Source organism: Pontibacter brevis, assembly GCF_054779655.1.
This window is the reverse complement of record NZ_BAAGXV010000077.1, coordinates 1-51,202: the sequence shown is the minus strand read 5'-3', so window position 1 is coordinate 51,202 and position 51,202 is coordinate 1. Positions and strand designations below refer to the sequence as shown.

Here is a 51,202-nt window from a genome sequence, read left to right as displayed (position 1 = left end):
GGCACAAGGTCTTTTACCCTTTCCCATTGCTCGTTTGTCAACTCCATGAGAAACCAACATATTAACTCAAGCTGGGATTCCCATTTTTGAGATAGCCTCTATTCTTCATTACAAGCGACTGAATTTCTTTTGCATCGGCAAACGTTGCAGCAAGCGGCTTTTCCACCATCACATGAATTTTCCTCGGGGCAAATGCCCTGACAATGTTCACATGCTCATCGGTTGCTCCAAAAGCAGAAACTGCCTCCGGCTTCACTTTGTCGAGCATTTTATGGAGGTCATTGAAAAACAGCTTCTGGTCCAGCTTATAGCGCCTGGCATACCTGTCCGCCAACTCCTTGTTAGGTTCGAAAATCCCCACCAGCACCAGATCCTTTTTGTCTCTCCTGTTGAAAATCCTGTCTACATGCCCATGGCTTAAGCCTGCCACTGCGACTCTGACAGGTGCCTGAGCAAAAGCTTGTGTAAAGAGCAAAGCACAAAGAAGGATGATAAAGAAAGCTTTTATATCCTGGTGACTGTATATGTGAAGCGTTAGGTGTGTTAAAGCAATATAAATAAGATTACTTTAGAATGCAGGCTTCTTTTAGCCACTGCTTTTCTTCATACTTGGCTTTTGCGTTGCTTTATACCCTTGAATGGTAAAATTTAGTTAAACAGCTGCCTTTCTAATATGAATCAAACTTATATACCTTAACCTGATTACATCACTACAACCGTCACAAAATAATAGCATCCCAAAAAATAATAAGAAAAACACAGTATGCAATAAAAGTTTTATTACATTGCAATATGTAAGTGCTCAATCACTAGTAAACTACAATTCCTTCCAAAACTAAATTACCTACGGGGTATCGAGAAGAGATACCTTAATCCATGTCTGGAAAATTTCTGTTTTCCAAGTAGCATGTTCCGATTACATCAATACTGAATATTGCACGATACAAGAACCTATTGCATTGAAAATCATTTATTTACATCAAATAAATAGATTAGTTCTATCTAAAGATGGGTTTAAGTTCAAATATAAGACTAACCAGACCCTGATAAGAGAATAAAACCCTCCTTCAGTTAGATTAGGCTGTCTTCCAAATGAGTGTCATCTTCGGCAGGAGTACCTGCCATGGTTGTTGCTATCCATCTTTGCCTATATTTTTAACAGATGGTTGTAGGTGGTTATAGCTCGCATTCTGAATTGAATATTCACCAAAATGTAGTTATATGAAACACCGATTTACAAGTTTGTTTGATTACGAGCATGTAAAAGTAAGAGGGCGGTTCTTCTGTACCGGCATGCTTACATTTACATTATGCGCAGGTTTAACTGCAACACAAAGCCAGGCGGCTGACATGTATCGGCCAGTAAAAACGACTGGTACTCTGGAAGCGGCACTGTTCATGAACACTTCGCTAAAGTATGCCATTCAGCTGAAAGGCAGGGTGACAGACAGCAAAGGCGAACCATTACCTGGTGTATCCGTGGTGTTAAAAGGCACAAGCGTCGGGGCTAGTACTGACTTGGATGGCACCTATAGCCTAAGCGTTCCGGATGGGCAGGAAAACGGCACCCTTGTGTTTTCCTACATTGGCTTTTTGAAACAAGAGGTGCCTATCGGCAATAAGTCTGTTGTGAATGTGCAGCTTCAAACAGATTCCAAGGCGCTTGAAGAGGTGGTTGTAATCGGGTATGGCACCCAGCGGAAATCGGATTTGACCGGGGCTGTTACCTCTGTAAAAGAAGCCGAGCTTCGGGAACGCCCAGTACCTTCCCTGAACCAGGCTTTGGCCGGTAAGATGCCTGGCGTACAGGTAAACACCAACTCAGGGCGGCCTGGCGGCAGAACTAACGTCCGGATTCGTGGATTCAGCTCCATCAACTCTTCTAATAACCCCTTGTATGTAATTGACGGCGTAATGATGCCGCAGAGCAACCTAGCTCAATCCAGCTCCCCAATAGATTACATCAACCCTAACGATATCGTGTCTGTTGAAGTGTTAAAAGATGCTTCTTCCACAGCCATTTATGGCTCCAGAGGAGCCAACGGCGTTATTCTGGTAACAACAAAAAAGGGTCGCTCCGGAGAAGGCCAGATTACCTACAATGTGGACTTCAGCACAACGGGCATTGGTCCAAACCGCCCAGAAGTACTTAATGCACAGGAATATCTGGCAGTCGAGGAGTTGGCCTGGCGAAACATGGAGAAATATGACCCAGAAGGTTGGGCCTCAGGCAAATGGGCTTCTCTGAACCCGGCGCTGAAGCGTGCGGATCCGAACCTGATTGCCAGAGGTGTGTTTGATGCAAACGGTAATCCTTTGCACGACACTGACTGGTTGAAGGAAACCACTCAGTCTAAACTGTCCCAAAACCACCAGTTGGGCTTTAGCGGCGGTAACGAGCGCACCACCTACTCCCTCTCTTTTGGTTATCGCGATGACCAGGGCTTCTTGATAAACTCCTACATGAAGCGGTACTCCGGCAGGTTTACCATTGAAGATCAGATAAAGAAATGGCTGAAAGTAGGTGGAACACTCAGCTACAACAACCAAACAGAAAACCTGGTGGACATATCAGACCAGGTGGCTCGCCAGATTGTAGAAGACTTTCCGTTTATGCCGGTAAGATATCCGGATGGCACGTTTGCCAATAACCGGGATTACCCATTGGCGGAAGGCACGATGAGTTCTATGCACCGTCTGCATGGCCGGAAGTACCTGCTAAACACCCAAACAACAATTGGTAGCTTGTATTCTAATATACAGTTTGCGGAAGGTCTAGTGATGCGTACTGTGTTGGGCACTAACATCCTGACGCAGGAAAACGTAGAATCCACTACCCGCACCCTGGATATTGGCAACCGCGGAAACGCTGCCGCCCGCAACTGGAGAGAGAGCTTCTGGTCCTTGGAAAATTACCTGACTTATGATAAGAAGTTTGGAGAAAACCATGCCTTCACCGGCTTACTTGGTATATCCTGGCAGGAAACCAATAATTTTGGCACCGATGCTTCAATCCGCAACTTCCCTACCGACTACTTCCTTTACAACAACCTGGGTGCCGGCAGCACGTCACCGCTTGTGGGTTCAAGCGCTTCCAGAACAGCCTATAACTCCTACTTCGGCCGTATAAACTACAGCCTCATGGATAAATACCTGTTCACCATAACAGGTCGGGGAGATGGTTCATCCCGTTTCGGTGAGAATCACAAGTTCGCATTCTTCCCTTCTGCTGCCTTGGCCTGGAGAATTTCAGAGGAAGAATTCCTGAAAGGAAACCCTGTGATATCTAACCTGAAACTGCGCGGTAGCTATGGTCTGACTGGTAATTCTGAAATTCCGGCTTATTCCTCCTTAGCCCTGTTGAGTTCTAACTATGCCGCTGTTATTAGTGACATACGCGTAGGCGGAACAGGCCTGACACGCTTGGCGAACCCCGAACTGAAGTGGGAAAAAACAGCCCAGGCAGATGTTGGCGTAGAACTTGGTCTGTTAAACAACCGCATTACCCTGGAGGCGGATGTATATTACCGCAAGACCACCGATATGCTGCTGGATGCTCCAGTGCCACGCACCTCCGGCTATGCCACTATTCGTAAAAACGTGGGCTCCATGGAAAACAAAGGTATAGAGCTATCGCTGAACACCGTCAACATAGAAGGCGGAGACTTCTCCTGGACTACAGGCTTCAACGTTTCTATGAACCGAAACAAGGTGCTGACCTTGGCGTCACCTGCCGACATCTTTGGAGTGGGCGGCCCTAGCTTTACAAACCAGACAAACATCATCCGTGTGGGTGAGCCGGTAGGTTCTTTTTGGGGCCTAACTCGTGTCGGCATCTGGAGTGAGGCAGAAAGAGATGAAGCAGCTCAGTTTACAAGCTATCGCCCTGGTAAGACACTTTTGCCCGGCGACATTAAGTACCTGGATGTAAACGGAGACAATGCCATCACCGATGCTGACAGAAGCATCATCGGAAATGGCACTCCTAAAGCCTGGGGTGCACTTACCAACACCTTCCGCTTCAGGAACTTCGACTTGTTAGTAGATCTACAGTATTCGTATGGCAATGATGTACTGGACATGACCTTGCATTCAAGTGAAGACCGTCAGGCCCTAGCAAACAGCTATAAAACTGTACTGAATGCATGGACACCGCAAAACCAGAACACTATGGTTGCTGAGATACGGGATACAAGGGCCGGCTACATCACCAACGTAGACAGCCACTGGATCAAAGACGGTTCCTTTATCCGGGGCAGAAACATCTTGTTTGGGTACACCTTTCCCGTCGCTGTTGCCGAAAAAATCAGGTTGAACCGCCTGCGGGTTTACACCTCCGCCCAAAACCTGTTCCTGCTTGTGGATGATGAAGTTATCGGAGATCCGGAGACAGTTGGAATCAGAGCCACGGATGCGCAGAATGTGTTTTCACAGGGGCAAAACTGGCATGGCTATCCTAAGCCACGCACCTTCCTGCTAGGTGTGCAAATTGGCTTATAAACATGTTTTACTTTAAGAGAAATTCTATGAAATTTTATAAACATAAAAATCTGACAAAGATTTTCCTTTGTGCTGTGTTACTATTGGGCGCTTCAGGATGCAATGATTTCCTGGACGAGGCGCCACCTTCTAACCTGACACCGGATAACTTTTACACTATTCCAGATCATGCTGAAGCTGCGTTAGCTGCCGCCTATGCCGACACCCGCCTAGTTTTTGACGGTTCCGGTATATTCTCTTCGACCTGGCAGATGCTGGAAGCCCCTACCGGAACTTCCACCACAGAAACAGGCCAGAACTCAGATTTGAACAACCTCTACGGTTTGATTTACGATGGCAATACCGGCCATGTGTCTAACTACTGGAACGGCCTCTACCGGTTAATCGCGCAGACAAACCTTCTACTTGACAGAGTTCCGGCTATTACGCCAATGGATGAAGGTCAGAAAAATAGAATTCTGGGTCAGGCAAAGTTTCTACGTGCATGGGCTTATTTCCGGGCAGTACAACTATGGGGGGACATTCCTTTGATAACCTCACCACAAAGCCTTACCTCGCCTGATTTTATGCCTACGAGAGCGCCTAAGGAAGAAGTTTACCAGCTCATTGTATCTGATTTAACTGAGGCGGAAGCAGCTGATTTGCCCTGGATGGACGCTACCGGCAGGGTATCTCAGGCCGCAGTCAAATCGCTGCTGGCAAAAGTTTATTTAACCATGGCAGGCTTCCCGCTCCAGAAAGGCGCAAGCCACTATAAGCTGGCCGCCGACAAAGCCTATGAGGTGGTTGCGTATGCTAATGCAAACCCCGGCTCTATCAATCTTTTCGATACCTATGGAGAGGTGCACCATGAAAGTACAGAAAATACAATAGAGCATATTTTTATGGTGCAGTACAACAACCTGGTAGCAAGCAACCCCATGGAGAACATGTACCCGAACTTTAAACCTGTTACATTTGCAGGCCCTTCAGGTACCGGAAGCACTGTGCCAACTGTATCCTTCTATGAATCTTATGAAACAGGAGACTTACGCACCAAAAACCAAGAGGGCTATTTTTACACCAGTTATTACACCAATGGCACAGGTGCTCCTTTTGAGTTAGGTGCTCCCTATATTTTCAAGCACTTCAATATCACTTCTGCTGGTGCCCCAGGCCTCACACCTACGCGTAACAACAACCTGAATGTGCCTATCATCCGGTATGCTGATGTGTTGCTGATTTATGCCGAAGCACAAAATGAAGTGGGCGGTCCTACGCAGGAAGCCTATGATGCATTTAAGAAAATCCGTGACCGTGCTGAACTAACGACTCCTTCCCTAGGCACTTACAACCAGGAAACATTTCGGGAGGCAGTATGGAAGGAGCGCTGGCATGAGCTCGCTTACGAGGGCATTACCTGGTTTGACATGGTGCGGCTACGAAAAGTGTTCAACGAGACGACAAAGGGTTTCGACAATTTTGTTGGTCATGTTAACAAAAACTCTAACAAATCATTAGAAGAGAAGCACTTGTTGTTCCCGTTACCTACGCCGGAAAGAAGAAACAATACGAATCTCAGCCCACAAAACCCGGGTTATCCTGAGTTTTAAGAATCTCAGAGGCCTGGCACACATCGTTCCAGGCCTTTCATATAATATTTGAACCTTGCTATGCCGGTGCGAAGCTTAACTAACCCTTAGCCTCGCTCTGGCATAGCAAGGTTTGTAAGTAAAACATTTACCAAGTGCTCATATTGCTGAAGCGTAGGTTTATAAACTTAAGGTGCCTTGAAATAATCTGCAGCAGAGTTAAAAATGCAGAAAAAAAATGCTATACTTATAAAGCAATTCTATCTACGGGAGCATCATACAGTAGGCCACATTCCAACTCTTGCCTTTGAGCTAATGCACAGGCAGTTTACACCGGAACGCTGTTCGTTCTGAAAACGGCTACAGTCTTTTCTTACCCCGCTTACCTACCGGCATTTATTTAATCCGGCACTTTGGTTCAGATGTTAAAGAAACACTGATTATAAAATCTTTAGAAGCGCTTACATAAATAGACCAACCTTATGGCATTTCAATTAAAAAAGAAGGGCGAAGTATACGATGTAGTGATTGTAGGTTCCGGGGCCGGAGGCGGTATGGCTGCGAAAATATTATCGGAAGCAGGTGTAAAAGTAGCCTTGCTGGAAGCCGGACCTGATTATGATCCTGCCAACCCGGATCAGCAGACCCAGTTAAAATGGTCTTATCAGTCGCCACGGCGGGGCGCCGGCACCACCCGGGCCTTCGGTGACTTTGATGCAGCTTACGGTGGCTGGGAAATAGAAGGCGAGCCTTACACCCGCAAAGAGGGCACCGAGTTCGACTGGTTTCGGTCCCGCATGATGGGCGGCCGCACCAACCACTGGGGACGTATTTCATTACGTTTTGGGCCGCACGATTTTAAGCGCAAAAGCCGGGATGGGCTGGGCGACGACTGGCCTATCTCCTATGCCGACATCAAGCCTTATTATGACAGAGTAGATAAAATGGTAGGGGTATTTGGCACCAACGAGGGTCTGGTCAACGACCCGGATGGGTACTTTCTGCCACCTCCTAAACCCCGTTTGCATGAGCTGATGATTAAGAAAGCGGCAATGGGCATTGGCATTCCGGTTATACCGGCACGAAAGTCTATGCTCACCCGGCCTATCAACAAGGAACGGGGCACCTGCTTTTTTTGCGGCCAGTGCGGCCGGGGCTGTTCAGTGCACGCCGACTTCTCCTCGTCTACCTGCCTTGTAAAACCGGCACGCAATACCGGCAACGTGGAGGTGTACGTAAATGCCATGGCCCGCGAGGTGCTCACCGACAAATCGGGAAAAGCCACCGGCATTTTGTATACCGACAAAACTGATATGCAGGAATACCAGGTAAACGGCAAAGTGATTGTTCTAGCCGCCAGCGCCTGCGAATCAGCCCGCCTGTTGCTCAATTCCAAATCAGCACAGCACCCCGATGGCTTAGCCAATTCAAGCGGCGTGGTCGGCAAGTACCTGCACGATTCTACCGGTGCCTCCCGCAGTGCTTTCATTCCTCATCTCATGGACCGCAAGCGCTACAACGAAGACGGCGTGGGCGGCATGCACGTGTACTCGCCGTGGTGGCTCGACAACAGCAAGCTGGATTTTGCCCGGGGCTACCACATCGAGTATGGCGGCGGCATGGGCATGCCGGGTTATGGTTTCGGTTCGGGTATCGAAAACCTGAACGGCAAATATGCGGGCAGAGACGGCCAAATGAAAGCAGCCGGTGGCTACGGCGCTTCGCTGAAAGATGACTACCGCCGCTTTTACGGCGCCAATGTTGGTTTTGCAGGCCGTGGCGAATGCATTGCCCGCGAAGACAACTACTGCGAAATTGACCCTAACGTGGTGGACAAATATGGCATACCGGTGCTGCGGTTTAACTACACCTGGAGTGAGCACGAAATAAAGCAGGCCAAGCACATGCACGATACCTTCGAAAGCATTATCGACGCGATGGGTGGCGTGGCACTCGGCGAAAAACCAGGGGCAGATGAAAAGTATGGTTTAGCAAATCCTGGCCGTATCATCCATGAAGTGGGCACCACCCGCATGGGGAATGACCCGAAACGCTCCGTGCTGAATAAATTCTGCCAGGCACATGAAGTAAAAAACCTCTTTGTGGTAGATGGCGGTCCTTTTGTATCCCAAGCCGATAAAAACCCAACCTGGACGATTATGGCCTTGTCCATGCGAGCCTCTGAATTCATGTTAGATCAGGTTAAAAAGCAAAGTCTAGTTTAAGCGATAAATATTATGGATAGAAGAGAATCCCTGAAAGCCCTGGTTATCGGTTCGTTAGGCACCGGCACCTTGCTGGTAGGCTGCGATGCCTTAATCGAGGAGAAAAACCCGAATTCCGTAGTAAGTGACGTCAAGCCAACAGAAGGATATGGGCGTACAGCCGAGGAAAAAGAGCGTGATGCCCGCCTGATGGGTGAAAAGTTCTTTACTGATGCGGAGATGGTCACGATTACGATGTTGAGTGATATTATTATTCCGGCCGATGACCGCTCCGGCAGTGCTTCAGATGCCGGCGTACCCGAGTTCATTGAGTTTATTGTGAAGGACCAGCCTGAATACCAGGTCCCGATGCGGGGTGGTCTACGCTGGCTGGACATCAAATCAAATAAGCTGTTCGGACAACCGTTTGCGAAGGCCAGTAAAGTCCAGCAGATAGAACTGGTCGATTTGATTGCCTACCCCGAGAAAGCAGCGCCGGAGAACAGCCAGGGCGTCACCTTTTTCAACCAGATGCGCAACCTGACGGCCATGGGCTTCTTTTCGAGCAAAATGGGCATAGAAGACATGAACTACATGGGCAACAAACCCAACGCCTGGGATGGTGTTCCGGAAGATGTACTGAAACAATACGGCCTGTCTTACGACGAGAAAACGCTGGCGGAATGCCTCAAAATCGAGGACCGGGGTGAAATAATGACCTGGGACAGTTGAGGTAGTTCGTATCATAGCCAGAAAGCTAATTTTTATTAAGTTGGTAAAGCGTAGAAGCGGATGTTCTGAAAGAAAGGCCCGTTTCTACGCTTTACCTGTTTTGTTACCACCTTTCAAAGTATTGACTAAGCTGCCGTGGGTACAACTTATCCAGCGACTCATTAGCAGCCTTTTCCATCTTACCTTCCTGTGCTCTCAAGGCCGAGGGGCCTCGTCGTGGGGGTAGGGGCCCTCTTAAGGGCATCGCGCTGTGTATATTTCCTGCCTGACGGCTGCCACTGGCGTGGCACCGGAAATTTACAAGGCGCTCAACCCAAAGACTGGAAACTCATTCACTTCATGCTGGCTGTTTTTGGTGATATATTTTAAAGCCTCAACAATGGAAAAAGCCTTCGGCAACCTGATAAGCAGACTCCCCTCCTTTGACAAGGAGGGGTAGGGGTGGTTGGACCCGGTCAAGCAGAAAAAACGAAGCTACTATGGAATAGGCCTGAAGGCATAGTTATAGTAAAGCACATCTACAGGAGTAATAAGTGTGTTTCTGAGCAAAGCCTTCTTGCAGCTGAAGTACTTTCTAAGTTTGAAAAGTGTGGCAAGTTTGTAGCAAAAACCCATTATATACTACTACTGCTAATAAGCTCCTTGCATTTCTAGGCTAACATTTATAAACTTCGGTGATTCCAGTTTTTATACATTACAATTTCCTTACAGATACACACCAAATCTACTTCACATACTGGCACTAGTGCTGCCATTACACATTCCTTATGAAAAAATCGCTGTGCTATATTCTACTGCTACTCTCCTTTATTTCCTGCACCGTGTCGCAAAAGCAAGCAGCGGCACAAGAGGAGGTATACCTGTTCTCCTACTTCAAGGGAAATGGTGATGGCCTGCACCTGGCTTATAGCCTGGATGGCTACCAGTGGAAAGCACTCAAGAATGATTCTATTTTCCTGAAACCTACTGCCGGAAATGATAAGCTCATGCGCGACCCCAACATTATCCGGGGCGCAGACGGCAGGTTTCATATGGTTTGGACGGTGAGTTGGAACGAAAAAGGACTTGGCTATGCCAGTTCAGAAGATCTGCTCAATTGGTCAGAGCAGCAGTTTAGACCCGTGATGGCGCATGAGCCAAGCGCCCGCAATACCTGGGCCCCGGAGGTGACGTACGATGACGAGAAGAAGGAATACATGATCTACTGGGCCACAACCATCACGGGGTTGTACCCTGAGACGCAGTCTGAGAAAGACGATGCTTACAACCACCGCATGTACTACGTCACCACAAAAGACTTCAAGACTTTCAGCGACACGAAGCTGCTCTATGAGCCGGGCTTTAACGTGATAGACGCCACGATTGTAAAAGACAACAACCGTTACGTGATGTTCCTGAAAGACGAGACCCGTGAGCCGGCTCAGAAAAACATAAAGGTAGCTTATAGCAATAGCTTGACAGGCCCCTACAGTGCCGCCAGTCCTCCCATCACCGGTAGCTACTGGGCAGAAGGCCCGACCACTTTAAAACTTGGAGATAAATGGCTTGTCTATTTCGATAAATACATCGACCACAGCATGGGTGCCGTACAATCAGAAGACCTGAAAAACTGGGTTGATATTTCAGACAAAATTTTCTTCCCCGAAGGCATGCGCCATGGCAGTATCTTTAAAGTGACCAAGGCTGAGTTTAAGAAATTACAGTAGGCATTGACCTGGCGCCGGTATTCATCCGGTGACACATTTCTTCCTGCGAGCCTCCAGGCTCGCAGGAAGAAATGTGTACAGTAAAGAGGCTCTCAAATTTTGCCTAAGCTGCTGTAGTAACAGATGTGCATTCACGGTTTCTTTAACCTAAACTTCTGTAGTTTCCGGCTATGTATCTAATGTCTGAGGTTCCTCTTTAATACTGCTTAAGGGTTGGGAGTAGACAGGAGCGGAGAATTCATAATGCTGCTTCCCAAAAACTACTAGAGAGACTGGAGTTACAGTTTAAGAAAATGGTGCTGTTGCCAAATAAAGATGATGAGCTTTTACTATATGGAGTTGTAGCTAAACCATCCTGAATTTGCTACACCCCCATTGTTAAGGCAGCTATAGAATGTAGCTACGCCACTCCATAGCTACATTCTATAGCTGCCACAAGAAAATACTGAATAAAGCGTTAGATTTGCACCGTGATTAGCCGCATTAGAAATAGCATCTTTATTCAAGTCCTTTGGGGTCTGATGGCACTGTGCTTCCTAAACAGCAGCATTGACACTCTTGATCCTAATCCGGAACACATACCTGAAGACTTGTCATTTAACGACCAGGAAAGTGTGGTTGAACTTCTCCTGGAAAAAGTACTGGGGTTTGAGAACGCTATCGTTGAATACGATGATCATGATACAGAAGAACATACAAAGAAAAAGACCTCTAAAATTGACTTTTTCGTTCAGTACGCCATTCAACAGCCCTATCCGGACAATACATTTAATTTAAGGAAACAGCAATACCCCAATTTTAAAGACTGTTTGCCCATAGGGTATCTCCAACTTAGCACCCCTCCGCCCAAAATCTGATTTGTTTTTTGCAGACCACTCATCTTGGCTTTTAGAAAAAAGCACAAGAAACCTTTGTTTACAAAAATAAATTTGAAATGAACATCAAGATTATTTTGATGCTGATCTTCCTTTTGTCATCAGCATCATACACATATGCGCAAAACAGCGCCGCAATAAAAGATAGCCTTTACATACAGGAAGTAGAAGACCTTAAAGAACCTGCCAAAGTACTGCATGCAGAACCACTGTATATTGACCTTATCCGGGACCTCGGAGCACGAAAAGGTGAGAAGGAATGGAACATCGGTTTGGGGCTAACGGACAATCAGAGATTTGATTCTTATGAAGCCTTAGTGGAGTACGAATGGGCTCCTGTCGACCGTTTGGGCCTGGAAGTAGAACTGCCCTTTACTATCTATTCTCCTTTAAGAGGTGTTTCAGAAGACTCTGTTCCTTCAGATAGATTGAACAGTATAAAATTAGCCGCTCAATGGACTTTCTTAGTAAATGAGCCCATGGCAACCTCCATGGCCATTGGTTATATTAATGAGTTTGAACTGTCAGATTTCAGGAGTTTTGGAAGTCCATTGATCAAAGGAAATGTCTATAACCCATTCTTAGTTGTTGCCAAACGCTGGGGAAACAATTATCACTCATTGATCTATACAGGTCCGATGATAGAGCAGGACTTCCAGACGAGGAACTTTCATACTACATACGATATCAATACCAGCTTTCACTACATGATTTCTGGAACGAGGAACTTTATTGGAATGGAGTTTAACAAAACATTCAATAAGAGCGACTTTGACATGACCATTCGACCACAGATGAGGCTAGGTATAGTTGATAATCTTTTGATAGGAATAGTAACAGGAATACCAGTAAAAAGAGAAAATGAAAGATTCAGTTCTTTTGTCAGGCTAATTTGGGAGCCAAGGCATAAGAAAACCCACAAATACATCTACTAACACTGCACAAGTGTAGTGCGGGCTGAGCATCTGGAAGTGAACTGTCTGCTACAAACACGCTGTAGTGGGTAAACAGAAAGAATTTTATGAACCCGCACTACACTTGTACAAAAACAATTACGTACTACTTGATAAAATGAATATAAAAGCAATACAGCTCTTAAACTTCGGAAGGTTAGAAACTGACGAGGAATTTAAAGAACCTGCAGAAGATAGTCCTTCAGGTTACTTTTTACGCCCTGGACGAATTTCTTTTCTTGATAGGATCAATAAGCTAAAAGGAGAAGAAGGCCTGAAGTTTGGAATACAATACTTCATAGAAGGATATACGGATAGCACAGAGCCTGTAGAGTTTGTTTGTAAAATATCACACCCAACGTTGGTTAACCCTGAGACAGGTACTACTATAAATGAAACTATAGATCATAAAATAAATTACCTGAACCATAACGACTTTGACTACTACTCCTTTGAGTACGATTGGGAAACTATAAAGGGAACCTGGACTTTCGAGATTATAGAGCAAAAAAGGGTTCTGCTAAAGAAAGCATTTGTAATTGAATGATGATAAGCTGCTAAGACAGAATGGTTCTAAAAATCAAAAAGGAGATGACTAATCAAGTCATCTCCTTTTTGATTTTAACAATATTTTACAAACAAGTACCCCTACTTCATCTTCATAATTTCTGTTCCGGCCAGTAGAAAGCAGCCGAGGCCATAGTCTTCGAAGTCAGGCTTGCTGGTATAAGACACAGGCTGCCCGTCTTTCGGCTCTTTGCCAGTGCCTTGCACATAGCTTAAAAATCCATTCGGATTTACGGCTTCTTTTTCCATTGCATTCCAGGCCTTCGTGATGACAGGGTTGTAAACCTTCGGCTCCAGCAATCCATTGTTCACACCCCAGGCCATGCCATAGGTAAACAAAGCAGTGCCGGACGTTTCCTTTCCTCCAAAATGGTTCGGGTCGTGCAGGCTCACATTCCAGAAGCCATCGGGCCTCTGCAACGGCACTAGCGCCCGCATCATTTCCAGGTATGTTTTCTCATACTCGTCGCGGTGCGGCGCATCTTTTGGCAAGCGCTCCAGCACCCTCACCAACGCTCCAACTACCCAGCCGTTTCCCCTGGACCAGTAGCAGTCCTCGCCGTTTGGTTCTTTGTAAGGCGGCACAAAGTCAGCATCACGCCACCACAGGCCGTCCTGTGAATTATACAAGCCCCCGCCAATCTCCGTTTTGGTAGCATTGTACAGGTCATACATTTTAGCATGATAGGCAGGTGCATCCGCTGGGTAAATTTCGCCTAGCTGCACATACAGGGGCATGGCCATCATCAGGGCATCAATCCAGTCCCAGTCATCAGACTTGGTGCTGTTTACCATGTTGTCTACTGACGCTTTGATAGACCGAATCCGCTCCGGCTTCGGGTCTATTTTATAAAGCTCAATATACGTCTGCCCGCAGGTCTGGTAATCGGCGTGCCGAACATGGTTTCCTCCGGTTAGCCCCCAGTTGTGCTTTTGCCCCCAGTCCACAGCATAGTCGTAGTACCTTTTCTGCGGGTCTGCCTCATATAGCTCCATCAACCCAATGTAATAGATGCCACGGGTCCAGATGTTGCTGGGGCGGGTTTTATTTGTCACAATCTCCTTGCCCGGGTCAGGCCATTTCTGCATGAAATAATCATTGGCAAGGGTAAGGGTTTTAAGCACCTTCTTCTTTTTTGGCAAACGTTCCGCCTGTACCTGAGCGGCACCAACCAGAACAAGGCAGCAGATAAGGATGATACTGCGAAAGGAAACCGTGTTATAATTCATTATTTACTTAAGTTAATGTTATACAGAGGAGCACCTCTGGTTTATGTCATCGAAGTCAGAAAAAGTGTTACACTGATTTAGCTAATTTAATTCACTTCCTTTTGCTTTCTATCCTGCTCTGTCCTGTGCTTTTTCGGCTATCAGCAAAAACAGGATGAATGGAAAAGGCACCTTTCACTACTGCTTTGTTCTGGTCTTTCTGTTAAATCAGGCTAGAGCAGGATAGTCCGCTAATTCTTCTTTCTTATCTTTAGGAAGGCTGCTTACAGCAGTTTAGCCAGGCGCACTATGCCTGAAGCAGAACGCACCAGGCATTCTTTTCCATATTTAATTTAATCAGAAAAAGAGCTTTAACTATTCACAGCTATCATCCATGATAAAAAAAGGCACCTTATCTCTCTCCTTCCTATGTATGTGCAGCATGCTCCTCTCCTGCCAGTCTGATACTGAAGACCAGACACAGGAGATTGTTCTCACCAACCAATCTGCTGTTGCACTAACCGATAAAGCCATTGCCGTAAAGCGGGACAAGCTCTCAAATATTCCGGAGGGAGACATGTACCCCCTCCTCCTCACCCAAGCCGGCGACACCGTTGCGGCGCAGTTAGATGATTTGGACGGCGACAATGCCTGGGATGAGCTTTTCTTTGTCACCGATTTACCGGCCAATGGAGAGCAGACGCTGCAACTGTCATGGGTAAATGAGCAGCCCAACTATACCACCCGCACCAGTGTCCGGTTTGGGAAGCGTACTTCTGCCGATACGCCGGTGGAGCCACAAATAAGCGATGTCTCCTATGCCAATCAGCTGCCCAAGAGCGCCGGATACGGATACCAGCCCTACCAGACAGATGGTCCTATGTGGGAGAACGATAAGGTGGGCTTCCGCCATTATTTAGACGGACGAAACGCAAAAGATTTGTTCGGCAAGAAGGTTTCTTCTATGTCGCCGGAAACGGTAGGCGTAAACGCTGCCGGTGCCGTGGAAGACAACTATCATGTAATGGAGGATTGGGGCCGTGACATCATGGCTGTTGGCAGTTCAGTAGGTATTGGCGGCATTGCCCTGATGATTGGCGACACCCCCTACCGCCTTGGGGTAACGGTAAGTGACACCATAAATAATGTAGAGAGCACCAACTTTGACATCCTGACGGAAGGCCCGGTGCGCTCGATGATGCAGCTCCGCTACAACAACTGGAAACCAGACGGCACAGACCGCACCTATACAGTAGAAGAGCAACCCACCATCTGGCCTGGTATGTACGCCTACCGCAACACGGCTAAAGTATCCGGCTTGCAGGGCGACGAGACTTTACTCATCGGCATGAATAACCTGGACCCAACAGACTCAGTTGCTGAAATCAACGTGGATGATGAGTGGGTGGTACTGCTGACGCACGACCGCGAAACCTACAACAACGAATGGATGCTGGGCCTCGCGCTCATCTTGCCTAAGGCTGCTTATCAGGGCTATATGGAAGCCCCTGCTTCAGGAAAACTGGCACAGGCTCACTTTGCGAAGATGAAGCCGCAGGAAAATCAGCCCATCACCTATTATGCAGTAGGCGGCTGGGAAGTAAGCGACGCGGCCTTCAAAGACTCCGCCTCCTTCCGCAACTACGTGCAGGACCTCACCCGCCAGTTAGCGGCGGAAGTTGATGTTCAGGTTAAGTAACAAAAGTAATCTCTTACAAGGCAGCTGCACCTTACGGTGTATCATGCTTCTATTTTCCTGAAGTTCATTCTATAGCATACGCAGTTTAGCGTTCTGCCTAAGCTGCCGTAGCAACAGCCTATCCAGCGGCTCACTCACCTATGTTTACATAGCTTTTGCCTGTGCTCTCCAGGCCGAGTGGCCTTGTCTTCCCGCATCGCGCTGGGAGTTTTTCTGCGCCAGGGCGCTGCCGCTACCGCGGCACCTAAAAATCTCCAAAGGCGCTCAACGGGAAGACTGGAAACAGATTCACTTCGTGCTAATGTCTTCTTTATGGAGATAGTTATTGGTTCAAATTGATGTCATGTTTGGATTAAACCACAGAAGCAATGAAGGAGACAAGTTTGCCAGGTGCATATTTGACGAATTTTTGTTTGAGCGTTCAGCGAGTGGGGGTAGGGGCCCTCTATTCAAATTCGTCTTGATTCTTTTGCTTACTTTTCTCATCAAGGAGAAAAGTAAGGCCCCGCCGGCGAGGCGAAAAGTTTCTTAAAAGACTTTGCTATGAAAGTCATAGAGACATTTCCTATGAGACTTAGAGACAACCTCTACCTTCCGCTTCCAAAGCAATAGTACTTCAAGCAGAGATGCTTTAAATTGATAGAATGAGCCGGACAGTACAGGATAGCACTCCCCGAATTTCTTACTACTTTAGGAACAACACTTTAGTAACCAGAATTGTGCGCCGTGCCTGGTTCTGGAAAAGAGAAGAGATTTACCTCAAAAAATATACTGATGAAAGCAGTAGCAAATAACTTAAATGCTGTAGCATACAGCAACAACCATAGTGGTTTCAGTGCTAAGGTCAGGAAAGCACTTCTGACCTTAGCACTGCTGACTGCAGGCCATACCATGCAGGCGCAGACAAACCCTGCCAAAGTCTCGGATGTGACAACGCCGCTGCACGCCATGCAGCCTGACTACCCTACCCCCTATGGAACCACCACAGTGGCAGACGTCACGAAGGTACTGAACCGGGTGCATGCTTACCTCGACGCCGCTACGCCCGCCCGGATAATAGACGAGAAAACAGGAAAGCAGGTAACAGATCTCAAGAAGCTAAACAGCAACTCTAAACTGGAGCAGGGCGACTTCCGGCTCACCAGCTACGAGTGGGGCGTGACCTACGCGGGCATGCTATTAGCTGGTGAAGCAACCGGTGATCCGCGCTTCACCAACTACACCGCACAACGCCTCAGCTTCCTGGCAGACCTGGCTCCCTATTACCGCAACGAGATGAAGAAGAATCCTAAGGTAGAAACGCCGCTCCGGCAGGTGTTGGCGCCGCATGCCCTGGATGACGCAGGTGCGATGTGTGCTGCCATGATCAAGGCCAGCCGCTATGGCGTTACAAAATCGGACCTGCGCCCCCTTATCGACAACTACATCGACTATATCAGCAACAAAGAATTCCGGCTTCCGGACGGTACGCTGGCCCGAAACCGCCCGCTGCCCAACACTATTTGGCTCGACGACCTGTTCATGAGTGTGCCGGCGCTGGCGCAAATGGGGAAACTGACAGGCGAACGCCGCTACTACGACGATGCCGTGAAGCAGGTGGTGCAGTTCTCAGAGCGCATGTTCAACAAAGAGAAAGGACTGTACATGCACGGCTGGGTGCAGGGCATGGAGCCGCATCCGCAGTTTCATTGGGCACGCGCCAACGGCTGGGCCATCATGACACTGGTAGAATTGCTGGAAGTGCTGCCGCAGGACCACCCGGGCTACCCAAAAGTAATGGACCAGTTGCGGGCACATGCCAAAGGCCTCGCTTCTTACCAGGCCGGTGAAGGCTTCTGGCACCAGCTCATCGACCGCAATAACTCTTATCTGGAAACCTCAGCCACCGCCATATACGCCTACTCCATTGCCCGCGCTATTAACAAGGGTTGGGTAGATAAGCAGGCGTATGGCCCAATGGTATTGCTGGCTTGGAATGCAGTGGCTACACAAGTAAACGACAAAGGGCAGGTGGAAGGAACCTGCGTGGGTACCGGCATGGCCTTTGACCCTGCTTTCTATTTTTACCGCCCAATCAATGTGTATGCGGCTCATGGCTATGGACCGGTACTCCTCGCAGGTGCTGAGATTATCAATTTATTGAAAGGCAGCAAATACGAGATAAACGACAGCTCCGTCCAGTTCTCCTCCAGGAATCAATAACAGAACCCGTTACCACATCCCGCATGAGGCAAAGCTTTTATCAGCAAACAAGGCATCAGTTTTTAAGGCAGGCAGTGTTTACCAGCACTGTCTGCTGCTTGCTGTTAGGCTGTAAAGCAACGGACACAACCGAGGCAAAGTCAGGGCTTCAAGCTTCTGCACAGACTGATGCTGGAATGGTGATGGCCGAACCTACTACTCCCAAGCCTGCATCGCTACCCGACTACGCCGCGGCGAATACAGCGCAAGGAATCCTGAAAAAGTTTGACTTTGGCTCCGGTGCGGTGCAGGCAGGTTTTCAACAGGTGCTTCCATCTGATACGTACACTCCAGCACGTGGCTACGGCATCATCAGCAAATCTCCAGTAGAGGCTGTCAACCGGGAAGGAACGGATGCTTTGCGCAGCGACTTTATCTCCAGCAAGGAGCCTTTCTACTTTGCCGTGGACCTGCCGGAAGGAAACTACGAAGTAACCGTGCTGCTGGGCGACCCGCAGGGCAGGTCTACGACTACCGTAAAAGCAGAGTCGCGCCGCCTGATGCTAGAGAAAATAGAAACGCCCGCTGGTAAAGTGGAAGTGCACACGTTTATGGTGAACGTGCGCACTCCCCGCATTAATGCGGAGGAAAACATCCGGCTAAAGCCCCGCGAAGTGAATTACCTGAACTGGGACGATAAATTGACGCTGGAGTTCAACAACACCCGCCCCTGCGTGGCTGCTATCGAAATCAGGCAGGTAAACGATGTGATTAGCATGTATCTGGCAGGAAACTCTACAGTGGTGGACCAGGAATACGAGCCGTGGGCAGCATGGGGACAAATGATTCCCCGCTTCTTCAAACCCGGTGTGGTCGTCACTAACTATGCCGAATCCGGTGAATCACTGAAAGCTTTTGTCGGGGAGAAACGCTTGCAAAAGATACTCAGTGTTATCAAGCCAAACGATTACCTGTTCATTGAGTTTGCCCACAACGACCAAAAGCCGGGAGGCTCTCATGTGGAGCCCTTCACCACCTATAAAGACATGCTGAAGCACTACATCGCTGAAGCGCGTAAGCGGGGCGCGATACCGGTGCTGGTTACCTCCATGCACCGCCGCAACTTCGATGCGCAGGGCAAAATCATCAACACGCTGGGCAATTACCCTGCGGCCGTGCGGCAGACCGCAGAAGAGGAAAAGGTAGCCATGATTGACCTGAACGCCATGAGCAGGGAGTTCTATGAAGCCATGAGTCCTGACAAGTCTAAGAAAGCCTTTGTACACTACCCGGCAGGTACCTTTCCAGGCCAGAAAACAGAACTTAAAGATGACACCCATTTCAGCACTTATGGGGCTTACCAACTAGCCCGGTGCGTGGTGGAAGGCATCAAAAAGAACAACCTCAAACTCGTGGATTACCTACGGGAAGATGTAAAGGCTTTTGACCCTGCCCATCCAGACCCGGTGGAAAACTGGCAGCTCCCGCAGAGCCCGGATGTAACGGTAGTGAAGCCAGACGGCAGTTAAAACATTTATGATGAAAGAAAGTAAAATAGCACTCCTTTTAAGCCTGTTCCTGTTTTTAATTTCGTCGCAGGCAACTGCGCAGCGACAGATGGAATACCTCAACAGGGGAGTAGTAGCCGTGCACACAGGTAGCGATTCTGTGTTTGTTAGCTGGCGCCTACTCGGAACAGACCCGGAGGCAACAGCCTTTAACCTGTACCGGAAAACAGGCAATAAGAAGCCTGTAAAACTGAACAGGAAGCCCCTGACCGAAAGCACGAACTATACTGACACAGGCGTGAACCTCAACCAGGCACCCTCCTATTTTGTGAGGCCGGTACTAAATGGAAAAGAACAAGCTCCTTCTGAGTCCGCAATAGTATGGCGCCAAAACTACCTGACGATTCCATTGCAAACACCTGAAGGCTACTCCTCCAACGATGCCTCTGTAGGCGACCTGAATGGTGACGGACAGTACGAAGTCATTGTGCATATGGTGGGCAGAAGCCGCGATACACCTGCCAAGGGCTTTACCGACGAACCAATCTTTCATGCTTATACCCTCGAAGGAAAACTGCTCTGGAAAATAAACCTGGGCAAAAATATCCGGGAAGGCGCGCACTACACACAGTTCATTGTGATAGACATGGACGGAGACGGCATTGCGGAGTTCGCCTGTAAAACGGCTGATGGCACGATAGACGGCACAGGCAAAGTGATTGGCGACGCCTCCAAAGACTGGCGCAATGCCGACGGTAAAATCCTGCAGGGCCCGGAATACTTCACCGTGTTTGATGGCAGAACCGGTGCCGCGCTGGCCACCGCTGATTACATACCAGGCAGAGGAGATTTGTGCGGCTGGGGCGGTGTGGGAGGCAACAGTGGCAACGACTGCGACGGCAACCGGGTAGACCGTTTCCTGGCTGGAGCCGCCTACCTCGACGGCAAACTGCCCAGTGTGCTGATGGCCCGCGGCTACTACGGCCGTTCGGTTATAGCTGCCTGGGATTACCGTAATGGCAAACTAACTTCCCGCTGGGTGTTTGATTCAGAGAACGGTGAAAACCCTTTCTCCGGACAAGGTAATCATAGCCTGAGTGTGAATGATATAGACAAAGACGGCAAGGACGAAATTGTTTATGGTGCCATGGCAGTAGACCATGATGGCGCTGGTATCTACTCCACCGGTCTCCGCCATGGCGATGCTTTACACGTCAGTCAGTTCGATCCGAATAACCCGGACCAGCTGGCGTGGGGTATTCATGAAAACGAAACAAATGCAACGGGTCTGGGAGTAGCGCTTTACAACGCCCGCACAGGAGAAATTATCTGGGGCGCTGAGGAAGGACAAGACGTAGGCCGCGGCCTGGCTGCTGACATTGACCCACGTAATCCCGGCGCAGAAATGTGGTGGAACGGCGACAAAGGCCTATATAATGTGAAAGGCGAAAGAATCAGCAAAAGCCCTAAAGCAACCAACTTCGCTATCTGGTGGGACGGTGACCTGCTGCGAGAGCTGCTCAACAGCAACTACATCGATAAGTGGGATTACGAAAAGGAGCAACAGGTGCGCTTACTCACAGCAGAAGGCGCCACATCGAATAACGGCACCAAAGCCACGCCCGCCCTAAGTGCAGACCTGTTTGGCGACTGGCGCGAGGAAGTAATATTCAGAACAGAGGACAATCAAAACCTGCGCATCTATACCACCACCATTCCCACCAACCACCGTCTCTACACCCTCATGCATGACCCGCAGTACCGCCTGAGCATCTCCTGGCAGAACGTGGGCTATAACCAGCCGCCGCACACAAGTTTTTACCTCGGGCACGGTATGCAGCAGCCCCCGCGCCCGGATATTGTAGTCCCGGAAAAGACTGATAATAAACAGAAAAGCACGAAGCGTTTGTAGTTATGGCTGTCGCCGGTATCCAACCGGTGACGTACAGTGGGTGCTAGTCTCCAGACTCGCTTGTGTTTACCGGGTCAAACCACCCCTACCCCCAGTGCTTTTAACTTAAGCCCTTTTTTGTCATTTCGAACGCAGTGAGAAATCTGAAATATTGCGGGGTCATGAAATAACCCAGATTTCTCACTGTGTTCGAAATGACAAAATAAAGCTTAAGTTGACGGCATTAACCCCTACCCCTCCGTGTCCAAGTAGGGGAACCGGCTGCTTCATTTGCGTGGGCCTTTTTCCAAAGTAAGGTATTGACTGTTAAATACTTAAATCAACCTGCACGGAGTGAATCAGTTTCCAGTCTTTGGGTTGAGTACCTTGTAAATTTCCGGTGCCGAACGGAGTGAGGCAGCCGTAAGGCAGGAAATATACACAGCGCGATGCCCTTATAGAGGGCCCCTACCCCCAAGACGAGGCCTCTCGGCCTAGAGAGCACAGTGCAATAGAAATGAAACAGTAGGTCTGATGCCGCTGGATAAGCTGAACCCACGCCAGCTTAGACAAACCTTACATGAAACTCCAGCTTCGAAAGTAAGCTTGTGCAGCAATGTCTTTGGTTCTAACTTTTTAAGAGAATTAACTCACAGCCAGAGAATAGATAAAGGCACGAGCTGCAAGCTCGCGCCAGCGGGGCCAGCGGGATTACTTCCATTCCACTCCTACAACCCCTTCGGATGCAGCGGCACCATCATGATATCGCTATCGGTCAGCATACTGGAGTTGAACAGCACCCATTTCCCATCCGGACTGATGGATTGATGCGCATGAGCCTGGCTGGAGAAAGGGCTTTTGGTGTTGGGGCGGTGGCCGGTTGTGAGTAATGTGGCGTCGCCTGATTCTATATTCAGGCGATAGATGTTGCCGTCAAAAGAATCTCCAACAGCCCATTTTAAATCCTTTGTTCCGGCCGAGTGCCAGTACCCGCCAAGCTCCTTCGCCTGTCCGAGTAGTTTGGCTTCGTTGGTGCGGATGTTTAACAGCATGATGCCTGTTGGGTTCTTCCGAAGCCGGTCAATATGGCCCATCAGGTTGAAAAGAACATGATCGGGACCGGCAAAGACTTCGTGCGTCACCCACTCATCCGGCTTTTCATTGTAGACAGGACGGTTTGTCACTTTCCCTTTTTTATCTACACTTAATACCCACATCCGCTGCGGGGCATCGCCACCGGTTTCCCAGCAGTACATCATTTCACCTGACACAAAAGGGTTCGCCTGGAAATGGCCTGTCCTGAAAGGCACTTCTGCCAGTTTGGTGGTTTTGTTGCTGTCAAAGTCCACGCTGTAAATAGCAGAGTGGTCGTTATCCGCCCTTGTCGAGAAGAAGATTCGTTTATCGTTCATATCCAGGCAGGTCCCTCCTGGCTGAAGGTCTGCAGGAATGGTGGCCACTACTTTTTCATAGCTGGCAGGTTCCTTTACCTTTCCCCGTTCACTGTCAGCGAGCAAACCGGCGAGGTTCACTTCAACAACCTGATTGTCCCGAATCCGGAAGGCGACATTTCTTTTATGTCCTAAAAGAAGGTCGCCCCGGTTGTTACCCGTCGTCACCTGCACAATCTCGTGGTTGTCCATGGAGATAGCGTAGTACTGCCGGACTCTCTGTGGTGTTTTGTCGCTGGCAAACGTGACGTTGCCACCTGCCGACGTATTGCGGTTTGAACTGAAAACAATGTATTTTCCATCAGCTGTCCAGTTGGGATGGTCCTGGTAAATTTTCGAGCTGCTGTGCCGCGATGTGGTAAGGGCCGTAATCGGAACACCAGTTACAGGATCCGTAATGGTCAGGCTTTCTGAGGGAAAACGCTGCCCAAAGATATCGGTGCCTGCCATGTCGAAGGTCTTGTCTACATGCGCCCTGTCGGAGTAATCGATACCCTCCACCGTTTGGGCGTAGCTAGCCGGAATAAGACACAGGGTACAAATACCAGTCAATAATACTCGGGCACCAACCTGCGACGGCGCATCTAGTATCTTCCGCTTCCATCTATTTAACTTATTACAGCTCGTTTGCATGATTTAATAGTTATGGTTTAAAACCGCCCATTAATTAATTCCCTTCCGCCACTCACCCGTTTCTATATCACGGTATTTTAAATGAGCCGGCGGGTCCACGTACTTCGGCAGGCCCAGCATGGCTACGCCTGCTCTCATGACAGGTCCCTCACCCATCGGTGTGTTCACGTCGGTGGGGCGCTTATAGTAAAAGGTCAGGGATGGCATGATGCCGGTGCCGGTGCATACATCTGTCACATTACCCTCTGTGCCAATTTTTCTTAAAATTCCACTCCAGCCCTGCTCCGCCACATAGCCATAGTCAACAGGCAGCCAACCATTTTTCACTCCTGTCGCCATGCCAAACACATACATGGCTGTTGCTGAAACTTCTTCGTAGGAATCTATTTTATCTATCAGGTTATGCCACAAGCCTGATTCACTTTGGTAGCGGGCAATCCCATCGGCCTGCCGTCTGAATATTTGCAGCAGCTCACTTCGTTTTGGGTGATTTTGAGGAAGTGCCGCGAGTAGATCGGCCTGTGCCATAAACATCCAGCCATTGGCTCTTGCCCAATATGCCACACCATGCTCCTCTGTGTCGGAGTGGTAGCAGTGGTAGTATATGCCTTTGTCGGCGTCCCAGAGGTAGTTTGAAAACTGTATCACCTGCTGCGCCGCGTCGTCAAAATACTTTTGCTCACCGGTAAGCTTCCCCATCCGGGACAGAAACGACACACTCATAAACAAGTCATCCGCCCAGATGGTCATTTCGTGTGGCCACAGGCGGGCTATTGTGCCGTCTGGCAGGCGAGGCTCCTGCTCCATGATGTGTTTCGCCACGGCATCAATGTATTTTTTATACTCCTTGTTCTTCTTTGGCTGCTGCTGGTATACTTCTATCAAACTGGCTCCCATGGGACCGTTATCATCGAGCCGGACACCTCTGAAATACATGTACCAACTCACATCCCTTACTCTGTTTAAGCCATTTTCCTGCTTCAGTGCTTCGTTGTACAGCTTCTCAAAGTAGGGCAGGTTTCCCTGATTAAAGACAAAATCAAAATTCCTGTAAACGAAATTTTTATACTGCTCCTGATTCAGCTGCTCTGCCAATTCCAACATGGCAATATTGAGCACTCCATTGGTATAGTGCCAGTCGTTATACTGGCTTTCCACTTTCACGCGTGCAGTGGCAGGTAGCTTCTTTGTGGAGGTATAGGTCTGTTTCGTTTCCGGGTTAATAAACCTGTACGTTGTGCTGGCCAGGATTCTGTCCGCCATTCTGCGGAGGGTAGCCGCTGTCTGTGCCTGATCCTGCGCCAGGAGCGAAACCGGCAAGAAAAAGAGTAAAAAAGCTAGTTTATTGATTTTCATTTGATACTGAATGAGTATGGTATGCAGTTTTAGTTAATAGAAACGTAATATAAACCCTCTTTTCGACAGGACTATCCTGTGGTATAGGGTGCCTGCAATATTGGTTACCTGAGGCTCCGTAGAGCTGGGAAAACGCCTCTTCCGTTCCTTCGCCTTTCCCCGTGCAGGATAGAGCAGGATAGAAATCCGGGTGTTAGTCCCTACATTTAAAAGAGACAGAAGAACCTGCTTTTAGCAACTACTAAAAACTAAAACAGGAACAAAACAGATTACACGCCTTACCTTATGAGATATAAAAGCTTTATCGCCTTATCCCTACTATTAGCATTTTCTTTCGCCCTTTTCAGCTTCCATTTAAAACGAACAAAAGATGAACTGCCAGAACTGGCATGGCTGAAAGAAGTGGGCGCTAAGAAGATGCCAACTAAAAAGAAACTGTATGAGGTAACGAAATACGGCGCTGTAAACGACGGGAAGACGCTTAACACAAAGGCCATTCAGGCAGCCATTGATGCCTGTGCAGCCAAAGGGGGCGGCATTGTCACCTTCAAGCCCGGCAATTACCTCACCGGCTCCATCTATTTGAAGAAAGGGGTGCACCTGCGGATAGACGAAGGCGTACAGATTTTAGGAAGCCAGAACCTGGCGGATTACCCGGAAATAGATACCCGTGTGGCAGGCATTGAAATGAAATGGCCTTCCGCTCTTATCAACGTGCTGGACCAGGAGAATGTGGCTATCACGGGTAAAGGTATTGTGCATGCCCAGGGAAAACCCTTTTGGGACCTTTACTGGAACATGCGCAAAGAGTATGAGCCAAAGGGACTTCGCTGGATTGTAGATTATGATGCCAAGCGCCCGCGCACGCTGCTGGTTTCAGAGTCGTCTGACGTCACCATTAAAGACATTACCATGAAGCAAGCCGGCTTCTGGACGATTCATATCCTGTACTCTGACCATATTACGGTAGACGGCGTGGTGATACAGAATAACATCGACGGCCACGGCCCCAGCACTGATGGCATCGACATTGACTCTTCTTCTTACATACTCGTGCAGAACAGCGACATCGACTGCAACGACGACAATTTCTGCCTGAAAGCAGGCCGCGACTGGGATGGCCTGCGGGTGAACCGCCCTACAGAATATGTGCTGATACGCGACTGCATTTCACGCGCCGGTGGCGGGCTTATCACCTTTGGCAGCGAAACTTCGGGCGGTATCCGGCATGTGCTGGCGCACAACCTGAAAGCCAAAGGAACCGGTGTGGGCATCCGTTTTAAATCGGCCACTACGAGAGGCGGCACAGTAGAAAACATTTACATGCAGGACATTGAGATGAATGGCGTCGGTGTTCCCATTGAAGTGTCAATGAATTGGAACCCGAGCTACAGCTACTCCACTTTACCGGAAGGCTATTCTTATGAAAGCATACCGCAGCACTGGAAAACGATGCTGCAGAAGGTGGAGCCGGAAGAACGGGGTATTCCAAAGTTCAAAGACGTGTATATCTCCGACATCAGGGTAAAAGATGCTAAAAAGGCTCTTTCTGCTGCTGGTATTCCGCAGTCTTCCGTAGAGAATTTCCACCTGAATGGTATCGAAATAGAAGCTGCCACCGCAGGAGAAATAGCTTATGCCAAAGACTGGACATTTGATGATGTGGACATCGACACGAAAGATGACAGCAAGATAGAAATCAAGAACAGCACGAGCGTTAACTTTTGATCCTTATGCTGCTGAACCTCCTATGTATAATATAATCCGATTCGTTATACCACAGGTACGGCAAGTACCTGTGGTATTTGCTTTCTGCTTGTTAGCTTTCATGGCACATCTTCCGTTGCAGCAGGTACAGGCACAAGCTGTTCCGGCTGGCGCAGTTCTCCCTGCCATCGATTTTTCGCATGCAGGCTATGGAGGCGGAGGTGTTCCTTTGCCTGATGTGCCAGCAGTACTTACAGTGCGGCCAGGTGGTAGCGACGACACCCGCTTATTGCAGGCTGCGCTGGATCATATCGAAGGCTTACCTGTACAAGCGAATGGCTACAGAGGAGCATTACAGCTGGCAGAAGGAAAATTTCTTGTTTCTGGTCAACTCCGCTTAAGTGCAGAAGGCGTGGTCTTACGCGGAAGTGGAAACAGGAAAACAGCCATCGTGGCCACTGGAAAAGGTAGGCGCACCCTGATTGAAGCGGGAAGCAGCGAAGTTCCTGAATCGGGTACTCCTATTCAGGTTACTGATAACATCGTGCCGGCGGGAAGTTATACGCTAAGCCTACAGGCTGTACAAGGATTACGCGTTGGTGACCGCATCACGATTACCCGCCCCAGCACGAAAGAATGGATAACTGATTTGGGCATGGACACCCTAAAAGGTGTGTTCCCGGATTTACGTTTTCACTGGGTACCAGGCTCCAGAAACCTGGTGTGGGACCGCACGATTACGGCTATTAATCCGTCTACAAAACAAATTATAATCGATGCCCCCATCACCACAGCACTGGAACAGAAATACGGATCAGGTGCTGTAGCAAAAGTCATATCAAATCAACCGCTGCAGCATATAGGACTGGAGAACCTGGTGCTGGAGAGTGAGTTTGATAAAGCAAATACTAAAGACGAAGAGCACGCCTGGTTTGCTATCGCCCTGGATAATGTGCAGGATGCATGGGTTAAGGGTGTTACTGCGCGGCATTTTGTTTCCTCAGCAGTACGGGTTGGTTCAAGAGCGCGCAGGGTAACGGTGCTGGACTGCCGCAGTGAGCAGCCCGTATCGGAAGTTGGAGGCTACCGCAGGCATAGCTTTCTTGTAGAAGGGCAGCAGGTGCTTGTGCAAAGGTGTACTGCTGATGCAGGCGTGAATGACTTTGCCATTGGTTTTCTTGCTGCCGGCCCTAACGTTTTCCTGAACTGCACCGCCCCCAACGCACTTGGCCCCAGCGGCTCCTACGAAAGTTGGGCATCCGGTGTACTGTATGAGGATGTGCACATAGATGGCGCTGCCCTCAGGCTCACTTATGATATGGATCGCGCACAGGCAGGCGGCTGGACAGCAGCCAACAGTGTTATCTGGAACTGCAAAGCAACCAAAATCATCGCGAAAGGGCCTCCACAGGCACCCGTAGTAGTCGTTACCTCTCCCGAACCGCTCTACACCAGGCAGCTCACAAAAAGACTGGGTAAGCAGGCGCTGGCGGCTCTAAGCACTTCATCTTCCAGAGCTACCGGAAACACAGCAGCGGCTATAAAAGAGTTTACGCTACAGGACGTCCCTTCTGCTCCAGTTGAAACTTCACAGGAAAATCCACCGCTTCGAATCATTAACGGGCGATTCGTAATCGGAGATAAAGTAGTTTGGGGAGGTGCCGTGAACGATGCCTGGTGGCTGGGGCAGACTTCGCCCGGAAATGCCCTGGATGCCGGTGTCAGCATTACGCGCTTTGTTCCGGGGCGCACTGGTCCGGGGCTGACGGAAGACCTGCCAGCACTGGCTGCCAGGGTAGCGGCACAGGGCACACCCTTTTACCAGAGCGGTCCCGCCATCTGGTACGACCGCCGCCGTGACGACCACTCTATAGTTGAGCGGCCTGATGCCAATGTGTGGGCGGCCTTTTACGAACTTCCCTGGGCACGCAGCGGAAAAGGCAAAGCCTGGGACGGGCTGAGTCGCTACGACGTGTCCACGTACAACCCCTGGTACTTCGAGCGTGTCCGTGAATTTGCCCGCCTCTGCGATCAGCAGGGCCTGGTACTGTACCACCACCTGTATAACAACCACAACCTCCTCGAAACCGCCTCCCACTGGATTGACTTTCCCTGGCGCCCCGCCAACAACATCAATGAAACAGGCTTACCGGAACCTCCCCCGCTGGAGACCCGCGACCGCGTGCACGTAGCCAACCAGTTCTATGATGCCACCAACCCAAAGCTACGCGAACTGCACCGGGCTTATATCTTCCATGTGCTGGACCAGCTGGGAAAATTCGACAACATTATCTTCGGCTTGAGTTTCCAGTATTCAGGGCCGTTTGAGTTTCAGAAGTTTTTTCAGCAGACAGTAGCGGAGTGGGAGCAAAAAAACAACCGCACCGTACGGCTCGTGCTGGATACCAGCAAAAACGTAACGGATGCCATTCTCGCAGATCCGGAGCTGGCCAAACAGGTGGCTGTCATCGACATGCGCTACTGGCACTACCTGCCTGATGGCACTTTATGGGCACCGCAGGGAGGTCAGAACCTTGCCTTCCGGGAAATGCACCCAAAGGAGTTTGGTGACCCTACCACACCAGAGCAGGCCTACCGGCAGGTACGGGAATACCATAGCAAATACCCTGATAAAGCGATTGTGGCTTGGCATAGCGGTGCAGGACCTGTCCCGGCGCTGATGGCTGGCGGTGCCCAGGTGCTCATGCGGAATCCCACTGCCGGACACGGACAGGGAAGAACAGTAGACCGGCACCCGCTGGACACTTTCGTACAGCAGCACTTAGCAGAGAAACTCATGCATATGCAGCCGCAGGATGGCGTCCTTGCCAACGGACATAAGAACTGGGTGTTGGCTGATGAAGCACGCAGCACTATTCTTCTTTCTTCTCTTTCAGGACAGAACATGAAGCTACTGCAAAAGCTGCCGAAGAAGACTTTTACAGGTATCTGGTTTAACCCGCAAACTGGGGAGACACGTTTGGCTGAACTACCTAAATCATTTAAGAGAGGCACTTCAATGCAGAAGCCCAGTCAGGAGCACTGGCTTTTACTGCTGAAGACTGAGAAGGAGTTGTAGATTGCTTTTACCTGCTTCCCTCTTGTAAAGCTATTAGAATACCAAATCTCATCAAGTCTATTCCATGATGCCAATGTTATCTCTGATGTCCTGAGTCAAACCACCCCTCCCCCTCCTGGGGGTGCAGGGGCCCCCTTTAGAGTTCAAGGATGGGAGTCCGCTTCTTCTGGTCGCCCAAGTCCTTTCCTGTTGTTAACGCTTTACTGATGTAATCTATCAGTACGGAGTGAATGTGTTTCCAGTCTTTGGGTTGAGCGCCTTGTAAATTTCCGGTGCCACGCCAGTGGCAGCCGAAAGGCAGGAAATATACACAGCGCGATGCCCGAAGACGAGGCCTCTCGGCCTGGAGAGCACAGGAAGATAAGATGAAAAAGGCTGTGAATGAGTCGCTGGATAAGCTGTTGCTACGGAAGCTTAGGTAAGCTCATACTATAAAAGAAACTTTAGGATAATGAGTGTAATATCTTATCAACTGAACACTGCGTAAAGAAGACATTCAATATTTTGCATACAGCTTGAACCCACCCCTAACCCCTCCGGGGAGGGGAATCTATCTGTAGATACTTTAATAATGATGCATACGAACCAATTAATGGAGGCATGACGCATCAAACACAAAACCCTGAAAAAAGAAAAAGCCTGTGACTCTAGGATGGTCCAGGCTCTTTCTAAGCAATGTATGAAGAATTATTTTTTAATCAGCTTGTACTGCTGCCGTTTTCCATTTGATTGAATGTTGATGATGTAGAAACCAGCTTTCAGCGTATTTCCGGTTCGGGCTGAATGCTCTGCCTTATTCTGCTCTACTTTTCTGCCTAACTGGTCATAAATCACATATTCAAACGCTCCTTCTAACTCAATTACAAAGTCGCCTGAGGATGGATTAGGGTAAACGACTGCTGAAAAAGTTTGCTCCGTTCCCTGCTGTGCACTTGAAACGGTAGCCGCGCTCAGGCTTACCGGCATCAGGCTGAATTGCTGATGCGTACCACCGCCAAAGCTCCACTGTTTTACATTAGCGCCACTGGCCATCGAAGCTGCCTCTACTGTAACAGATTGGCCGCTGTGCTTGTTTACAATGTTGTAGTAGCCATTGCTCAGCCTGATGAGTTCCCACTGCTGATTCGCTTTGCCTTCATAAGTCCACTGCAGAATGTTAGCACCTTCCGCAGTAGCCGACTGCGCCCTTACACCTATGGCCTGCCCGCAGTTTACGCTGGTAATACTGTAGTAGCCTTCACCCACACTGCTTAGCATCCATTGCTGGTTATCTGTTGCACCGGACGTGCGCTGTACCAGGTTTCCATTCCCATTCTTCGCGCAGGACTTATTTAAATCCAGGGCCATGGCGCTGTGCAAAGCGGAGATGGTGTAGATGCCATCAAGCGGCACCGGTGTGGCCTCGGCTCCATTGGAATTTGTGACACCGGTGGCATCTGTAATTTTAATCCAGTACCAGTAGGTCACATTGTTTTCAACTGAGTTATCGGTGTACGTTCTGGCATCAGCATGCAGCGACTCAATTCTGACTCTGCCGGACGGATTGGAATCGGTATCGCGGAAAACTTCAAGTGCTCGGATATCTTCTATGTTCTCAACTGTCCAGCTAAGGTCCACGAACCTGTCTCCTCCTGTGGCAGTGAGTACAACCTCTTTTGGCGGTGGCGGCGGTGTGGTGCCTTCAGGTGTTGCCTGTGCGGCGTTGGAACCATGGGCTTTTCCATCTACGTCGATTACCTTTAACCAGTACCAGTAAGGCGTGCCGTTGGTCACGGTGGGGTCAGTGAAGGTGGTTGCGTCTGCTCCTACGATGCCTACCCGGCCCCGGCCACTTGGGTTAGAGTCCGTATCACGGAAAATCTCTATGTGGCGGATATTCACGTTTTCGATGCTCCAGTTCAGGTCAACCTTTCCGTCGCCGGCAGTGGCAGCAAGTTCCACGATGGCAGGTGGCGGCGGTAAGGTTACGCCTTCCGGTGTAGCACTTGCAGCGGCAGAGTTTACGATGACGCCATTGGCATCATACCCCTTAATCCAATAGTAATAGGTGGTGCCGTTTGTCAGGCCTTCGTCAATATGAGATTTTACGGTTCCGCTTAAAGAGGCAACTCGTACGCGGCCGGACGGATTTGGATCTATATCGCGGTATACCTCCAGCCGGCTTATCTCATAATTGATGGTGGACCACCCCAAGTAGGCCTTTGCATCGCCGCCACGAGCGGTCAGGTAGATAGCGGGTGATGCTGTTCCAGGTTCCACCATCGCAATAGCGGGAGTTGGAGGAGTAGCCATGCCTTCGCCTACATAAAAACTGGTGTGCGGTGGCTGGTTGTAACCCACATTCTGCCAGGCAATCGCTGCACGGTACTGTGTGTCGTGCATAAAGGTATAAAACCTGTGCGTGGTAGGAATGGTAGTGGTAAAAATCAGCAGTTCGCTGTTGTTACTGTGCCGGTAAATCACCTCCTCGCGCCAGTCGCCCAGGATGTCGGCGCTCAGACCAGGGTTGGCTTTGGTGCCATTGTTTCTTTCAGCACCAAAGTTATGAGCTGAAAGCAATCTATCCTGTGTGCCGCTGGTGTGGTTCCACTTGTCTATCATGGTACCATCCAGGAGTTCGCGCTGTAAATCTCCATCCCACCAATTGCCAAAATTCATACTGGCAGGCTTGGTGGCAGAAATTTCCTGGCCTTGTGCATTATAGAGCACTCCTCTTGCTCCCCAGGCTTCGTAGCCTTTGTGGCGGGGATCAATATCGGCGGTCATGGCACGGCCAACGTCGCCGGTGGTGGGCACACCCCAAAGCTTTTCGCCGGTGCCGGCATCCCGCATCCAGAGGCCATTCCCTTCATATTGTGCCTGTGATTCATGTGCTGTCCAAGATTCCAAACCCGGACGACTCGGGTCCAAATCGCCTACGTGCTGGGCATCGCCATGCCCCAGGCCAGTTGTATAGAGACCGGTGCCGTCATCGTCAACGGCCATGGAGCCAAATACTACCTCATCTTTGCCATCGCCATCTACGTCGTTGATGCTGAGGCTGTGGTTACCCTGACCGGCATAGGCTCCGTTTCCCTCTGTGTTTGTATCAAACACCCAGCGCTGGGTCAGTTGTCCTCCACGCCAGTCCCAGGCTGCCATTACGGTGCGGGTGTAATAGCCGCGTGTGAACAGCAGGCTGGGCTTCTGCCCGTCAAAATAACCTACACCTGCCAGGAAGCGGTCTACGCGATTACCGTAATCATCGCCCCAACTGGCTACATTGCCACGGGCAGGCACATAGTCCGTGGTTGCCATGGCAGCACCTGTCTGGCCATTGAAAACAGTAAGGTATTCCGGACCATGCAGGATGTATCCGCCAGTGTTACGATAGTCTACAGCAGGGTTTCCGATAACGGTGCCCGCTCCATCTACTGTGCCGTCGGCAGTTTTGCAGGCCAGTTCGGCTTTGCCATCGCTGTCCAGGTCATACACGATAAATTGGGTATAATGGGCGCCGGCACGAATGTTATGGCCCAGGTCAATACGCCAAAGGCGTGTGCCATTCATTTTATAGGCATCCAGGTAAACATTGCCGGTAAAGCCGGCCTGGGAGTTATCCCTGGCGTTAGAAGGATCCCATTTCACGATGATTTCATACTCGCCATCGCCATCCAAATCACCCACACTACAGTCGCCGGGGCTGTAAGTATAGTTTACACCATCGGGAGTGGTGCCGCCTGCAGGCCGCTGCAGGGGCAGGCGCTTAAAGGGCTCTGTCCAGACGGTAGCCGGTGCAGATGCAGTTTGCTCCTGCCCATCAATGACAGGGCGTACGGTATACACCTCGTCGGCGCTGGTATCATCCGTGTAGTTTGTAACAGTAAGCGGTGCATCGTTTAGTTTTGCGTCGCCACGGTAGAGGTTAAATGCAATGTTGTCGGGGTCTGTACCCAGCATGCGCCAGCTCACAAAAACCTGGCTGCTACTGGTCCTGACAGCGACGACGCCCCGTCCGAGTTTTTCTACCTGGCGCTGGGCAAACACTGCTGTGAAGGCAAAGAGCAGCAGCAGCAGCAAGCCTGTTTTTCTGTTCAGAAACAAAGGAAGGAGCCTCCTCTGCTTGCTCCTGTGCTGTTCAGGATGTTTTGCTTTTCTTTCCGGAGAAAGGTTGGTGACTGGTAGAAGTATCTCTGTTTTCATGCATGGAATTTTAAAGGTTAAAAATCAAAATCTACTGTATATCCTCTGAGCTTTTCGCTCTTATCCATCTCATGAAAGGCTTGTCAAACAGCAATATTGCCTGCGTTTGATTAGAACAAAAAACCTGCTCCTCTACCTATTAATTCTTAGAAGCCCCACTTATTTAAAAAGCGACTGCGCCTCTGTAGCTGCGTTACATTTATGTACTTTCCATGGACTGTTAAATCCTCTCTCTCATTACCTTCTCCTGAACTTCATGTAAATCAACTGTATACAATTTATTCATTTAATCACCTTCAAGTATCCTGTAGTATCCTGTATAGTACAATTAATTTGCTCCCTGCTTTCTACACACGCATAGTCCACTAAATAATATCCTATTTAATATTAATTTATTAATTTAAGGTAGCATTAAACAAAAGAAGAGCACCTTTAAGGGTGCTCTTCTTTTGTCTCCTTTAATTTCTTAACTAGCAGCTTCAGCTATAACGATGTTACTCCATCAACAAAAAGTGCTGAAGTATCGCCTCATCAAGAAAATTAGAACCAGCTTAACATCAGACAGTACGCTTCTCCTTCTTACAACTACCTGTTTAGCTCCAGGCTAGCTAAGACAAAGGGGCCAGTTCCTTTCGGGTCATTAGTCCGGATAAGTTCATTTACATAGTACTCATAAGAGCCGTCCCGATAAGGCGTGCCTCCCAGACCTGCCACGGCACATACTTTGTGCAGCAGCACTTCCCCATCAGGCTTCACTTCTATCAAGTTATCCGTGATACCCTTGAACCCCTTCTCCGCTACTTTCCTATATTGCTTGTCCAGGTAGCCTTTGTTTGCTCCTTTGGCAAGGGCATACACAAACATGCTGGACGCCGATGCCTCCAGGTAGTTTCCTTCCCGTGTCCCCTGGTCCACGACCTGGTACCACAGCCCTGTCTTAGCATCCTGGTACTTTTGCAGGGCTGGTGCCAGGCGCTGCAGTATGCTGATTACGTCATTCCGCTTCGGGTGGTCCTCCGGAAGATAATCGAGCACATCTACGATGGCCATGGCATACCACCCCATCGCGCGGCCCCAGAAATGAGGAGAGGTTCCTGTCTTTGGGTTTGCCCAAGGCTGCATGCGGCTCTCGTCCCAGCCATGGTAGAGCAAGCCTGTCTGCGGGTCTCTGGTGTGCTTTTCCAGCAAAAGCAACTGTGCCGCTACATCGTCGAAAAGTGCTTTGTCGCCAAAGGTTTTGCCGTACTGCGCCAGGAAAGGGGAACCCATGTATGCACCATCCAGCCACATTTGCCAGGGGTAACGCAGCTTATGCCAGAAGCCGCCATCGGTGGTGCGGGGCTGCCACTTCATTTGATTGCGCAGCGTCTCCAGGGCTACTCTGTACCTTTCATCTTTTGTCTCCTCATACAGTTTGAACAGAATCTTTCCTGAGTTCAGCATGTCGATGTTGAAGGAAGCGGCATCGTAGGTTTTGATGTTGCCTTTTTCATCAATCATCACATCCGCATAAGCCTTAATGTAGTCCAGGTACTGCTGCTTCGGGTTCTGCTTATTCATTTTCTCAAAGCCAAGCAGCACAAGCCCCTGCGGATAGCTCCAAACAGGTTCCTCGTTGAACTCTATCATCCAAGGCTCAGGATTGTTCTTCATGATGGACAGCGCCATCCGTTCCGACCATTTGGCTTTAGCCGGTATTTTGCCGGGTACAGACTGTGCCTGCGCTGCTGTGCTACTGAAGAGCACTGCCAGAAGCAACAGTAGAATATTCTTTGTGCTGGTGTTTTTTCTTCTCACTTTCATACTGCTTTTGCTTTATTAATGGCCCCTTCTAAGATGAAACAAAACATGCAAATTTCATGGAATTGCCAGCTCAGGATATTAAGGCATCTGGTGAAGCCCCTCCCATCTCACTTTCCATTTCCCGTTGTCCGGGAAACCAGGTGTTGGTATGTCTGGGGCACCGTCCCAGCCAGCAGCCATCATGGCCACAGCTGTGAGCAGGCCACCGTTGCCCGGCAGGTAAATGCGCAGGCGCTCGTCCTGGTAGTTGTGTCCATTGGGGAGGTACGTATTCTTCTGCACGTCCATGAATAGCGCATCCACGGCTTTTTCAGGCATACCTAAGCGGGCAGCGCTCATAGCCATCATCGGGTAGTCCCAGCCCCAGGTGGTGTCCCACTGCCAGTTATTTAATATTTCGTTGTAAGTGTTTTTCATGATGGCCGTGTCCACCTTCGGGCTGTTCGGCAGGAAACCGTACGCGCCCACTACCACCGGATGATCCCGGCGATAAAAGTCATCGGTGTAGGCCTGCGGGTGTGTGGCACTTGGCAGGTATAAGCCGTCTTTTACAGCCAAAGGAGCCAGTTTGTCTATCACAGCCTGCCATTTCTCATCCGCAGGCAAACCCAGCCGTCTGCGCCACTCCTGCGCCACCGACAGGCCATAGTGCCAGTAGGCCAGCTCGAAAGGCGGATCATTGGTTTCATGGGCAGGGAATAATTCCTGTGCCGGAATCAGCGGCGCCGCCAGGTGATACCGCTCGTCCTGCTCGTTATAGGTCGGGAACGACGCCATAAACTCTGCTGTCTCAAATACCAGGTCCTTATACTTTTCGAGTGTCTCAGTATCCGGGTGCTGCCGGTAAACCAGTTCGGAGAAGTAAATGATGTGCGGTTGCTGCCAGATAAGGTAGGGGCCGATGCTGGACGGGCTCTCGTTCCCGTTCGGGTCCGTCATCTTCTGCCATCTCACACCCTCATAGCCCTGCCATTCAGCAGTGGCCCGGGCTTTTGGCATCACCTTCTTATACCAGGGCAGGCTCTTTTCGAGCAGAGGCAGGCGGTCCCACAGCGCAAAGTGCACGCCGTGCCACCAGTGCATCTCGAGGTGCGGCTTGCCGTACCAGCTGTTCATGGTGAGGCCTGTTTCCTGCGGCGGCAGGTCTCCGGTACATTGTATCTTGGTGAGGTACTGGGACAAAACAACCCGCCGCTCCAGCTCATGTGCCCGCGGGTCTGTGGATCCGGAGAAATCTACCGCCCCTCCTTCTGTCCAGAACCTTTTCCACTGTGCTTCGCTGCTTTCCTGGGCCGCTTTGTAAGCTGGAATATCCTGCTGCTGGTTCTGGCTAAACAACACACTGAATTCTACCGTCTCCTCGTCCGCAGCAGGTACCAGTTCAAAATGATGCTTTGCTTTTCCCTGGAACAGACCTTTTTCAGACCAGCGTACATCTGTATAATAAGTGGTGGAATCCAGCTGCCGTTTCAGTTGTACCTGGTTGGCACCTGCTTCGGAGCGGGCCAGCATGGTGGTGTGCTTATCCTGATCTTCCCAGTTATAGCCCGGGCAGACATGACAGGTGGCACCATAAGGAAACTTGAATGATACTTTCAGCCTGTTTTGGGTGATGAGCGGCGAGGTGACACGGGCGGCAAACCCGTCTTTTTCCTGGTGCCCGTACAGTTCAACCTTTACAGGAACACCCTCTACTTCATAAGTGCTCTCTATCTTTCCTGTCCATAGGTTCAGGGTCTGGTTGATACGCTGTAGTTCCTGGATAGGCACCTGATCCCCGTTTTCTTTCAGCAGCACCAGCCCCACGACACCCAGGTGCAGCCTGTGCGGATTTGTTCTCAGCCAGTTCATGGCATCCACCTTGCGTCCGCTTCCTTTGTGCTGCACCGGAAACGGAATGACTTTGCCGTTGGCAGCCGTATCGTACTGAGCTACATCTGCCAAGGTATAGTTCTGGTCGGTGGGGGTTACGTGCCAGCCCCACTGCGACTGCGTGCCCAGCGACACCCCATTTTCGTAATACTCCGGGTAACTCTGCAGCCCCGTCACGTCCACGGTATAGGCAAAGTCTCCGTTGCCCACCGACAGAGAGGCCAGTGTATCCGGTGCAGTTAAAGTCACGCTATGGCGGCTGACCAGGGCATGCCGGTCTATCTTTTCGGTTACGTTGCCCGTTGTGCTATCAGAAGCGCTGCAGCCCAGCAGGAACGCCAACGAGAAGGCCGCGGCTAATTTCCCGATTTCATACAAAAAAAGTCTTAGGGAGTTTTTATTCATTTGATTGTGCCACCTAAAAAATCCAGTTACAGTGCTGGCTTTGTGCCAGTAAGACTAACAAGAGCAATCCCGATTCTTCGGATTGCTCTTGTCGTCATAAGTAATCAATTATAAATTAATTTTCGCATTAAAAGCCCGGATTCTGAGCATATTCTCCTTCATTCAGGAGCAAAGCACGTGAAGGGATTGGTCTCAGCACCTTGAATGCTCCGCCTACACCCTGGAAAGGATCAACTCCTGCGTTGTACCAGTTTCTGATGTCCCTGTTATACAATCTGGTTCTTTCCATCAATGTGTTGGTGCGCTTCAGGTCGAACCACCTGTGGTATTCTCCAGCCAATTCCCTCGCCCGCTCATCCAGAATAAAATCAAGATCTACATCAGCAGCTGAGATAAGGAAATCGTCTTCTTCACCTGGCTTGGCCGCTCTTTCTCTTACCTCGTTTATTCTGGCAGCGGCAGTAGCAAGGTCGCCCAGCTGTAAATAAGCCTCCGCAGCAATCAAGTACGTTTCGCCCAAACGAGCCAGGTAAATATCACGTGTACTGGTCGGGTTTCCGAATACAGCCTTCGGATCATCAAACTTCTTGATGGCCGGTGTGGCATTGTCCAGGGCTGTAGAGTTAGAGGCTTCCCACGCCTCTGAATAAGGGATTACCTGTGTATTGGTACGACGTGTAGGGTTTACTGCCCGCCAGGCTGCTATATCTTCAGCACTGGATGCCCACTTTGGTGCATAATAAAAGCGCACGTTCAGGTTGTCTCTCTCATTCCTCTTGTCATAGTAATCATAATAGCGCTGATAGTACTCCAGCATAAAAGTGGCGTCAAACCGGGCATCATCCTGCGAAAACACATCGAACAGGTACATAGTAGGTACCAGCCGATACGCCCGCTGCGGGTAACCCTGTACAGCACCCTGCCCGCCCATATAAGGCCCGAACCAGTAGTTCTGGTTGTTCCCGGTGTTCTGTGGGTTCAACACAGAACCGGGATCATATTGAATGGAGAAGAGGATTTCCGCATTGCGCTCGTTGCCGGGGTAAAAAAGCTCCTCGAACGGAATCGTCAAAGGCTGGCCGGCAATAGCAGCATCAGCCAAAGCAGCAGCCTGCTCAAAGTCCTGCCGGGTGCCGAACGACTCATAACCACGGGTAAGGTGTACTTTAGCCAGGTAATGCTGAATGGCTCTCTTCGTTACACGGCCGAACTCATTTGTTGACTCCGGCACCAAACCCAGCGCCTCATTCATTTCGTTGATAATGAAGGTGTACACCTCCTCGGCTGAATTACGATTAAACCTCTCCTGCGGCGCAGTAAAGCGGTCCGTTACGATGGCAACGCCACCAAAATTCTGCACCAGAAGAAAGTAATAGTAGGATCTCAGGAACTTCACCTCTCCCCTACGCGACAGTAAAGTTGGTGATGCAGCTGTTTTATCGTTGAAATGCAGGGCTGTATTCGCCACCTGGATGGCTGCGTAGGTATTCCGGTAAAAATTTTCTACGGCTGCATCCTCCGGCGTTAATTCCCTGTATTCGCTGATGCCCTTCGGCTGTGCATCACGGCCCTCTACAAATAAATCCGTTCCGGCCATAAAAATCCAGGGCTCACTGTAAACAGTGCGGAGTGTTCCGTAAGCGGAGTTTACCAGTTTTTCATATCCCTCTCTTGTGGCATAGTACTCATCAGACACTATGTTTGATCTGTTTTCCTCCTCCAGGAAATCATCACAACCTGTTGTTACAAAAAACAGCAGCAGCAGGCCCAGTATGCTATATCTCTTCATCTTCTTCGATTAAAATTTTACGTTTACGCCAAACTGATATGTTACCGTACTAACACCAGTGTTCGCAAGCGAGCCCGTTGTGCTGTTCGTAACCTGTGTCGTGGTGGCATCTATACCACTTGCAAACTCCGGATCAAACCCGTCATAGTCTGTGAAAACAGATGGGTTCAGGATGTTTGTATACACCCGCAGGCTTTTCAACTTTACTCGCTGCACCAACTCTGACGGCAGATTATAGCCGAAGGAGATGTTCTGCACTTTCACGAAAGAAGCATCCTTGTAGTAGCCTACCAATGACCAGTAATCGCCAGGGCGGCCCGGCATTGGATATTCGTTGGAGGCACGCGCTGGTGTGATGTTGTTGGAAGGCATGTAGTAATTCACATCCAGTTTTGACCGGCCCCTGTCACCCATGTTCGTAAACTCGGCATGGAACGGGCTGTATACCTGGTGGCCCTGTCTTGCAAATACAGACGCTGACAAGTCAAATCCTTTGAAGGCAAACTGAGTGGAGAAACCTCCTGTCCATTTTGGATCCCGCTGTCCTATAATGGCTCTGTCTTCGTTGTTGAGCACACCATCGTTGTTTATATCCAGCACCTTCGCCTGGCCCGGAATCTGCTTGTATTTCAGGGCCTCATCCCGCTCATTTTCCTGCCAGATGCCATCAAACACATAAGTGTAGTTCACGTTGATAGGCTGGCCGATAAACCAGGCGTTACCGGGCAAATCTTCTTTCTTATCGAGGAGCTCTACAATCTCATTTTTGTTTCTGGCAAGGTTAAAGGTGGTCGTCCAGGAAAAGCCACCAGAGGCCACGTTCACAGTTGTTAAAGACAGCTCCACCCCTTTGTTCCTCACAGAACCAACGTTGTCTTTTATAGAGACCCAGCCATTTTCTATGGCCACATCCCTGTCCATAATCACGCCGCGGGAAAGCTTGTCATACACATCCACACTTCCGGAAACTCTGCCTTGCAGTAAAGCATAGTCCATACCCAGGTTGTATTCGCGTGTCCGTTCCCAGGTCAGGTTTGGGTTTGGCAGCCTGTTTGGTGTATAACCCAGGGCAAGCGTACCGCCAAAATCATAAAAAGTAGGGCTGCTCAGGTTCATCTGGGTGCCGTAAGGGTTGATGTTATTGTTGTTTCCAGCAATACCCACGCTGAACCTGGCTTTTAAATCATAAATAAGGGAAATGTTCTTGATGAACTCCTCTTCAGAAAGCCTCCAGGCAATTGCCGCAGATGGGAAAGAGGCCCATTTGTTACCGGGTGATAGTTTGGAGGCACCATCCCAGCGGGTAGCTAGCGTTAACAGGTACTTGTCACGGAAGGAGTAGTTGAGCCTTGCCATATAAGAGACAAGTGTAAACTTGCTGAAGTCGCTTTCAATTCTTTCGCGGTTGGCCGCTGTGCCAAGGTTATAGAAAGAAGAATTGAACGGGAGGTTGGTTACCCGGCTGAAGCTGCTCTCTACCCTGTCTTGCTGCATGCTGTGGAGACCAGTGAAGGTAAAGCTATGGTCATTGAAATTCTTCCTTGCCGTTACCAGGTTATCCATGATGTAGGAGAAAGCCTCCTGGTTTCTTAGCTCGGCTGCGGGCTGCAGGCCACCCCTGTTTTCTGTTTGGGAACCCCAGAAGCGGCCATTTCTTTCGACCGTGATTCGGGGAGCAAAAGAGGAGCGGATATCCAGCCAATCCAGCGGGGAGTACTGCAGGTAAATGTTACCTACCCCGAAAGCACGCCGGGTGTTGTTCTCTGAGTTGGCGTTGTCAAGCAGCGGATTCACAGAGCTTGTCATACTGGTAACTGCAACGGGATCCGTATTGGGCACCGGTATCTGCCCGGGTCTGAAAATCAGGTTGCCTTCGGCATCATAAGGCTTAAATAAAGGCGACATCCGGAAAGCATTGGTTACGGCCAGATCACTGCCACGCTCTATTTCAGAAAGGGCGAAGTTAAAACTGGCTCCTGCCGCCCACTTCTCTGTCAGTTTATGGTCTATGCTGGCTTTAAAGTTATAGCGGTCGAAATATTCGTTTAAGAGGTTACCCTTCTCGTTCTGATAACCGGCACCTATCACGTACTGCATGTTGTTGCTGCTCGTGCCTGACACGGTGAGCCAGTGGTTATTCTGAACCCCGGTTTGCAGCACAAGGTCACGCCAGTTGGTATAGTCGTTTTCCGCGATGCGGCGGGCTACTTCCGGATTACCGGAGCCGGCACTTTCTATGGTCGTAGGATTCCGGCCGGCAATTAATTCAGGAACGATATACGCGTTCTGCCTGAACTCCCACCATTCGGCTCCGGTCATAAAGTCCGGCATTCTGACATTTTTGCGGATACCCACATACCCGTCGTAAGATATGGTTGGAGCACCTTTTACCGTGCTTCCCTGCTTCGTAGTCACAATCACCACCCCGTTTGAGCCGCGGGAGCCATAAATAGCGGTAGAAGCCGCATCCTTCAGCACATCCATTTTAGAGATGTCCTGGGGATTAAGGAAGTTGATATCCGGCACGATTACGCCATCCACTACATACAAAGGTTGCCCTCCTGCCAAAGAGTTTTGGCCCCTAATCTGGATGTTATAGTTCGTACCGGCACGACCTGAACCGGCAGAAATATCCACGCCGGCTACCTGCCCCTGTACAGCCTGCAAAGGGCTTACTGTTCCTCTTTCGGCTATGGCTGCCCCCTCCACACTCGCAATAGCGACGGAAACATCAGCCTTCCGCTGTGTGCCATAACCTGTTACCACTACCTCGTCCAGGGCCTTTGCATCAGGCTTCAGGGAAACATTTATAGTAGAACGGTTATTGACCGCTACTTCCTGGGCGGAGTATCCGATGTAAGAGAACAGCAAAGCGGCATTGCCATCCGGAACTACAATTGTAAAGTTGCCTTCCATGTCTGTGCTGGTTCCTCTGGAAGTGCCTTTTACCTGAACGGTTACACCTGGCAAACCTTCCCCGTCCTCACCCGTCACTCTACCGCGCAACGTAATATCTGCCTGCCTGGCCTTCTTCAAGCCATCATCCTTGAAATCAGTACCAGATGCAAACAAAACAGTGCTTACCTGTTTTTGATTTGCGCTGGTATGCCGTGATGCTACAGGCGGTTTTACCTCAGCCTGGGCGGCATGGAAGCCTACCCCAAGCAGCGGCCACACCCATAAGAAATAGCGAGCACAATAGAGTTTCTTTTTCATATGCATAAACTTTGCGTTTTAAATAGCTGACGTATCATAATGATCAGGACTTCAGGTGGTATTTTATGTGATTTTTTTCAACTAAAATGCAAAGCATCCAGGCAGGTAGTTCTTCAGTGGCACAGCTATATCTTTAAATAATTATACAACCCCTTTTTACATCTGTCCTACTTCAGGCTCTAATACTGCACTTTACTGCCTAGATTTGCGCAATCGATTGCGCAACCTATTAAAAGAGAAGAGATGTTCCCACATCTCTGTCTGCGCTGCTTAACGGCATAAAAGCTTTATTTCAAAGCGATTATCATTAGAAATATAGAAAAGCGTTTACTCACTTCCAAAGATTATATACAAGTTTTTTACAGAAATTTAAAATTTAAGGATAAAGAGAGTGTAGGAGGTCATTCTGCGCAACCGATTACCCAATCTTTACCGGTTTTCTGTATTCTATAGAAACATTGTAAAAGAACAGCAGCACTTACATGTTTCTGCCGCTGTGCATTAAGCACTGAACCAGTTGCTGTGGGAGGAGGCATTAGAAGACATTTTTGCTCGTCTAAAAAAGAAGTACCGCTAAGGCTCACAAGGCTACCTCCTAAAACTCTAGGCAACAAGCGCAACGCCAACTCACATGATACGGCTGCCATTTTTTATCCTATTACAGTAGTGTATCAGATATGCGCCTTTGGCAGGTAGTTCAGGGATAAATCTGACGTGAACGCGGGAATTAAGCCAATGTGTTAACAGGATTACACCTTCCGTTTTTGTGGCCGAGAAAGGTATAGGTAGCTAGGGTACGCACTTTTGGATTCAGAACCTGAAAGTATGGAGGTTGCGGATTTATAATTCGCCATGCAGCGGCTTAGCTGCCGGTAAGCCAACGAATTGCAAATCCGGAACAGCATCATGCTTTGCGTAGGCTCAGCTGATTTCGGTAAGGGAATCGGGCACAGCCATAAGCAAAATAGCCGATAGCTCTTTCGAGCTGTCGGCCACTTTGCTACTCCTCCACCTACCGTGCTGCCATGCTGCCATAGTATATCCCGGCACTGCCAGTACTCCAGCTTGTTTCTTATAGCGAACTGGACACTTTGCTTGCGGAGGTGCTGTAAGGTGTAAGCGTGACCGGACCAAGCAGACCCGATGGCATCGGTTTCCACACCGAAGCATCGAAAGGTTTATAGTCAATGTTCACGAAGTTTATCTCGTGGTACTTCCGCCATTCAATTTTCTTCTGGTCCATGTCCCGGATGCGGTTAGCCATCAGGTTAGCCACTTCTACCTTTAGCGTGTTCTTGCCTGGCTTTAAATACTGGCCTACCCTTGCCTGGAACGGGATGCTCCACAAGGTGCCTACTTCCTGGCCGTTTAGCCACACCTTAGCACTTTCGTTTACTTTGCCCAGGTTCAGCACATACTCTTCTGCATTCTTGGCAGGCAAATCAAAGGTGATGGTATATTCGCCAGTGCCTGAAAAGGCCTCCGCTTTTTTGTCGCCAAGCTCTGTCCAGGATTTCAGTTGGTTCAGTTTCTGGCCCGCAGGCAACTCCGGACCGCCTTGTGTAAAGTGCAGGTCCCATTCCCCTTTTATTTCGATTGGTGCGCCGGAATTCTCCAAATACTGCCAGGCCACCAGGTGCTGCGCCGGGGCGGAAGTTGCTTTCAGAATAAGCGCTTCACCTGACTTTAGCTGTACCCGCACGTTCGTTTTGTCGTTTGCTCTTGAGGCCATGGCCAGGCCGGTGTTGCCGCTCTGAGGGTCCATGAGCACCACAGTTTGCGCGGCTATATTTAGCGGAACAGTCGTCTCGATGGCATTGGGTGTATGGTTGACGAGGTAGTAGTATTTGCCATCCTGTAGCTGACGGCGCGTAAACTTCAGGCCCGTATCAGTCAAGGCTTCCCGCTGTATGCTTTTATACTCCAGCGCCTGCTGCACATTTCCGGAGAGCAGGATTTCCCCGTTACCAATTTTCATTTGCCGGATGCCATTTGCCGCATCTGTAAAAGTCAGCGAGGCCTTCAGTTGCTTCAGTTGCGCTCTTCTTTCCTCCAGGTTGTGCAAACCCGGTACATCGGCAGGCAATTCTTCTATCACAACAGTAGCGCCCTCTTTAGCCAGTTGCATGATTCTTTCAAGTGTTTCTACCGCCATGTATTTACTCTGCGGAATAACCAGCACCTTGTGTGCCGGAGCCGCAGCAGCCGTTAGGATGTTAGCCTCCTGAACGCTGGCTTCCTGTAGCATTTTATCTGAAACGAAGTCAAGAGAGTAACCAGCTTCCATGAGTTGCTTCGACTGCTTGTAGAACTGCGTCGGGTGAAGCCACTCGTCGATGTCATGTACTTTTATCATCATCTCCATGCCTTCCGGCTTTGTCCAAACATCATGGATGGGCCAGTACACCAGCAACTCGTTGTCTGCTTTGCCAGATTGCAGCACCGACTGCACCCGTGTGATGTAGTTGTTAAACCCGCTGAACTGCGGCCACAGGCTGTTGGCCGGTGTCAGGTTAAGAGAGGCATAGAACAGCCAGCCCGGCCACGCCACATCTTCCGGAGAGTAGGTAACGCCGTGGTAAAAGACATGATTCACACCGGAAAGAAACACCTGCTCCACCTCCGGCTTCATCTGCGAATAAGAAGTTTTAAAGTGCTCGCCCAACCAGGTAAAGGTTTCACAGGAAACAAGGTTCTTACCCGTCACATGCGCAGCCGAAGAAGCGAACTTGAGCATGATTGGGTCCGGGTCCACGTTGCGCACATCGGCGCTGTCGCGGCGCAGGCCCGGGATTGGGAAGTAGCTCGAGCCGAAGGTTTCGCACTCCGGTATGTCAACGGCAGCATACAGGTCGAGCAGGTTGCCAGGTGAACCATGCGCCTGATTTTTCGTGATGCTGTTGCGCTCGTGCGCCCATTTGTTCCAGGGCTTGTAGAAGTTGTCCAGCAACATCTCTCCCATGGTTTCGCGGTAATCGGACTTCAGGCGGGCCACTGTTTCGGTGTGCTCCTCGCTTACCAGTTCCCGCAGGTAGCGGCGCAAATCATAGCCTCTGCGCTTCTCGAACTCCTCGAAGAACTCTCCCGACCAGTCGGCCCCGTATACTTCGTAGCTGTCGTTGTAGAAGGCTCTTACCCCATAGTTCCTGTCACCAAAGGCGCTGCTGAACCGCTCCAGGTAAGCCTCTACCGCATCTTCTGACAGGTGGTTCAGGGTATAGCCCACCCCTCCGGGAGCCGCCCGCTTTACCATCTGCCGGGTCCTTCCATTGAAGGCAGCATACAGCGTCCAGTTACCGGTTTTCGGAGTCCAGTTCAGTTTGCCATCCGGCCCCACTTTATCGGTTACGTTTTGTATTTCGCCTTTGTCGCTGTAAGCCATCACCGCCTGTAGCGAAGCCCCTACCTCCTGCTGCTTGGGATCCTTCACCACAATCTTTTCCTTCAGCACCTGCCCGCCTTTCAGGGTGTAGGTCTGTACAATCAGCCGGGAGGCCGCATGTTCCGGCTTTACCTGCGGACCGCCAAACGGCCAACCAGTTCCCTGCGTCATGTCTACCGTCATACCCGCCTCGCCAGCTTCTTTTACAGTATAGCTCAGGATGTCCATCCACCGGGGAGAAAGGAAGTCGATGTAGCGGCTCTCATAGTCCATCGCCCCATAAATAGGCGCTATTTCCACCCCACCCATGCCTGCATCGGCATACTCGTTCAGCAGCCGGTCGATGTTCTGTTCATCCACGGCACTGCCCATCCACCACCAGCGGGTCCAGGGGCGCATTTCTTTTTCTACCTCAGGCCATACCGCCGCATTTTGTGCCTGTATGGTGCTGGCTGTGTCTGTTACAGCCTCGGAAGCCTGTGGCTGGCGGCAGTTGGTTAAGATGGTGCTGCACAGGAGAAGCGCAGGAAGGAATTTTAGTTTATGCATCATAAAATACATTTAATCATTTTTTTTGGCTTTTGTCACTGCCACTTTGCTCAATTTACTAGTCACAACCTGAACTGTAGTATGCCCGCTGTTTAAGTATCGTTCTATAATCTTTCCTGCAACTCCTGCGCAGAAGTCCCAGCGGGACGATATGCTGATAGCCTGCTGGTTTGTAATCACGTTTAAGCTCCAGCGGAGCGGCCTGTTAAAGCAATATCACCATGCCGCTCCGCTGAAGCTAGAGCTGGAATAAGCTGTTATTCTATCAACATATCGTCCCGCTGGACTAAAAACGTTGTCTTGTTTTACCAATGCACAGTAAGTTGAATATAAATACCTGTTTTACTCCAGACAAAACACCTCTTTCAAGGGCACGCTTACCGGGGAGTTATCCGGGTTTGTTTCCATTATGTCGGCCATGTAGGCCCACCACTTCTGCACGATGGCTGTGCTTCCTAAATCTTGTGAAGAGGCTCCGTTTTGCTTTTGCACGGCAAAGAGCGTGTTGGTTTCTTCGTCCAGGAAAATGGAATAGTCACTTACACCAGCCTCTTTGAGAAGCTGCGCCAGCTCCGGCCATATCTCATCGTGCCGTTTTTTATACTCTGCCTCGTAGCCGGGCTTTAGTTTCATTTTAAATGCAATCCGCTCCATCTGTCTTTATGTTTTTATTCAAGTAGCTATTTGATTTTAATATGAAGTACTTAAACTCTCTACTTACTTAAAGCCCTTGCTGTGTCTTTTGACCAGCGAGTTGTTGGTGAAAACACACAACAACGGCAGCTGTTATTCTTATATTGAAGGTATTGCAATAGCTCCACTGGGAAGCATAATTCCTCAGCAAAAGGATGTCAATATTAATTGTTCTTACCTCGCTTCCGCTGCCTGTCATATTCTTCCAGCTGTGCAAAAGGCAGGACGTTCGAGCGTGCTGCCCAGGCTACGTACAGCTTTTCCATTTCCTTTACTTTCTTTGGAAGGCGGGCACTCAGGTCATTCAACTCCGACCGGTCCGTTTTCATGTTATAAAGCGCCCACTTGTTTTCCGGGTAAATAGAAACAAGCTTCCAGTCGCCTTGCCGCACGGCACGGTTGCCTTCATGCTCAAAGAAGATAGCGTCATGCCCCTGCCATTGCTCACCATTGAACAGCGAAGCCATGCTAACGCCTTCCATTGGTTTGATGGCATTCCCTTTGTAGGTTTCTGGGTAAGTTACCCCGGCCAGTTCCAGGCTGGTAGCCATCAGGTCGATGATGTGTGCGGGCTGGTGACTAACGCTGCCTGCCTGGATAACACCCGGATAGTATGCGATGAATGGCGTAGAAATGCCTCCTTCGTGCTCCCAGCGTTTAAACTTGCGGAAAGGGGTATTGCTGACGTTGGCGCCCTCGTACTGGTAGGCCGTGAAAGAGGTAGGATCGCTGGGTGACTTTTTACTCGCCTCCAGGATTTCCTGCGTAAACCCAGACCCCTCGATAGCTTCGTAGCTGCCGCCATTGTCTGACAGGAACATGATGATGGTGTTCTTATCTTCGCCTGTTTCCCGGAGCTTCTGCCGGAGCCTGCCGATGTTCTGGTCCATGCGGTCGACCATGGCCGCATACACCGCCATTTTCTCGTCCCATCTTCTTTTCTCATCCATTGTGAGTGAACCCCACGCCGGCACGTTCTCATCCCGGGGAGATAATTTGGTAGAACGTGAGATAATGCCCATTTCCTGCATGCGCCGGAAACGTTCTTCCCGCATTTTATCCCAGCCTTTCATGTAGCGCCCCCTGTATTTAGCAATATCCTCTTCCAGGGCATGTAAAGGCCAGTGCGGTGCTGTATAGGCCAGGTATAAGAAGAACGGCTTGTCCTTATCTTTTCCTTCCTGGATAAACTTCAGAGCATAATCAGTATAGGCGTCGGTGGCATAAAAGCCTTCACCGGGGGTGTAAGGCTTGTCGTCCAGGGCATAGGTTAAAGTTTGGTTAGGGCGGTAGGGCCGGTTGCCAAAGTAACTGTTGGCCCCGTCCAGCAAACCAAAGTATCGGTCGAAGCCCTGCTTCACCGGCCAGTGTTCCTTGCGGTCGTTCAGGTGCCATTTGCCGGTCATGTACGTGCTGTAGCCTCCTTCTTTTAAGGCTTCGGCCATGGTCACACACTCTTCGTTCAGCATGCCCCGGTAACCGGGCTGCTCTCTTTCGTTCACCATGTGCCCCACCCCTGCCTGGTGTGGGTAAAGGCCTGTGAGCAGGGAAGCGCGTGTAGGGCAGCAGCGGGAGGAGTTATAGAACTGGGTCATTTTCAGGCCTCCCTCTGCCATGGCATCCAGGTTGGGGGTTTCTATTTCAGAACCGAAGGAACCGATATCTGAATAGCCCATGTCATCAGCCAGAATGATGATGATGTTGGGCCGGCTATCCTGTGGAGACAGGCTTAGCAGCAGACCGGTCGCAAAAATCAGCGAAAGACCCAGGATGCGTTTCTTTATCATAAACAGTAGCCTTTTAATGAGGAGGTGCACACGCTGCAGTTGGTATCACCTGCCTGTATGCTATCCTTTTACACGTTGATGCTCAAGCTACTAATTTTTACGCTGATTATTGTCCTGCTATGTCCTGCTTGTCTGTGCGCTCACAACCCGGGTGAGTGGGTATATAGCAAAAGGATATATAACTGATTTAATTAGCAGTTATAGCCAATGCTTTCTTATCTTGGCTCTAAGGAGAAGGTTTACTATCATGATGATTTCAGCCAGAGAGGAAATGCCTCAAATCAACCACAGGACAGGTGAAACCAACTCCATACATAGGCAGATTGCAGGAACAGGTAGCTCCTGCTGTACATTAGTTAGCGGTGTTTTTTACCGACACACGACTAAGAGAATAAAATCTAAACAATACGACTTAAATGGAAATCAGACGAGCCGACAAACAAACCGATTTTGACAAAGTCTGGGGTATTTTCAAAAAAGTAATTTCGACAGGTGACACTTTTGTATTTGACCCAAATACACCAAAAGAGAGTTTGCATAAGCATTGGTTTGCTGACTATATGAACACATTTGTTGCGGTTGACAATGACGAAATTTTAGGAACGTATATCATAAAGCCAAATCAAATTGACTTGGGTGACCACATTGCGAACTGCAGTTATATGGTAAACCCAAAATATCACGGACGTGGGACAGGGAAAAAACTTTGTGAACATTCAATTCAGTTCGCCAAAGACAATGGGTTTTTAGGAATACAGTTTAACATTGTAGTTAGCACAAATGAAAGTGCCGTTAAGCTGTGGCAGAAATTTGGTTTTGAAATTATCGGCACGACACCAAAAGCGTTTCGACACAAAACATTAGGACTTGTTGACACTTACATTATGTTTAAAGACTTAACTACAAATGAATAAAGCTACCGCTAACACGGATTTTGCGTCAGATGGGGTGACTTGCAAACTTGGAGCCTTATGCTTCTATTGAAGTTCAATGCAGGTTGACAGTTTTGTGCTCCGGAATCCGTCCGAATGCAAAACCCGAAAGCGTCACCAGTAACCACCCCCTATACTGTTCTTGTACACAGCATGTTATATCAATACTTTTCAGAAAAGACAGCTATCGATGAAGACTGTTTTAACTACTTGTCTAAATACTTTACACCAAAGAAATATAAGAAGAATGAGCATTTGCTGAAGCCCGGAGAAATCTGCAGGTTCAATTACTTCGTCAACTCCGACTGCCTGCGGTTTTATACTACAAACGAAGAAGGCCATGAATTGACACGTTATTTTGCTTTTGAGGGCAAGTTTGGCACTGCTCTAACCAGTTTTATTGAGCAGAAGCCCTCCTTTGAGTTCATTCAATGCCTGGAACCAACAGAACTCCTGGCTATTTCCTATCAGGACTTTTTCCATCTTGTGGAGACAGTGCCGCAAATAAACTACTTGTACAGGGGCATCCTGGAAATGGCTTACGTAACATCCCAGAAAAGAATCTATGGTGTAGACTTCCCTGAAAGTTGGCCATTTGAAAGTTGAAAAAATCTTTAACTTGAGCTCCTCCCATTTTTAGGGCCGGTCAAAAGTAGAGAATTCGAGTTTCACTATATTCTTTTTTACCCACTCTTCCGGCGTTATGTCACCTAATGAACTGTGTGGCCGGAAGCAGTTGTACTCCTGTCTCCAGGACTCGATTTTCTCCT

The 51,202-nt window shown here is 49.4% G+C and carries 29 protein-coding genes; 16 read left to right on the top strand and 13 right to left on the bottom strand.

Annotated features, from left to right (window positions below; genetic code table 11):
- Nucleotides 1–61: 61 nt before the first annotated feature.
- Nucleotides 62–475 carry a Gfo/Idh/MocA family protein gene (locus tag ACYVB1_RS16020; RefSeq protein ID WP_460924795.1) on the bottom strand — a complete coding sequence of 138 codons (414 nt, stop codon included), beginning with the start codon at nt 473–475 and terminating at the stop codon, nt 62–64.
- Between the two features lie 746 nt (nt 476–1,221).
- On the opposite strand from ACYVB1_RS16020, the gene ACYVB1_RS16015 reads away from it, so the two are divergent.
- From ACYVB1_RS16015 to ACYVB1_RS15980, 8 genes are all read left to right on the top strand, one after another.
- Entirely contained in the window at nt 1,222–4,500 is a 3,279-nt protein-coding gene (locus tag ACYVB1_RS16015; RefSeq protein WP_460924794.1) for a SusC/RagA family TonB-linked outer membrane protein, read from the top strand.
- Between the two features lie 26 nt (nt 4,501–4,526).
- Nucleotides 4,527–6,092, top strand: coding sequence for a RagB/SusD family nutrient uptake outer membrane protein (locus ACYVB1_RS16010; RefSeq protein ID WP_460924793.1), 1,566 nt, complete (start codon nt 4,527–4,529; stop codon nt 6,090–6,092).
- A 461-nt stretch (nt 6,093–6,553) separates the two neighbouring features.
- A complete protein-coding gene (locus ACYVB1_RS16005; RefSeq protein ID WP_460924792.1) occupies nt 6,554–8,296 on the top strand; it encodes a GMC family oxidoreductase in 1,743 nt (580 codons plus the stop codon).
- A gap of 12 nt (nt 8,297–8,308) precedes the next feature.
- Nucleotides 8,309–9,007 carry a gluconate 2-dehydrogenase subunit 3 family protein gene (locus tag ACYVB1_RS16000; protein WP_460924791.1) on the top strand — a complete coding sequence of 233 codons (699 nt, stop codon included), beginning with the start codon at nt 8,309–8,311 and terminating at the stop codon, nt 9,005–9,007.
- A 767-nt stretch (nt 9,008–9,774) separates the two neighbouring features.
- Complete coding sequence (locus ACYVB1_RS15995) at nt 9,775–10,713, top strand: glycoside hydrolase family 43 protein (protein ID WP_460924790.1); 939 nt, start codon at nt 9,775–9,777, stop codon at nt 10,711–10,713.
- Nucleotides 10,714–11,183: 470 nt separating this feature from the next.
- Complete coding sequence (locus ACYVB1_RS15990) at nt 11,184–11,570, top strand: hypothetical protein (protein ID WP_460924789.1); 387 nt, start codon at nt 11,184–11,186, stop codon at nt 11,568–11,570.
- Between the two features lie 77 nt (nt 11,571–11,647).
- Nucleotides 11,648–12,523, top strand: coding sequence for an HAEPLYID family protein (locus ACYVB1_RS15985; protein ID WP_460924788.1), 876 nt, complete (start codon nt 11,648–11,650; stop codon nt 12,521–12,523).
- A gap of 64 nt (nt 12,524–12,587) precedes the next feature.
- Nucleotides 12,588–13,088: a hypothetical protein gene (locus ACYVB1_RS15980; protein WP_460924787.1), complete on the top strand. Its 501-nt coding sequence runs from the start codon at nt 12,588–12,590 to the stop codon at nt 13,086–13,088.
- A gap of 101 nt (nt 13,089–13,189) precedes the next feature.
- On the opposite strand, the gene ACYVB1_RS15975 is transcribed toward ACYVB1_RS15980, so the two are convergent.
- A complete protein-coding gene (locus ACYVB1_RS15975) occupies nt 13,190–14,338 on the bottom strand; it encodes a glycoside hydrolase family 88/105 protein (RefSeq protein ID WP_460924786.1) in 1,149 nt (382 codons plus the stop codon).
- A gap of 373 nt (nt 14,339–14,711) precedes the next feature.
- Here ACYVB1_RS15975 and ACYVB1_RS15970 point away from each other — a divergent pair, with 373 nt between their 5' ends.
- The 4 genes from ACYVB1_RS15970 to ACYVB1_RS15955 all read left to right on the top strand — a co-directional run bounded on the left by ACYVB1_RS15970 (nt 14,712) and on the right by ACYVB1_RS15955 (nt 21,617).
- Nucleotides 14,712–16,016 carry a DUF4861 domain-containing protein gene (locus tag ACYVB1_RS15970; RefSeq protein WP_460924785.1) on the top strand — a complete coding sequence of 435 codons (1,305 nt, stop codon included), beginning with the start codon at nt 14,712–14,714 and terminating at the stop codon, nt 16,014–16,016.
- Nucleotides 16,017–16,907: 891 nt separating this feature from the next.
- Complete coding sequence (locus tag ACYVB1_RS15965) at nt 16,908–18,218, top strand: glycoside hydrolase family 88/105 protein (RefSeq protein ID WP_460924797.1); 1,311 nt, start codon at nt 16,908–16,910, stop codon at nt 18,216–18,218.
- 176 nt (nt 18,219–18,394) lie between these two features.
- Nucleotides 18,395–19,726, top strand: coding sequence for a rhamnogalacturonan acetylesterase (locus ACYVB1_RS15960; RefSeq protein WP_460924784.1), 1,332 nt, complete (start codon nt 18,395–18,397; stop codon nt 19,724–19,726).
- A 7-nt stretch (nt 19,727–19,733) separates the two neighbouring features.
- Entirely contained in the window at nt 19,734–21,617 is a 1,884-nt protein-coding gene (locus tag ACYVB1_RS15955) for a rhamnogalacturonan lyase (RefSeq protein ID WP_460924783.1), read from the top strand.
- Between the two features lie 707 nt (nt 21,618–22,324).
- On the opposite strand, the gene ACYVB1_RS15950 is transcribed toward ACYVB1_RS15955, so the two are convergent.
- Nucleotides 22,325–23,680, bottom strand: a complete 1,356-nt coding sequence (locus ACYVB1_RS15950; RefSeq protein WP_460924781.1) for a TolB family protein — start codon at nt 23,678–23,680, stop codon at nt 22,325–22,327.
- 30 nt (nt 23,681–23,710) lie between these two features.
- Nucleotides 23,711–25,036: a glycoside hydrolase family 88/105 protein gene (locus tag ACYVB1_RS15945; protein ID WP_460924780.1), complete on the bottom strand. Its 1,326-nt coding sequence runs from the start codon at nt 25,034–25,036 to the stop codon at nt 23,711–23,713.
- 285 nt (nt 25,037–25,321) lie between these two features.
- On the opposite strand from ACYVB1_RS15945, the gene ACYVB1_RS15940 reads away from it, so the two are divergent.
- Nucleotides 25,322–26,764 carry a glycoside hydrolase family 28 protein gene (locus ACYVB1_RS15940; protein WP_460924779.1) on the top strand — a complete coding sequence of 481 codons (1,443 nt, stop codon included), beginning with the start codon at nt 25,322–25,324 and terminating at the stop codon, nt 26,762–26,764.
- 100 nt (nt 26,765–26,864) lie between these two features.
- Nucleotides 26,865–29,822: a DUF6298 domain-containing protein gene (locus ACYVB1_RS15935; protein WP_460924778.1), complete on the top strand. Its 2,958-nt coding sequence runs from the start codon at nt 26,865–26,867 to the stop codon at nt 29,820–29,822.
- Nucleotides 29,823–30,509: 687 nt separating this feature from the next.
- Here ACYVB1_RS15935 and ACYVB1_RS15930 read toward each other — a convergent pair.
- From ACYVB1_RS15930 to ACYVB1_RS15895, 8 genes are all read right to left on the bottom strand, one after another.
- Entirely contained in the window at nt 30,510–34,004 is a 3,495-nt protein-coding gene (locus tag ACYVB1_RS15930; RefSeq protein ID WP_460924777.1) for a rhamnogalacturonan lyase family protein, read from the bottom strand.
- Nucleotides 34,005–34,589: 585 nt separating this feature from the next.
- Nucleotides 34,590–35,807 (bottom strand): glycoside hydrolase family 88/105 protein, encoded by a 1,218-nt coding sequence (locus ACYVB1_RS15925; RefSeq protein WP_460924776.1) that lies wholly within the window; start codon nt 35,805–35,807, stop codon nt 34,590–34,592.
- Nucleotides 35,808–35,885: 78 nt separating this feature from the next.
- Nucleotides 35,886–38,084, bottom strand: coding sequence for a hypothetical protein (locus ACYVB1_RS15920; RefSeq protein WP_460924775.1), 2,199 nt, complete (start codon nt 38,082–38,084; stop codon nt 35,886–35,888).
- A gap of 127 nt (nt 38,085–38,211) precedes the next feature.
- On the bottom strand, nt 38,212–39,873 hold the full coding sequence (locus ACYVB1_RS15915; protein ID WP_460924774.1) for a RagB/SusD family nutrient uptake outer membrane protein: 1,662 nt from the start codon (nt 39,871–39,873) through the stop codon (nt 38,212–38,214).
- A 9-nt stretch (nt 39,874–39,882) separates the two neighbouring features.
- Nucleotides 39,883–43,089 carry a SusC/RagA family TonB-linked outer membrane protein gene (locus ACYVB1_RS15910; RefSeq protein ID WP_460924772.1) on the bottom strand — a complete coding sequence of 1,069 codons (3,207 nt, stop codon included), beginning with the start codon at nt 43,087–43,089 and terminating at the stop codon, nt 39,883–39,885.
- A gap of 1,072 nt (nt 43,090–44,161) precedes the next feature.
- Nucleotides 44,162–47,023 (bottom strand): glycosyl hydrolase, encoded by a 2,862-nt coding sequence (locus ACYVB1_RS15905; RefSeq protein WP_460924771.1) that lies wholly within the window; start codon nt 47,021–47,023, stop codon nt 44,162–44,164.
- Between the two features lie 339 nt (nt 47,024–47,362).
- Nucleotides 47,363–47,674: an L-rhamnose mutarotase gene (gene rhaM, locus ACYVB1_RS15900; RefSeq protein ID WP_460924770.1), complete on the bottom strand. Its 312-nt coding sequence runs from the start codon at nt 47,672–47,674 to the stop codon at nt 47,363–47,365.
- 203 nt (nt 47,675–47,877) lie between these two features.
- On the bottom strand, nt 47,878–49,500 hold the full coding sequence (locus ACYVB1_RS15895; protein ID WP_460924769.1) for an arylsulfatase: 1,623 nt from the start codon (nt 49,498–49,500) through the stop codon (nt 47,878–47,880).
- A 416-nt stretch (nt 49,501–49,916) separates the two neighbouring features.
- On the opposite strand from ACYVB1_RS15895, the gene ACYVB1_RS15890 reads away from it, so the two are divergent.
- Complete coding sequence (locus ACYVB1_RS15890) at nt 49,917–50,414, top strand: GNAT family N-acetyltransferase (protein ID WP_460924768.1); 498 nt, start codon at nt 49,917–49,919, stop codon at nt 50,412–50,414.
- A gap of 171 nt (nt 50,415–50,585) precedes the next feature.
- Nucleotides 50,586–51,038 (top strand): Crp/Fnr family transcriptional regulator, encoded by a 453-nt coding sequence (locus tag ACYVB1_RS15885; RefSeq protein WP_460924767.1) that lies wholly within the window; start codon nt 50,586–50,588, stop codon nt 51,036–51,038.
- A gap of 30 nt (nt 51,039–51,068) precedes the next feature.
- Here ACYVB1_RS15885 and ACYVB1_RS15880 read toward each other — a convergent pair.
- Nucleotides 51,069–51,202, bottom strand: a 134-nt coding sequence (locus ACYVB1_RS15880) for an integrase core domain-containing protein (RefSeq protein ID WP_460924796.1), incomplete at its 5' end; no start/stop codon positions are given.

What these genes read in the sequence shown, in the direction of transcription:
- ACYVB1_RS16015 (WP_460924794.1), top strand. Translation starts at nt 1,222, where the DNA reads ATGAAACACCGATTTACAAGTTTGTTTGATTACGAGCATGTAAAAGTA.
- ACYVB1_RS16010 (WP_460924793.1), top strand. Translation starts at nt 4,527, where the DNA reads ATGAAATTTTATAAACATAAAAATCTGACAAAGATTTTCCTTTGTGCT.
- ACYVB1_RS16005 (WP_460924792.1), top strand. Translation starts at nt 6,554, where the DNA reads ATGGCATTTCAATTAAAAAAGAAGGGCGAAGTATACGATGTAGTGATT.
- ACYVB1_RS16000 (WP_460924791.1), top strand. Translation starts at nt 8,309, where the DNA reads ATGGATAGAAGAGAATCCCTGAAAGCCCTGGTTATCGGTTCGTTAGGC.
- ACYVB1_RS15995 (WP_460924790.1), top strand. Translation starts at nt 9,775, where the DNA reads ATGAAAAAATCGCTGTGCTATATTCTACTGCTACTCTCCTTTATTTCC.
- ACYVB1_RS15985 (WP_460924788.1), top strand. Translation starts at nt 11,648, where the DNA reads ATGAACATCAAGATTATTTTGATGCTGATCTTCCTTTTGTCATCAGCA.
- ACYVB1_RS15975 (WP_460924786.1), bottom strand. Translation starts at nt 14,338, where the DNA reads ATGAATTATAACACGGTTTCCTTTCGCAGTATCATCCTTATCTGCTGC.
- ACYVB1_RS15970 (WP_460924785.1), top strand. Translation starts at nt 14,712, where the DNA reads ATGATAAAAAAAGGCACCTTATCTCTCTCCTTCCTATGTATGTGCAGC.
- ACYVB1_RS15965 (WP_460924797.1), top strand. Translation starts at nt 16,908, where the DNA reads ATGCAGGCGCAGACAAACCCTGCCAAAGTCTCGGATGTGACAACGCCG.
- ACYVB1_RS15960 (WP_460924784.1), top strand. Translation starts at nt 18,395, where the DNA reads ATGGTGATGGCCGAACCTACTACTCCCAAGCCTGCATCGCTACCCGAC.
- ACYVB1_RS15955 (WP_460924783.1), top strand. Translation starts at nt 19,734, where the DNA reads ATGATGAAAGAAAGTAAAATAGCACTCCTTTTAAGCCTGTTCCTGTTT.
- ACYVB1_RS15950 (WP_460924781.1), bottom strand. Translation starts at nt 23,680, where the DNA reads ATGCAAACGAGCTGTAATAAGTTAAATAGATGGAAGCGGAAGATACTA.
- ACYVB1_RS15945 (WP_460924780.1), bottom strand. Translation starts at nt 25,036, where the DNA reads ATGAAAATCAATAAACTAGCTTTTTTACTCTTTTTCTTGCCGGTTTCG.
- ACYVB1_RS15940 (WP_460924779.1), top strand. Translation starts at nt 25,322, where the DNA reads ATGAGATATAAAAGCTTTATCGCCTTATCCCTACTATTAGCATTTTCT.
- ACYVB1_RS15935 (WP_460924778.1), top strand. Translation starts at nt 26,865, where the DNA reads ATGGCACATCTTCCGTTGCAGCAGGTACAGGCACAAGCTGTTCCGGCT.
- ACYVB1_RS15930 (WP_460924777.1), bottom strand. Translation starts at nt 34,004, where the DNA reads ATGAAAACAGAGATACTTCTACCAGTCACCAACCTTTCTCCGGAAAGA.
- ACYVB1_RS15925 (WP_460924776.1), bottom strand. Translation starts at nt 35,807, where the DNA reads ATGAAAGTGAGAAGAAAAAACACCAGCACAAAGAATATTCTACTGTTG.
- ACYVB1_RS15920 (WP_460924775.1), bottom strand. Translation starts at nt 38,084, where the DNA reads ATGAATAAAAACTCCCTAAGACTTTTTTTGTATGAAATCGGGAAATTA.
- ACYVB1_RS15915 (WP_460924774.1), bottom strand. Translation starts at nt 39,873, where the DNA reads ATGAAGAGATATAGCATACTGGGCCTGCTGCTGCTGTTTTTTGTAACA.
- ACYVB1_RS15910 (WP_460924772.1), bottom strand. Translation starts at nt 43,089, where the DNA reads ATGAAAAAGAAACTCTATTGTGCTCGCTATTTCTTATGGGTGTGGCCG.
- ACYVB1_RS15905 (WP_460924771.1), bottom strand. Translation starts at nt 47,023, where the DNA reads ATGATGCATAAACTAAAATTCCTTCCTGCGCTTCTCCTGTGCAGCACC.
- rhaM (WP_460924770.1), bottom strand. Translation starts at nt 47,674, where the DNA reads ATGGAGCGGATTGCATTTAAAATGAAACTAAAGCCCGGCTACGAGGCA.
- ACYVB1_RS15895 (WP_460924769.1), bottom strand. Translation starts at nt 49,500, where the DNA reads ATGATAAAGAAACGCATCCTGGGTCTTTCGCTGATTTTTGCGACCGGT.
- ACYVB1_RS15890 (WP_460924768.1), top strand. Translation starts at nt 49,917, where the DNA reads ATGGAAATCAGACGAGCCGACAAACAAACCGATTTTGACAAAGTCTGG.
- ACYVB1_RS15885 (WP_460924767.1), top strand. Translation starts at nt 50,586, where the DNA reads ATGTTATATCAATACTTTTCAGAAAAGACAGCTATCGATGAAGACTGT.